The sequence below is a fragment of the Halomonas sp. PGE1 genome (genome assembly GCF_013000985.1).
Taxonomy (GTDB): domain Bacteria; phylum Pseudomonadota; class Gammaproteobacteria; order Pseudomonadales; family Halomonadaceae; genus Halomonas; species Halomonas alkalicola.
Genome location: NZ_CP053032.1, coordinates 3774437 through 3829753 on the forward strand (window position 1 = coordinate 3774437; position 55317 = coordinate 3829753).

At 66.8% G+C, this 55317-nt stretch carries 56 protein-coding genes and 1 pseudogene (2 of these 57 only partly in view); 14 read left to right on the top strand and 43 right to left on the bottom strand.

The window, feature by feature from the left end:
* A protein-coding gene (locus HIR79_RS17610; protein ID WP_169959341.1) for a hypothetical protein crosses the window boundary here: on the top strand, positions 1 to 113 show its 3' end. It extends 289 nt beyond the left edge of the window; 113 of the gene's 402 nt are visible here — the last part of the coding sequence; its start codon lies beyond the left edge, outside the window; it ends in the stop codon at positions 111 to 113.
* A 75-nt stretch (positions 114 to 188) separates the two neighbouring features.
* On the opposite strand, the gene HIR79_RS18725 is transcribed toward HIR79_RS17610, so the two are convergent.
* Positions 189 to 653 carry a cold-shock protein gene (locus HIR79_RS18725; RefSeq protein ID WP_119022408.1) on the bottom strand — a complete coding sequence of 155 codons (465 nt, stop codon included), beginning with the start codon at positions 651 to 653 and terminating at the stop codon, positions 189 to 191.
* 94 nt (positions 654 to 747) lie between these two features.
* On the opposite strand from HIR79_RS18725, the gene HIR79_RS17620 reads away from it, so the two are divergent.
* Positions 748 to 993 carry a SlyX family protein gene (locus HIR79_RS17620; protein WP_169959342.1) on the top strand — a complete coding sequence of 82 codons (246 nt, stop codon included), beginning with the start codon at positions 748 to 750 and terminating at the stop codon, positions 991 to 993.
* A 4-nt stretch (positions 994 to 997) separates the two neighbouring features.
* Here HIR79_RS17620 and trxB read toward each other — a convergent pair whose 3' ends face one another.
* Both trxB and HIR79_RS17630 read right to left on the bottom strand, forming a co-directional pair.
* Positions 998 to 1948, bottom strand: a complete 951-nt coding sequence (gene trxB, locus HIR79_RS17625; protein WP_119022410.1) for a thioredoxin-disulfide reductase — start codon at positions 1946 to 1948, stop codon at positions 998 to 1000.
* A 120-nt stretch (positions 1949 to 2068) separates the two neighbouring features.
* Positions 2069 to 2281, bottom strand: a complete 213-nt coding sequence (locus tag HIR79_RS17630; protein ID WP_169959343.1) for a CPXCG motif-containing cysteine-rich protein — start codon at positions 2279 to 2281, stop codon at positions 2069 to 2071.
* 255 nt (positions 2282 to 2536) lie between these two features.
* Between HIR79_RS17630 and acnA the strand changes: the two genes are divergently transcribed.
* A complete protein-coding gene (gene acnA, locus HIR79_RS17635) occupies positions 2537 to 5290 on the top strand; it encodes an aconitate hydratase AcnA (RefSeq protein WP_169959344.1) in 2754 nt (917 codons plus the stop codon).
* A gap of 73 nt (positions 5291 to 5363) precedes the next feature.
* Here acnA and HIR79_RS17640 read toward each other — a convergent pair whose 3' ends face one another.
* From HIR79_RS17640 to radC, 9 genes are all read right to left on the bottom strand, one after another.
* On the bottom strand, positions 5364 to 7043 hold the full coding sequence (locus HIR79_RS17640) for an NAD-dependent malic enzyme (protein ID WP_169959345.1): 1680 nt from the start codon (positions 7041 to 7043) through the stop codon (positions 5364 to 5366).
* A 142-nt stretch (positions 7044 to 7185) separates the two neighbouring features.
* Positions 7186 to 8394, bottom strand: coding sequence for a YeeE/YedE family protein (locus HIR79_RS17645; RefSeq protein WP_169959346.1), 1209 nt, complete (start codon positions 8392 to 8394; stop codon positions 7186 to 7188).
* 214 nt (positions 8395 to 8608) lie between these two features.
* On the bottom strand, positions 8609 to 9634 hold the full coding sequence (locus HIR79_RS17650; protein WP_169959347.1) for a tryptophan--tRNA ligase: 1026 nt from the start codon (positions 9632 to 9634) through the stop codon (positions 8609 to 8611).
* 71 nt (positions 9635 to 9705) lie between these two features.
* Entirely contained in the window at positions 9706 to 10140 is a 435-nt protein-coding gene (locus tag HIR79_RS17655) for an acyl-CoA thioesterase (protein ID WP_169959348.1), read from the bottom strand.
* 75 nt (positions 10141 to 10215) lie between these two features.
* A complete protein-coding gene (locus HIR79_RS17660) occupies positions 10216 to 11409 on the bottom strand; it encodes a class I SAM-dependent rRNA methyltransferase (protein ID WP_110068952.1) in 1194 nt (397 codons plus the stop codon).
* A gap of 16 nt (positions 11410 to 11425) precedes the next feature.
* The gene (mutM, locus tag HIR79_RS17665; protein WP_169959349.1) at positions 11426 to 12271 is read right to left on the bottom strand and encodes a bifunctional DNA-formamidopyrimidine glycosylase/DNA-(apurinic or apyrimidinic site) lyase; all 846 of its coding nucleotides are present in this window, start codon (positions 12269 to 12271) and stop codon (positions 11426 to 11428) included.
* Positions 12272 to 12407: 136 nt separating this feature from the next.
* Entirely contained in the window at positions 12408 to 12563 is a 156-nt protein-coding gene (gene rpmG / locus HIR79_RS17670; RefSeq protein ID WP_086509014.1) for a 50S ribosomal protein L33, read from the bottom strand.
* A 41-nt stretch (positions 12564 to 12604) separates the two neighbouring features.
* Positions 12605 to 12841 carry a 50S ribosomal protein L28 gene (gene rpmB, locus HIR79_RS17675; protein ID WP_110068955.1) on the bottom strand — a complete coding sequence of 79 codons (237 nt, stop codon included), beginning with the start codon at positions 12839 to 12841 and terminating at the stop codon, positions 12605 to 12607.
* 328 nt (positions 12842 to 13169) lie between these two features.
* Positions 13170 to 13844 carry a RadC family protein gene (radC, locus tag HIR79_RS17680; RefSeq protein WP_169959350.1) on the bottom strand — a complete coding sequence of 225 codons (675 nt, stop codon included), beginning with the start codon at positions 13842 to 13844 and terminating at the stop codon, positions 13170 to 13172.
* 136 nt (positions 13845 to 13980) lie between these two features.
* On the opposite strand from radC, the gene coaBC reads away from it, so the two are divergent.
* The 5 genes from coaBC (at position 13981) to slmA (ending at position 18889) form a co-directional block, all read left to right on the top strand.
* On the top strand, positions 13981 to 15255 hold the full coding sequence (gene coaBC, locus HIR79_RS17685) for a bifunctional phosphopantothenoylcysteine decarboxylase/phosphopantothenate--cysteine ligase CoaBC (protein ID WP_169959351.1): 1275 nt from the start codon (positions 13981 to 13983) through the stop codon (positions 15253 to 15255).
* A 28-nt stretch (positions 15256 to 15283) separates the two neighbouring features.
* Positions 15284 to 15760 (top strand): dUTP diphosphatase, encoded by a 477-nt coding sequence (gene dut, locus HIR79_RS17690; protein WP_119022422.1) that lies wholly within the window; start codon positions 15284 to 15286, stop codon positions 15758 to 15760.
* Positions 15761 to 15797: 37 nt separating this feature from the next.
* Positions 15798 to 17192, top strand: a complete 1395-nt coding sequence (locus HIR79_RS17695; protein WP_169959352.1) for a phosphomannomutase/phosphoglucomutase — start codon at positions 15798 to 15800, stop codon at positions 17190 to 17192.
* A gap of 88 nt (positions 17193 to 17280) precedes the next feature.
* A complete protein-coding gene (gene argB, locus HIR79_RS17700; protein ID WP_169959353.1) occupies positions 17281 to 18189 on the top strand; it encodes an acetylglutamate kinase in 909 nt (302 codons plus the stop codon).
* Positions 18190 to 18277: 88 nt separating this feature from the next.
* Positions 18278 to 18889 (top strand): nucleoid occlusion factor SlmA, encoded by a 612-nt coding sequence (gene slmA / locus HIR79_RS17705; RefSeq protein WP_169959354.1) that lies wholly within the window; start codon positions 18278 to 18280, stop codon positions 18887 to 18889.
* Positions 18890 to 19156: 267 nt separating this feature from the next.
* On the opposite strand, the gene rpoH is transcribed toward slmA, so the two are convergent.
* From rpoH to ftsY, 4 genes are all read right to left on the bottom strand, one after another.
* Entirely contained in the window at positions 19157 to 20023 is an 867-nt protein-coding gene (rpoH, locus tag HIR79_RS17710; protein ID WP_169959355.1) for an RNA polymerase sigma factor RpoH, read from the bottom strand.
* Positions 20024 to 20193: 170 nt separating this feature from the next.
* A complete protein-coding gene (ftsX, locus tag HIR79_RS17715; RefSeq protein ID WP_169959356.1) occupies positions 20194 to 21171 on the bottom strand; it encodes a permease-like cell division protein FtsX in 978 nt (325 codons plus the stop codon).
* Positions 21168 to 21836, bottom strand: coding sequence for a cell division ATP-binding protein FtsE (gene ftsE / locus HIR79_RS17720; protein WP_119022428.1), 669 nt, complete (start codon positions 21834 to 21836; stop codon positions 21168 to 21170). Before ftsE ends, ftsX begins: the two co-directional genes overlap by 4 nt.
* Positions 21833 to 23239, bottom strand: coding sequence for a signal recognition particle-docking protein FtsY (gene ftsY, locus HIR79_RS17725; protein ID WP_169959357.1), 1407 nt, complete (start codon positions 23237 to 23239; stop codon positions 21833 to 21835). Before ftsY ends, ftsE begins: the two co-directional genes overlap by 4 nt.
* A gap of 90 nt (positions 23240 to 23329) precedes the next feature.
* Between ftsY and rsmD the strand changes: the two genes are divergently transcribed.
* Positions 23330 to 24013 carry a 16S rRNA (guanine(966)-N(2))-methyltransferase RsmD gene (rsmD, locus tag HIR79_RS17730; RefSeq protein WP_169959358.1) on the top strand — a complete coding sequence of 228 codons (684 nt, stop codon included), beginning with the start codon at positions 23330 to 23332 and terminating at the stop codon, positions 24011 to 24013.
* 157 nt (positions 24014 to 24170) lie between these two features.
* On the top strand, positions 24171 to 24371 hold the full coding sequence (locus HIR79_RS17735; RefSeq protein ID WP_110068967.1) for a cell division protein ZapB: 201 nt from the start codon (positions 24171 to 24173) through the stop codon (positions 24369 to 24371).
* A gap of 6 nt (positions 24372 to 24377) precedes the next feature.
* On the opposite strand, the gene HIR79_RS17740 is transcribed toward HIR79_RS17735, so the two are convergent.
* The 8 genes from HIR79_RS17740 to HIR79_RS17775 all read right to left on the bottom strand — a co-directional run bounded on the left by HIR79_RS17740 (position 24378) and on the right by HIR79_RS17775 (position 32905).
* Positions 24378 to 24944 (bottom strand): GNAT family N-acetyltransferase, encoded by a 567-nt coding sequence (locus HIR79_RS17740; protein WP_249322202.1) that lies wholly within the window; start codon positions 24942 to 24944, stop codon positions 24378 to 24380.
* A complete protein-coding gene (locus HIR79_RS17745; RefSeq protein ID WP_169959359.1) occupies positions 24934 to 25740 on the bottom strand; it encodes a hypothetical protein in 807 nt (268 codons plus the stop codon). The genes HIR79_RS17740 and HIR79_RS17745 overlap by 11 nt, the downstream gene beginning before the upstream one ends.
* A complete protein-coding gene (locus HIR79_RS17750; RefSeq protein ID WP_169959360.1) occupies positions 25737 to 26048 on the bottom strand; it encodes a BolA family protein in 312 nt (103 codons plus the stop codon). Before HIR79_RS17750 ends, HIR79_RS17745 begins: the two co-directional genes overlap by 4 nt.
* A 331-nt stretch (positions 26049 to 26379) precedes the next feature.
* Positions 26380 to 27786: an MFS transporter gene (locus HIR79_RS17755; RefSeq protein WP_169959361.1), complete on the bottom strand. Its 1407-nt coding sequence runs from the start codon at positions 27784 to 27786 to the stop codon at positions 26380 to 26382.
* Positions 27787 to 27860: 74 nt separating this feature from the next.
* Positions 27861 to 28247, bottom strand: coding sequence for a hypothetical protein (locus HIR79_RS17760; protein WP_169959362.1), 387 nt, complete (start codon positions 28245 to 28247; stop codon positions 27861 to 27863).
* A gap of 450 nt (positions 28248 to 28697) precedes the next feature.
* A complete protein-coding gene (gene lysS, locus HIR79_RS17765; protein WP_169959363.1) occupies positions 28698 to 30239 on the bottom strand; it encodes a lysine--tRNA ligase in 1542 nt (513 codons plus the stop codon).
* 4 nt (positions 30240 to 30243) lie between these two features.
* Positions 30244 to 31342, bottom strand: a protein-coding gene (prfB, locus tag HIR79_RS17770) for a peptide chain release factor 2 (RefSeq protein WP_169959364.1) whose coding sequence is annotated in 2 segments (ribosomal slippage) — positions 30244 to 31266 and positions 31268 to 31342 — 1098 coding nt in all. Because the reading frame shifts where the segments join, the coding sequence is not laid out codon by codon here.
* 228 nt (positions 31343 to 31570) lie between these two features.
* On the bottom strand, positions 31571 to 32905 hold the full coding sequence (locus HIR79_RS17775) for an OmpP1/FadL family transporter (protein ID WP_169959365.1): 1335 nt from the start codon (positions 32903 to 32905) through the stop codon (positions 31571 to 31573).
* Between the two features lie 323 nt (positions 32906 to 33228).
* Here HIR79_RS17775 and HIR79_RS17780 point away from each other — a divergent pair, with 323 nt between their 5' ends.
* Positions 33229 to 33720: a MerR family transcriptional regulator gene (locus HIR79_RS17780; protein ID WP_110070883.1), complete on the top strand. Its 492-nt coding sequence runs from the start codon at positions 33229 to 33231 to the stop codon at positions 33718 to 33720.
* A 35-nt stretch (positions 33721 to 33755) separates the two neighbouring features.
* Positions 33756 to 36320: a heavy metal translocating P-type ATPase gene (locus tag HIR79_RS17785; protein ID WP_283241869.1), complete on the top strand. Its 2565-nt coding sequence runs from the start codon at positions 33756 to 33758 to the stop codon at positions 36318 to 36320.
* A gap of 97 nt (positions 36321 to 36417) precedes the next feature.
* Here HIR79_RS17785 and HIR79_RS17790 read toward each other — a convergent pair whose 3' ends face one another.
* From HIR79_RS17790 to HIR79_RS17810, 5 genes and pseudogenes are all read right to left on the bottom strand, one after another.
* Complete coding sequence (locus HIR79_RS17790) at positions 36418 to 36612, bottom strand: hypothetical protein (protein ID WP_169959366.1); 195 nt, start codon at positions 36610 to 36612, stop codon at positions 36418 to 36420.
* 125 nt (positions 36613 to 36737) lie between these two features.
* Complete coding sequence (locus HIR79_RS17795; protein WP_211620870.1) at positions 36738 to 37919, bottom strand: transposase; 1182 nt, start codon at positions 37917 to 37919, stop codon at positions 36738 to 36740.
* A gap of 21 nt (positions 37920 to 37940) precedes the next feature.
* The gene (gene ltrA, locus HIR79_RS17800; RefSeq protein WP_023006382.1) at positions 37941 to 39221 is read right to left on the bottom strand and encodes a group II intron reverse transcriptase/maturase; all 1281 of its coding nucleotides are present in this window, start codon (positions 39219 to 39221) and stop codon (positions 37941 to 37943) included.
* Between the two features lie 640 nt (positions 39222 to 39861).
* Positions 39862 to 40110 (bottom strand): annotated as a pseudogene (locus tag HIR79_RS17805) (transposase); the annotation flags it as partial.
* A gap of 94 nt (positions 40111 to 40204) precedes the next feature.
* Positions 40205 to 40576 (bottom strand): transposase, encoded by a 372-nt coding sequence (locus HIR79_RS17810; protein WP_169959367.1) that lies wholly within the window; start codon positions 40574 to 40576, stop codon positions 40205 to 40207.
* Between the two features lie 280 nt (positions 40577 to 40856).
* On the opposite strand from HIR79_RS17810, the gene HIR79_RS17815 reads away from it, so the two are divergent.
* Positions 40857 to 41438, top strand: a complete 582-nt coding sequence (locus tag HIR79_RS17815; RefSeq protein WP_169959368.1) for a hypothetical protein — start codon at positions 40857 to 40859, stop codon at positions 41436 to 41438.
* 33 nt (positions 41439 to 41471) lie between these two features.
* Here the strand turns inward: HIR79_RS17815 and HIR79_RS17820 are convergent, their stop codons facing one another.
* The 6 genes from HIR79_RS17820 to HIR79_RS18730 form a co-directional block, all read right to left on the bottom strand.
* Complete coding sequence (locus HIR79_RS17820) at positions 41472 to 42632, bottom strand: PilX N-terminal domain-containing pilus assembly protein (RefSeq protein WP_169959369.1); 1161 nt, start codon at positions 42630 to 42632, stop codon at positions 41472 to 41474.
* A gap of 111 nt (positions 42633 to 42743) precedes the next feature.
* A complete protein-coding gene (locus HIR79_RS17825) occupies positions 42744 to 43865 on the bottom strand; it encodes a pilus assembly PilX family protein (RefSeq protein ID WP_169959370.1) in 1122 nt (373 codons plus the stop codon).
* Between the two features lie 42 nt (positions 43866 to 43907).
* A complete protein-coding gene (locus HIR79_RS17830) occupies positions 43908 to 44459 on the bottom strand; it encodes a PilW family protein (RefSeq protein WP_169959371.1) in 552 nt (183 codons plus the stop codon).
* Positions 44456 to 44902: a type IV pilus modification protein PilV gene (gene pilV, locus HIR79_RS17835; protein WP_169959372.1), complete on the bottom strand. Its 447-nt coding sequence runs from the start codon at positions 44900 to 44902 to the stop codon at positions 44456 to 44458. The genes HIR79_RS17830 and pilV overlap by 4 nt, the downstream gene beginning before the upstream one ends.
* A complete protein-coding gene (locus HIR79_RS17840; protein WP_349304988.1) occupies positions 44899 to 45378 on the bottom strand; it encodes a GspH/FimT family pseudopilin in 480 nt (159 codons plus the stop codon). The genes pilV and HIR79_RS17840 overlap by 4 nt, the downstream gene beginning before the upstream one ends.
* On the bottom strand, positions 45369 to 45833 hold the full coding sequence (locus HIR79_RS18730; RefSeq protein ID WP_283241844.1) for a type IV pilin protein: 465 nt from the start codon (positions 45831 to 45833) through the stop codon (positions 45369 to 45371). The genes HIR79_RS17840 and HIR79_RS18730 overlap by 10 nt, the downstream gene beginning before the upstream one ends.
* Before the next feature lie 272 nt (positions 45834 to 46105).
* On the opposite strand from HIR79_RS18730, the gene HIR79_RS17850 reads away from it, so the two are divergent.
* Entirely contained in the window at positions 46106 to 46291 is a 186-nt protein-coding gene (locus HIR79_RS17850) for a hypothetical protein (protein ID WP_169959374.1), read from the top strand.
* Here the strand turns inward: HIR79_RS17850 and HIR79_RS17855 are convergent.
* The 8 genes from HIR79_RS17855 to murJ all read right to left on the bottom strand — a co-directional run.
* On the bottom strand, positions 46269 to 46538 hold the full coding sequence (locus HIR79_RS17855) for a BrnA antitoxin family protein (RefSeq protein ID WP_169959375.1): 270 nt from the start codon (positions 46536 to 46538) through the stop codon (positions 46269 to 46271). The two genes, HIR79_RS17850 and HIR79_RS17855, sit on opposite strands and share 23 nt — an antisense overlap.
* A gap of 25 nt (positions 46539 to 46563) precedes the next feature.
* Positions 46564 to 47532 carry a 4-hydroxy-3-methylbut-2-enyl diphosphate reductase gene (gene ispH, locus HIR79_RS17860; protein WP_169959376.1) on the bottom strand — a complete coding sequence of 323 codons (969 nt, stop codon included), beginning with the start codon at positions 47530 to 47532 and terminating at the stop codon, positions 46564 to 46566.
* 173 nt (positions 47533 to 47705) lie between these two features.
* Positions 47706 to 48152 (bottom strand): FKBP-type peptidyl-prolyl cis-trans isomerase, encoded by a 447-nt coding sequence (gene fkpB / locus HIR79_RS17865; protein ID WP_169959377.1) that lies wholly within the window; start codon positions 48150 to 48152, stop codon positions 47706 to 47708.
* Positions 48153 to 48165: 13 nt separating this feature from the next.
* Positions 48166 to 48657: a signal peptidase II gene (lspA, locus tag HIR79_RS17870; RefSeq protein ID WP_249322203.1), complete on the bottom strand. Its 492-nt coding sequence runs from the start codon at positions 48655 to 48657 to the stop codon at positions 48166 to 48168.
* Between the two features lie 49 nt (positions 48658 to 48706).
* Positions 48707 to 51550, bottom strand: a complete 2844-nt coding sequence (gene ileS, locus HIR79_RS17875) for an isoleucine--tRNA ligase (RefSeq protein ID WP_169959379.1) — start codon at positions 51548 to 51550, stop codon at positions 48707 to 48709.
* Positions 51551 to 51560: 10 nt separating this feature from the next.
* A complete protein-coding gene (gene ribF / locus HIR79_RS17880) occupies positions 51561 to 52631 on the bottom strand; it encodes a bifunctional riboflavin kinase/FAD synthetase (protein ID WP_169959380.1) in 1071 nt (356 codons plus the stop codon).
* Between the two features lie 464 nt (positions 52632 to 53095).
* Positions 53096 to 54136: an IS110 family RNA-guided transposase gene (locus HIR79_RS17885; protein ID WP_169957516.1), complete on the bottom strand. Its 1041-nt coding sequence runs from the start codon at positions 54134 to 54136 to the stop codon at positions 53096 to 53098.
* A gap of 176 nt (positions 54137 to 54312) precedes the next feature.
* A protein-coding gene (murJ, locus tag HIR79_RS17890) for a murein biosynthesis integral membrane protein MurJ (RefSeq protein WP_169959652.1) crosses the window boundary here: on the bottom strand, positions 54313 to 55317 show its 3' portion. It continues 519 nt past the right edge of the window; the window shows 1005 of its 1524 coding nt (coding positions 520–1524); its start codon lies beyond the right edge, outside the window — the gene reads right to left on this strand; it ends in the stop codon at positions 54313 to 54315.

The following is a 55317-nucleotide window of genomic DNA, read 5'->3' on the forward strand; positions in this document are numbered from 1 at the left end:
AGGTGCGCTGCTCGCTGGGCGGCTGGCACCCCGGCGACGACCCGGACCGCTTCCTGAAGGTGCTGCCCGACGGCAGCGAGGCCGAGATCGACTGGCCCGACTCGGGGCACTGAGCCCTTCCGCACCGGCTGCCCTCACAACGACAGCGCCCCGCACGATGGCGGGGCGCTGTCTGGAGCGGGCGTTCTTCAGGTAATGACGGTAACGTCGTCGGCCTGCAGGCCCCTCTCATTCTCGATGATGTGGTAGCGGACCTTCTGGCCCTCGGCCAGGGTGCGATGACCGCGTCCGCGGATGGCACGGAAGTGGACGAAGACATCCTCGCCGCTGTCGCGGGTGATGAAGCCGTAACCCTTGTTGACGTTGAACCACTTCACCTCGCCGATCTCGCGATCGTCGTTCTCGACCTCGGCCAGATTGACCAGCTGCGGGGTGAGCACGTTGACCGCCAGGGTGGCGACCAGCAGCAGCAGAAAGACCGCCAGCGCCGCGGCCACGTAGACCACGGCGATGCCGCCGATCTCGAGGCTGGCGAACAGCGCCTCGGCGAGTTCGCCGCCGGCGAGGTGCACGAACAGGGCAATCAGCAGGGGCGCGGGGGCGGCCAGCAGCAGGCTGACCAGGCTGCAACGAAACATGACCTTTCGATTCATGGACTCGAGTGACTCTCTTGTTGGTGATGAACGTAATAGACAACCACAGGCAGGTGCCACGGTGAACGATGACACGCAGCGGGACGATTCTAGCATGAGCGCCGATCGGGCGTCCCTTGACCTGGCACAGCGCCTCGAGACGCTGGAGAGCCGGATCGCCCACCAGGAACACTGGCTCGACACACTGGACGAGGCCGTCGCCACACAGGAGCGGCGGCTTACCCGGCTGGAGCGCATCAACGACCTGATGCAGGAGAAGCTGCGCGAGCAGCAGCGGGCGCTGCAGGAGGGAGATGCGACGGCCCCCGGCCCTCTGGACGAGGTGCCGCCGCACTATTGAGGGTTTATAACTCGTCCAGGTAGCGCTCGGCGTCCAGGGCCGCCATGCAGCCGCTGCCGGCGGAGGTGATGGCCTGGCGGTAAACGTGGTCCATGACGTCGCCGGCGGCGAACACGCCCGGCACGCTGGTGGCGGTGGCGTTGCCCTCGAGGCCGGACTGCACCCTGATGTAGCCGCCGTTCATCTCGAGCTGGCCCTCGAAGATGCCGGTGTTGGGGCTGTGGCCGATGGCGATGAAGACGCCGGGCGCGGCGATCTCCTTCGTCTCGCCGCTCTCGGTGGAGCGGATGCGCACCCCGGTCACGCCGCTGTTGTCGCCCAGCACCTCGTCGAGGGTGTGGTTCCACTCCAGCACCACCTTGCCCTCCTCCGCCTTCTGGAACAGCTTGTCCTGAAGGATCTTCTCGGCGCGCAGGCTGTCGCGGCGATGCACCAGGGTCACCTTCGAGGCGATGTTGGCCAGATAGAGCGCCTCCTCCACGGCGGTATTGCCGCCGCCCACCACCACCACCTCCTGGTTGCGGTAGAAGAAGCCATCGCAGGTGGCGCAGGCCGAGACCCCCTGCCCCATGAACTGCTGCTCCGAGGGGAGCCCCAGGTAGCGGGCGCTGGCACCGGTGGCGATGATCAGGGCGTCACAGGTGTAGGTGCCGCTGTCGCCCTTCAGGGTGAAGGGTCGCTCGCGCAGCTCCACCTCGTGGATATGGTCGAAGAGCACCTCGGTGTCGAAGCGTTCGGCGTGGCGCTTCATGCGCTCCATCAGCTCCGGGCCCTGCACGCCGGCATCGTCGCCCGGCCAGTTGTCCACGTCGGTGGTGGTGGTCAGCTGGCCGCCCGCCTGGATGCCGGTGATCAGCACCGGCTTAAGGTTGGCGCGGGCCGCATAGACCGCGGCGGTGTAGCCCGCCGGGCCCGAGCCCAGGATGATCAGGCGTTCATGGCGCACATCGCTCATGGAAGAAACCTCGTGGCAATATCGTGTGTAAAGTGGCGCCATTGTAGCAGTCGTGCCGGGATCTGGGCGCGGTTGGGCGTGCCACATCGCTCAAGGCTGTTCCGGTGCGCCTTTCGCTGCCTACAGGACCTCGTCGTCGCGCCCCAATGTCAGGCTGAAGTCCGGCTCGGCGTCGAATTCGTCCACCTCGATGCGCACCTGGATCGGCGCGCAGCAGACGTGGCAGTCCTCCCAGGTGACGTGGCTGCCCTGGGAGGCATCCACCAGCAGGTCGAAGGGCGCATCGCAGTAGGGGCAGTGCACCCGCCGCGATGCCAGGGATTCCTCGTTCATGGTGCCTCCCGGTGCCGGTCACCCAGCCGTCATGGGGCCGTGCCAGCCTGGATACGGCACGGATCAGGCCAAGATGCCCCCGGGGCGGCCAGTTTTCAAGGCGGCTTTTCCGGCCGGCCCGGGCAGCGCTTGAATCTTGCGCCTATGATGACCATGTCTTCTAGATGCGTTATGCAGGCGCCACGGCCGTGACGGGTCAGCCCCACGCCGAGCGCCACACGCCACCGTTCATTCGCCACCCTCAGGAGGCAACCGATGAGCACCGATTCCCTGCCGGATACCCTGCAGACCCTCGACGTCGGCGGTCGCACCGTCCACTACTACAGCCTGGCCGAGGCCGCCGAGGCGCTGGGCAGCATCGAGCGGCTGCCCATGACGCTCAAGATCCTGCTCGAGAACCAGCTGCGCTTCGCCGATGACGAGAGCGTCTCCCGCCAGGACGCCCAGGCGCTGGTCGACTGGCAGCGCAAGGCCCGCTCCGACCGCGAGATCGGCTACCGCCCGGCCCGGGTGCTGATGCAGGACTTCACCGGCGTGCCCGGGGTGGTGGACCTCGCCTCCATGCGTGCCGCGGTGGAGTCCCTGGGCGAGGACCCGGCGCGCATCAACCCGCTCTCCCCGGTGGATCTGGTCATCGACCACTCGGTGATGGTGGACAAGTTCGGCAACGCCACGGCGTTTCGCGACAACGTCGCCATCGAGATGGAGCGCAACCGCGAGCGCTACGAGTTCCTGCGCTGGGGCCAGCAGGCCTTCGACAACTTCCGCGTGGTGCCGCCGGGCACCGGCATCTGCCACCAGGTCAACCTGGAGTACCTGGGCCAGACCGTCTGGACCAAGGAGGAGAACGGCAGGACCTACGCCTACCCCGACACCCTGGTGGGCACCGACTCCCACACCACCATGATCAACGGCCTCGGCGTGCTGGGCTGGGGGGTGGGCGGCATCGAGGCCGAGGCGGCCATGCTCGGCCAGCCGGTCTCGATGCTGATTCCCGAGGTGATCGGCTTCAAGCTCACCGGCAGGCTGCGCGAGGGCATCACCGCCACGGATCTCGTGCTCACGGTGACCCAGATGCTGCGCAGCAAGGGCGTGGTAGGCAAGTTCGTGGAGTTCTACGGCGACGGCCTCAAGGACCTGCCCCTGGCCGATCGCGCCACCATCGCCAACATGGCCCCGGAGTACGGCGCCACCTGTGGCTTCTTCCCGGTGGACGAGGAGACCCTCAACTACCTGCGCCTGACCGGCCGCGACGACGCCCAGGTGGCTCTGGTGGAGGCCTACTGCAAGGCCCAGGGGCTGTGGCGCGAACCCGGCGCCGAGCCGATCTTCAGCGATACCCTGACGCTGGACATGGGCGAGGTGGTGGCCAGCCTGGCCGGCCCCAAGCGGCCCCAGGACCGGGTGGCCCTCGGCGACATGCGGGCCGCCTTCCAGAAGGTGATGGACGACGACGCCAAGGCCCCCTCCTCCCCCGAGCGCACGGAGGAAAAGGGCAAGCTGATGTCCGAAGGCGGTCAGACCGCCGTGGGCGTCGAGGAGAGCTACGAGCACCACGACAGCCAGCCCGTGGACCTGGATGGCGAACAGTTCAAGCTCGACCCAGGCGACGTGGTGATCGCCGCCATCACCTCCTGCACCAACACCTCCAACCCCAGCGTGATGATGGCCGCCGGCCTGCTGGCCCGGAAGGCGCGCGAGAAGGGGCTTGCCACCCGGCCCTGGGTGAAGACCTCGCTCGCCCCCGGCTCCAAGGTGGTCACCGACTACCTGGCCGCCGCCGGCCTCGACGAGGACCTCGACGCCCTGGGCTTCCATCTGGTGGGCTACGGCTGCACCACCTGCATCGGCAACTCCGGCCCCCTGCCGGAACCCATCGAACGCGCCATCGAGGCGGGTGATCTCACCGTGGCCTCGGTGCTCTCCGGCAACCGCAACTTCGAGGGCCGGGTCCATCCCTTGGTGAAGACCAACTGGCTCGCCTCGCCGCCCCTGGTGGTGGCCTACGCCCTGGCCGGCAACGTGCGCTGCGACCTGACGCAGGACCCCATTGGCACCGGCAGCGACGGCGAACCGGTCTATCTGAAAGACATCTGGCCCAGCCAGGCGGAGATCGCCGAGGCGGTGGCCCGGGTCAACACCGGGATGTTCTCGAAGGAGTACGCCGAGGTGTTCGACGGCGACGACGTCTGGAAGGCCATCGAGGTCCCCGAGAGCAAGGTCTACGAGTGGCCCGAGTCCACCTATATCCAGCACCCGCCCTTCTTCGAGGGCATGGGGCGGACGCCTGACGCCATCGAGGATGTCGAGGACGCCCGCATCCTGGCGCTGCTGGGCGACTCGGTGACCACCGACCATATCTCGCCGGCCGGCAGCATCAAGCCCGACAGCCCCGCCGGGCGCTACCTGCAGGAGCGCGGCATCAGGCCGGTGGACTTCAACTCCTATGGCTCACGGCGCGGCAACCACGAGATCATGATGCGCGGCACCTTCGCCAACGTGCGGATCAAGAACGAGATGCTCGACGGGGTGGTGGGCGGCGAGACCCGCCACGTGCCCACGGGCGAGCAGATGGCGATCTATGACGCCGCCATGCGCTATCAGCAGGAAGGCACGCCCCTGGTGGTGATCGCCGGCAAGGAGTACGGCACCGGCTCCAGCCGCGACTGGGCCGCCAAGGGCACCCGGCTGCTCGGGGTGCGGGCGGTGCTCGCCGAGTCCTATGAGCGCATCCACCGCTCCAACCTGATCGGCATGGGCGTGGTGCCGCTGCAGTTCCCCGAGGGGGAGAGCCGCCAGAGCCTCGGCCTGACCGGCGACGAGCGGATCTCCATCGCGGGGCTCGCCGACCTCACCCCGGGCGGCAAGGTGAAGGTCACCGTCAGGAGCGACAAGGGCGAGAAGCACATCGAGGCGCTCTGCCGCATCGACACCGCCAACGAGCTCGAGTACTACCGCCACGGCGGCATCCTGCACTATGTGCTGCGCCGTATGATTGGGGCCGCCTGACGTCAAACGGCGTCGAATGGTGTAAGGCCCTGCCGGAAAGCCGGCAGGGCCTTTTTCAGGCCAGCATAGTGCGTCAGAAGGAGCGGCGACGGTAGAGGCGGTATTCCGGCGTCCAGCAGTTGCGCTCGATGGCCGCCCGCAGCTTGATGCCGTCGGTCCTCAGCGCCACCCCTTCGCCCTGGGCCTGGGCGGCCACGTCGAAGGCGATCGCCTTGGAGAGCTCGCGGATCTTCGAGAGCGGCGGCAGCAGCGCGCCCTCCCCCTCCTTGACGATCGGCGCCTCGCGCGCCAGCGCCCGGGAAGCCGCCATCAGCATGTCGTCGGTGACCCGCTTCGCGCCGGAGGCCACCACGCCCAGGCCGATGCCCGGGAAGATGTAGGAGTTGTTGCACTGGGCGATGGGGTAGGTGCGCCCCTCATACTCCACCGGCGCGAAGGGGCTGCCGGTGGCCACCAGAGCCGCGCCCTCGGTCCAGCGGATCACGTCCTCGGGCAGCGCCTCGGCCTGGGAAGTGGGGTTGGAGAGCGGCATGATCACCGGCCGCTCGCAGCCGGCGTGCATGGTGCGCACCACCTCCTCGGTGAAGATGCCCGGCCGGCCGCAGACGCCGATCAGCACCGTGGGCTTGATCCGACGGATCGTCTCCACCAGCTCCTGCCCCTGCCAGCCCTCGGTCAGCGCCGGGTCATGGGCCAGGCGCTTCTGGAAGTCGCGCAGCCAGTTCTGCTCCGCGGTGACCAGCCCCTCGCGGTCGACCATGAAGACCCGGGCGCGGGCCTCCTTCTCGGTGAGCCCCTCGGCCTGCATGGCCACCACCACCTGCTCGGCGATGCCGCAGCCGGCAGAACCCGCCCCCACGAAGACCACCCGCTGCTGGCCGATGCCCTCGTCGCGCGCCTCGCAGGCGGCCATCAGGGTGCCCACCACCACCGAGGCGGTGCCCTGGACGTCGTCGTTGAAGCAGCAGAGCTCATCGCGATAGCGCTCGAGCAGCGGCACCGCGTTGGCCTGGGCGAAGTCCTCGAACTGCAGCAGCACACTGGGCCAGCGGCGCTTCACCGCCGCGATGAACTGGGCGATGAAGGCGTCGTACCCCTCCTGGCCGATGCGCTCATGGCGCCAGCCCATGTACATGGGGTCGTCGAGCAGCGCCTGGTTGTTGGTGCCCACGTCGAGCATGATCGGCAGGGTGTAGGCGGGGCTGATGCCGCCGCAGGCGGTGTAGAGCGCCAGCTTGCCGATGGGAATGCCCATGCCGCCGATGCCCTGGTCGCCGAGGCCGAGGATGCGCTCGCCGTCGGTGACCACGATGACCTTGACCTGATTCTTGGTGGCGCTGCGCAGGATGTCATCCATGCGATCGCGATCCGGGTAGGCGATGAAGAGCCCGCGGTGGTTGCGATAGATGTTGGAGAACTCCTGACACGCCTTGCCCACGGTCGGCGTATAGATGATCGGCAGCATCTCCTCGAGGTGTTCGGACACCAGGCGGAAGTAGAGGGTCTCGTTGTCGTCCTGGATGGCACGCAGGTAGATATGCTTGTCCAGGTCATTCTGGCACTGGCGATACTGCCGGTAGGCCCGCTCCAGCTGCTCCTCGATGGACTCCACGCACTGGGGCAGCAGGCCGATCAGGTTGAACTCGATGCGCTCCTCCTGGCTGAAGGCGCTGCCCTTGTTGAGCAGCGGCATCTCCAGCAGCGGAGGGCCGGCATAGGGAATATAGAGGGGGCGCTTGGTGTCGTTGGTCATCTCGGCTCTCGGTGCGGTGACTGGAACGGGTCGTTAGCGCTCTGGCGGCGCTTTTGGAACACTTTACCACGCCCCAAAAGCGCGCGCCCCGGCCTGGGCCGGGGCGCGAGATCACGCGAAGTTCACCCTTCGATGCCGCGGCTCAGCAGCCCTTGGCCGCCGGCTGGCGGGCCGCCTCGCCCTCGAAGAAGAGGGGGCGCAGCCGCACGCCGATCATGTTGCCGGCGAAGGCGGCGATGAGCCACACCCAGCCGTGCAGGCTGCCGGAGGCGATGCCACCGAAGTAGGCGCCGATGTTGCAGCCGAAGGCCAGGCGGGCACCATAGCCGAGCATGATGCCGCCGATCACCGCCGCCAGCACCGACTTGGCCGGGATGCGGAAGTTGGGGGCGAAGCGCCCGGCCAGGGAGGCGGCGACCAGGGCGCCGACCATGATGCCGACGTTCATCACCGTGGTGATGTCGCTCCACACGCTGGCCTGCAGGGCCGCGGCGTTGCCCGGCGCCTGCCAGTAGCCCCAGCCGGTCACGTCGCCGCCCAGCAGCTCGAAACCCTTGGCGCCCCACAGGGCGAAGGCGCCGGTGACGCCCCAGGGGCGGCCGGCCAGGGCCAGGGTGGCGTAGTTGAGCAGTGCCAGAGCCACGGCGCCGAAGAGCAGCGGCCAGGGGCCGGTGAGCCAGCGGCGGTTGCCGGCGTCGATGCGCGGCGTCTGCTCCAGATGACCATGGCGGCGCTTCTCCATCACCACGGTGAAGGCGGCGATGGCAGCGAAGAGCGCGAGGCTCACCACGATGCCGCCGCCCACGCCGGCGGTCTGCACCAGGGAGACCGGCTGGAAGGCGGGCAGGCTCTGCCACCAGGCGAAGTGGGCGGTGCCGATCACCGAGCCCACCACGAAGAACAGCAGGGTGATCAGCATGCGGGCGTTCCCGCCGCCGGCGGTGAAGAGGGTGCCGGAGGCACAGCCGCCCCCCAGCTGCATGCCGATGCCGAACAGGAAGGCGCCGAAGATCACCGAGACGCCGACCGGCGAGACATAGCCGCTCACCTCGGTGCCGAACAGGGTGCCGGCGCCCAGGGCGGGGAAGAAGAGCAGCACGGCGATGGCCAGCATCACCATCTGAGCGCGCAGGCCACGGCCGCGGCGCTCAGTGATGAAGACCCGCCAGGCGGCGGTGAAGCCGAAGGCGGCATGGTAGAGCACCATGCCCAGCAGGCCGCCGATCACCATCAGCGCGCCGATGCGCGCGCCGAAGGCGGCACCGACGGCGAGGGCACCCAGCAGCAGGGCGCCGGCGGCCACCGCGGGCACGGAAAGTCGTGAGCGTCGGGTCAGGGCGAGTTCACTCATGGCGGGCTCTCTCGGTAGCATCAGGACAGGCGGGGCGCGCCCGTGGAGGAGAGCATGCTAATCATCTATGCAAAGAACGCAAAAGAATTTAAATGAAAATCCTAAGACGAAAATGACATAAATTAATAAGCACTATCACCTCGATAGCGTCAGGGCATGGGTATAAACGGCGAAAGGGGCCAGAAGGCCCCTTTCACGACAGCCGGGTTGGCGATCAGACGAAGCGACCCAGACCCACCGCCTGGCGCAGGCGATCCATGAAGGGGGCCGCCTCGGCCCGAGCGCGTTCGGCGCCCTTGTGCAGCACCGCCTCGATGTGGCCGGGGTCCTCCAGCAGTGCCTGGTAGCGCTCGCGGGGCTCGCGCAGCTGCTCGTTGAGGGTCTCGAAGAGACGGTTCTTGGCCTCGCCCCAGCCGATGCCGTTCTCGTACTCGGCACGCATGGCGGCGGTCGCCTCCGGAGTGGAGAAGGCCGAGTAGATCTGGAACAGGGTGCAGGTGTCGGGGTCCTTGGGCTCGCCGGGCTCCAGGGAGTTAGTCTTGATCTTGCGCACCAGCTTGAGCAGCTTCTTCTCGGGCGTGAACAGCGGGATGGTGTTGTTGTAGCTCTTGGACATCTTGCGCCCGTCCAGGCCATTGAGCACCGCCACGTTGTCGTCGACCACCGCCTCGGGCTGGGCGAAGTAGTCGCCCTTGTAGAGGTGGTTGAAGCGCCCGGCGATATCGCGGGCCATCTCGATGTGCTGGATCTGGTCGCGGCCCACCGGCACCTTGTTGGCGTTGAACATCAGGATGTCGGCGGCCATCAGCACGGGGTAGCCGAACAGCCCCATGGTGATGCCCTTGTCGGGGTCCTGGTTGCCGGCGGACTCGTTCTCCGCCACCGCGGCCTTGTAGGCGTGGGCGCGGTTCATCAGCCCCTTGGCGCAGACGCAGGAGAGCATCCAGGTGAGCTCGGGGATCTCGGGAATATCGGATTGCTGATAGAAGATGGCATTGTCGGTATCCAGCCCCAGCGCCAGCCAGGTGGCGGCGATCTCAAGGCGCGACTCCTGCACCCGGCGCGGCTCCTGGCACTTGATCAGCGCATGCAGGTCGGCCAGAAAATAGTAGGACTGCACGTTCGGGTCCTGGCTCGCCTCGATGGCGGGCTTGATGGCCCCGACGTAGTTGCCCAGGTGGGGCGTACCGGTGGTGGTGATGCCGGTGAGAACGCGGGTCTTCGCGGAAGCTGCACTCATGGGGAAAGCGGACTCTGCTGTTCGGAAATGCCCGCTATGGTAACGCGGGCTCCCCCACAAGGCGACCGGGGTCACTCGGCGACGGCGGCCTTGCCGTAGATTCGCCGGTACTCCTCGGGCAGGCGCCGCGGGCGGCCGCTGGAGAGTTCGATGCAGGCGAAGCGGGTGCGGGCCCGCAGCAGGGTGCGGCCATCGGCGGGGCGAATCAGCTGGAAGCGGCGGGTCAGGGTGAGGCGGCTGTCATCGGCGATGATCCAGGTGGCCAGGGCCAGGCGGTCACCCTCGAAGGCCGGCGCCAGGTAGTCCAGCTCATGGCGATGCACCGCCATGCCGCGATCCAGCTCGCGGTAGCGCGCCAGGGTCAGCCCCAGGGAGTCGGAGTGGGCCCAGCTCACCTGCTCGATCCAGCGCAGGTACTCGGCGTTGTTGACGTGGTCGTACTCGTCGATGGCCGAGGGCTCGACGACGAGCTCGATGAAAAAGGGCTCGGGAAGATCCCACTCCATGGCACGCTCCTCGCAGATCCATCGGGGGGCGCTGCGCCCCCGCCGCTCCAGCGGGCGTCGAAGACGCCTTCTTCGTCAGTCCCGGAAGACCCGCACGCCCAGGGCCTTGAGGTAGCTGGTCTCCGGAATCGCCGGGTGCACCGGGTGGTCCGGCCCCTGGTGGCCCTGGAAGAGGATCTGGCCGTGGCGGTCCTGGTGGCGCACGGCGCCGCGCACCACGTCCACCAGCCGCTCCGGCGCCAGGTGCATGGAGCACGACGCCGACAGCAGCAGCCCATCGCGGCCCAGCAGGCGCATCGCCTCGCGGTTGAGCTTGCCGTAGGCATGCTCACCGACGGGGATGTCCTTGCGCTTCTTGATGAAGGCCGGCGGGTCGAGGATCACCACGTCGAACTCCTCGCCCTCGGCCTTGAGCGCCGCCAGCACCTCGAAGGCATCGCCCTCGCCCACCGCCACCTGCTCGTGCAGGCCGTTGAGGACGGCGTTCTCGGCCACCCGCTCGAGCGCTGCGGCGGAAGAATCGACGCAGAGTACCTCGCGGGCGCCGTGGGCGGCGGCCTGCACGCCCCAGCCGCCCACGTAGCTGAACAGGTCCAGCACCCGCTTGCCGGCCACGTACTGGTTGAGCCAGGCGCGGTTGACGCGGTGGTCATAGAACCAGCCGGTCTTCTGGCCGTCGAGCACCGGAGCGGCGAAGCGCACGCCGTTCTCTTCCAGCAGCACGGGATCACCCACCTCGCCCTTGACCACCTCCACGCCGAGCTCGAGGCCCTCCTGACGGCGGCCGCTGGTGTCGTTGCGCAGCACCACCGTGGTCGGCGCGAGCACCTTGTCCAGGGCGTCGAGCAGCTCGGGCAGCACCGCCTGCATGCCGGCGGTGTTGAGCTGCACCACCAGGGTGTCGGCGAAGCGGTCGATCACCAGACCCGGCAGCAGGTCCCCCTCGCCGTGCACCAGGCGGTAATAGGGCGCGGCGAAGAGGCGCTGGCGCAGGGCCAGGGCCTGGTTGAGGCGATGCACCAGCAGCGAGCGGTCGAGCCCCTGCTTGGGGTCCCGGGAGACCAGCCGCGCGCAGATCAGCGAGTTCGGATTGACATAGGCCACGCCCAGCGCCTTGCCGTTGGCGGCCTCCACCACCACCTGCTGGCCGGGCGCAAGGCCCTTGAGCGGGGTGGCCCCGGTGTCGATCTCGTTGGAGTAGAGCCACAGGTGGCCGGCCTTGAGGCGGCGGTCGGCGTGCTTGTTGAGGCGCAGGGAGGACAGGGTCATGGGAATCTCTCGAGAATCAGGACTGGCAGTGGGGACAGTAGACGCTGGCCCGCTGCCCTAGGGTGACGAGGCGCAGTTCGGCGCCGCACTGCCGGCAGGGCTGGCCGTGGCGGCCGTAGACGTTGAGGCGCTGCTTGAAGTAGCCCGGCTCGCCGGTGCCACTGACGAAGTCGCGCAGGGTGGTGCCGCCCTGGGTGATGGCGGCGGCCAGCACCTCCCGGGCGGCGGCGGCCAGGCGGTCGTAGCGCTCGCGGCTGATGCGACCGGCGGCGCGGCGCGGGTCGATGCCGGCCATGAACAGCGCCTCGCTGGCGTAGATGTTGCCCACCCCCACCACCACGGCGTTGTCCATCAGGAAGGGCTTCACCGCCACCCGGCGCCCGCGGGAGAGCGCGAAGAGCCGCGCGCCGTCGAAGGCCTCCGACAGGGGCTCCGGCCCCAGGCGGGCCAGACGCGGGTCCTGCTCGGGGGTGCCGGCGAGCCAGTCGACGAAGCCGAAGCGGCGCGGGTCGTGGTAGCGCAGCAGGGCGCCATCCTCGAGCACCAGGTCGACGTGGTCGTGCTTCCTGGGCAGCTCGCCGACCCGAGTGATACGCAGGCTGCCGGACATGCCCAGGTGCCACAGCAGGGTGCCGCCGGCCAGATTACCGCCCACTGAGTCGCCCCCGGCCAGCGGCACCAGCAGGTACTTGGCGCGCCGGGCCAGCGTCCCGATGCGCGCCCCCACCAGGCGCTCGGCCAGGTCGGCGGGCACCGGCACCCTCAGCCGCGGCTGGCGCACGATGACCTCGGTGATCTCGCGCCCCTCCACGTGGGGGGCGATGCCGCAGCGGGTCGTCTCGACTTCGGGCAGTTCGGGCATGATGTATCGCTCGGCTCGGCCGCCTGGGGGCCTCCACAAGGGGGGCTCTGCCAAGAGCCCTACAAACGCCTGAACCCGGCCAGTGGAGCCGGGTTCAGGGGGACAGGCAAGAACACCTGCGGAAGACGACCAAGGCTTACTTGATCTTGGCTTCCTTGTACATCACGTGCTTGCGGACAACCGGGTCAAACTTCTTGAACTCGAGCTTGTCCGGGGTGTTCCGCTTGTTCTTGTCGGTGGTGTAGAAGTGGCCGGTACCGGCACTGGACACCAGCTTGATCTTGTCACGCATGACTGCTGCTCCCTGAATGGATATCGCTTAGACGGGGTCGCCTAGACGGCTTCGCCGCGCTTGCGGATGTCGCTGAGCACCGCGTCGATGCCCTTCTTGTCGATCACACGCATGCCCTTGGAGGAGACGCGCAGCTTGACGAAGCGGTTCTCGGACTCCACCCAGAAGCGATGGGTGTGCAGGTTCGGCAGGAACCGACGACGGGTCTTGCGCTGGGAGTGTGAAACGTTGTTACCAGTCACCGGGCGCTTGCCGGTAACCTGACATACTTTTGACATTGGAGCCTCCAACCGCTGGGCCAGGTGTTCGGCGCCTGATGCGCGAACCCTGAGTGTTCAAAACCTGTCGGGCAAACCGGGAGATCCCGTGAAATTTGACCCAAGGGAATTCAAAGGCTGCACTTTATACCAGAGACCGCCACGCCGGGCAAGCGCGCAGCGCAGATCCAGCAGGGCATAAGGTGGCGCCGCAACGGGGCGTGGCGCACGTGGCCAACCGATGGCGGAGAGCATGCTTGCGACCCTGAATCCCGGACGTCAGATCGACGTCAAACCCAGGAACCGAGCGCAGCCGGGCGCGCAGTTTATCAAAGCGCCTGATAAAGCGCTAGAGCCACCCCCGCTCGGCAAAGGAGACCACCTCGCCATCCCCCACCACGAAGTGGTCCAGCACGCGGATCTCGAAGAGCCCCAGCGCCTCGCGCAGCCGATCGGTGATGCGCCGGTCGGCATCACTGGGCTCGGCCACCCCGGACGGGTGGTTGTGGGCGAAGATGATCGCCCCGGCCCCCAGCTCCAGGGCACGACGGGCCACCTCCCGGGGGTAGACCGAGGCGCTGTCCAGGGTGCCGCGGAACAGCGACTCGTAGCGGATCACCCGGTGCTGGCTGTCGAGGAAGAGCGCGGCAAACTCCTCGTGCCCCAGGTGGCGCAACTGCGCGGCGAGGTAGGAGCGCACCAGGGTGGGCGAGGTCAGCGCCTCGCCCCGGGCCAGCTGGCTGGCCAGGTGGCGCCGGGAGAGCTCCAGCGTGGCCTGCAGCTGCACGTACTTGGCGCTGCCCATGCCCCGGGCGGCGCAGAAGCGCTCGCGGTCCGCCTCCAGCAGCGGGCGCAGCCCGCCGAACTCCAGCAGCAGGTCGCGGGCCAGGTCCACCGCCGAACGGCCGGGCAGCCCCACTCGCAGAAAGATCGCCAGCAGCTCAGCGTCCGACAGCGCCTCCGACCCCAGCGCCAGCAGCTTCTCCCGGGGGCGCTCCCCCTCCGGCCAGTTCCTGATCGACATTGCCGCCTCCCTGCCCTGTCTTGTCCTGTCCTCTTGAGCTCAGTGTAGCCGCTCTTCCTGTGAGGTCGGCTCGTCTACGCAAGGTGGGGCGCCGGTGGTAAGGTAGGCGGCTGATATCACCGCCGGGAATTCGTCCATGCCATCGCCCTCCCGCCGCGTACTGCTCGGCATCAGCGCCGGCATCGCCGCCTACAAGAGCGCCGTGCTCGCCCGCCTGCTCAAGCAGGCCGGCTGCGAGGTGCGCGTCGTCATGACCGAGGGCGCCCAGGCCTTCATTACCCCGCTCACCCTGCAGGCGCTGACCGGCGAGCCGGTACGCACCTCGCTGCTCGACCCGGAAGCCGAAGCCGGCATGGGCCACATCGAGCTGGCCCGCTGGGCCGACACCATCCTGATCGCCCCCGCCACCGCCGACCTGATGGCACGGCTGACCGCCGGCATGGCCGACGACCTGCTGACCACCCTGTGCCTGGCCAGCGAAGCCGAGAAGGTGATGGCCCCGGCCATGAACCAGGCGATGTGGCGCCACCCGGCGACGGCGCGCAACGCCGCCCGGCTCGTGGAGGACGGCTGGCGCCTTTTGGGGCCTGCGAGCGGCGACCAGGCCTGCGGCGACGTGGGGCCCGGGCGCATGCTGGAGCCCGAAGCGATTCTCGCGGCGCTGCTGGACGCGGGCCAGGTGTCGAACACCGGCGACGCCCCGGCCGCGGGCATGGCCGTGACCATCACCGCCGGCCCCACCCGGGAGCCGCTGGACCCGGTGCGCTACCTCTCCAACCACAGCTCCGGCAAGATGGGCTACGCCCTGGCCGAGGCGGCCGCCGCCCTGGGCGCCCGGGTCACCCTGATAAGCGGCCCGGTCAGCCTGCCCTGCCCTGCGGGCGTGGCGCGGGTCGAGGTGGAGACGGCGCTCGAGATGCACGAGGCCGCGATGCGGCTGGCCGCGCAGAGCGATCTGTTCATCGGCTGCGCCGCGGTGGCCGACTACCGCGCCGAGCAGGCCGCCGAGCACAAGATCAAGAAGGTCGAGGGCGAGGAGGGGCTGACCCTGCGGCTGGTCAAGAACCCCGATATCATCGCCAGCGTGGCCGCCCTGCCGGAGGCCCGGCGCCCCTTCGTGGTGGGCTTCGCCGCCGAGACCCGTGACCTCGCGGCTTATGCCCGGGACAAGCTTACCCGCAAGAGGCTGGACATGATCGTGGCCAACGACGTCTCCCGCGAGGGGCTCGGCTTCGGCGCCGACGACAACGCCGCCCTGGTGCTGTGGCGGGAGGCGGCCCGGCAGGAGAAGGCGTCGCCGGAAGGCGACGCTCTCGCCGAGGAAGAGCTCGCACCCCAGACCAAGTCACGGCTCGCCATGGCGGTGATGCACCGCGCCCTCGCCTGCCTGCAGGCGCGCCGGCACCCCTGAATCCGACCCACGACCCTGGAATCTCCCGATGTCCGACACCCCCCGACCCGCCGCTCGGCCCCGCCTGGCCGTGAAGCTCCTCGACGAGCGCCTGCGCGACTATCTGCCCGGCTACGCCACCGACGGCTCCGCCGGCATGGACCTGCGCGCCCTGCTCGAGGCGCCCCTGACGCTGGCCCCCGGCCAGTGCGAGCTGGTGCGCACCGGGCTCGCCATCCATATCGCCGACCCCGGCCTCGCCGGCCTGATCCTGCCCCGCTCGGGGCTGGGCCACAAGCACGGCATCGTGCTCGGCAACCTGGTCGGCCTGATCGACTCCGACTACCAGGGCGAGCTGATGATTTCGGTGTGGAACCGCGGCCAGGCCCCCTTCACCCTCGAGCCCTTCGAGCGACTGGCACAGTATGTGCTTGTTCCCGTGGTGCAGGCCGAGCTCGAGCTGGTCGACGACTTCGACGCCAGCCGCCGCGGCGCCGGCGGCTTCGGCAGCTCGGGCCGCCACTGACATCCGCCCCGACGCGACCCACAGGACAAGGACACCCATGACAGACGAGACCCAGACCGTTCCCGCCTCCATCTTCCGCGCCTACGACATCCGCGGCATCGTCGATGACACCCTGACCGAGCCGACCGTCGAGGCAATCGGCCGCGCCATCGGCAGCGAGGCCGCCGCCCGCGGCGAGTCCACCGTGGTGGTGGCCCGCGACGGCCGCCTCTCCGGCCCGCGCCTCCAGGCGGCCCTGACCCGCGGCCTGAACGCCGCCGGCCGCGACGTCATCGACATCGGCATGGTGCCCACCCCGGTGCTCTACTTCGCCACCCACGTGCTGGACGGCACCGCCTCCGGCGTCATGGTCACCGGCAGCCACAACCCGCCGGACTACAACGGCTTCAAGATCGTGCTGGCCGGCGAGACCCTCTCCGGCGACGCCATCACCGCCCTGCATACGCGCATCACCACGGGCGACCTGACCGAGGGCACGGGCAGCGTGCGCGAGGTCGACGTGCGCAATGCCTACCTGGCGAGAATCCTCTCCGACGTGCGCCTGGCGCGCCCGCTCAAGGCGGTGGTGGACTGCGGCAACGGCGTGGCCGGCGAGCTCGGCCCGCAGCTGATCGAGAAGCTCGGCGCCGAGACGCTGCCGCTGTTTGCCGAGATCGACGGCACCTTCCCGAACCATCACCCGGACCCGGGCAAGCCCGAGAACCTGGTGGACCTGATCCGCGCGGTGAAGGAGAGCGGCGCCGACATCGGCCTGGCCTTCGACGGCGACGGCGACCGCCTCGGCGTGATCACCCCCTCAGGCCGGCTGATCTACCCCGACCACCTGATGATGGCCTTCGCCGAGGACATGCTCGAGCGCAACCCGGGCGCCAAGGTGATCTTCGACGTCAAGTGCACCGGCAACCTGGCCCGGGTGATCGATGAGGCCGGCGGCGAGCCCGAGATGTGGCGCACCGGCCACTCGCTGATCAAGGCGCGCATGAAGGAGACCGGCGCCCTGCTGGCCGGCGAGATGAGCGGCCACATCTTCTTCAAGGAGCGCTGGTACGGCTTCGACGACGGCCTCTATGGCGCCGCCCGCCTGCTGGAGATCCTCTCCCGCCAGGACCTCGACGCCGACGCCTTCTTCAACCGCTACCCCCAGGACATCGGCACCCCGGAGATCAACATCACCGTCACCGACGAGACCAAGTTCGACCTGGTGGCCCGCCTGGCCCGCGAGGGGGACTTCGGCGAGGAGGGGGTGAAGACCACCCTGGACGGCATCCGCGTCGACTACCCGGACGGCTGGGGCCTGTGCCGCGCCTCCAACACCACGCCGGTGCTGGTACTGCGCTTCGAGGGCAAGAGCGAGACGGCGCTCGAGCGCATCAAGGCGCAGTTCGCCGCCGCCCTGGCCAGGGTCGCCCCCGAGCTGGACGTGGCGCTCTGAGCCGCCACCCCGCCCCGGGACAAAGCGCCGCCGCGCCCGCGGCGGCTCCGCCAAGATCAAGAGCACGAGCAAGAGAAGGGAACCCGCAATGACCGAACAGACCCGCGACCCGCGCCTGGTGGTGGAGGTGCTCTCCGAGGCGCTGCCCTATATCCAGCGCTTCACCGGCAAGACCGTGGTGGTGAAGTACGGCGGCAACGCCATGACCGAGGACACCCTGATCGACTCCTTCGCCCGCAACATGGTGCTGATGAAGGAGGTGGGCATCAACCCGGTGGTGGTTCACGGCGGCGGCCCGCAGATCGGCGACCTGCTCAGGAAGCTCAACATCGAGTCGCGCTTCGTCAACGGCATGCGGGTCACCGACGCCGAGACCATGGACGTGGTGGAGATGGTGCTGGGCGGCCTGGTCAACAAGGGCATCGTCAACCTGATCAACCAGTGCGGCGGCAAGGCGATCGGCCTCACCGGCAAGGACGGCAGCCAGATCCGCGCCCGCCAGCTCAAGGTGGAGCACCAGACCCCGGAGATGACCGTCCCCGAGATCATCGACATCGGCCACGTCGGCGAGGTGGAGCACATCTCCACCGACCTGATCGAGATGCTCGCCGAGCGCGACTTCATCCCGGTGATCGCCCCTATCGGCGTCGATGCCGAGGGCCACAGCTACAACATCAACGCCGACCTGGTGGCCGGCAAGGTGGCCGAGGCGCTGGGCGCCGAGAAGCTGATGCTGCTGACCAACGTGGCCGGCCTGATGAACGCCGAGGGCGAGGTGCTCACCGGGCTGACCACCGCCCAGGTCGACGAGCTGATCAGTGACGGCACCATCCACGGCGGCATGCTGCCCAAGATCCGCTGCGCCCTGGAGGCGGTGAAGGGCGGCGTGAAGAGTGCCCATATCATCGACGGCCGGGTGCCCCACGCCACCCTGCTGGAGATCTTCACCAACGCCGGGGTCGGCACCCTGATCACCGACACCGCCACGGACGCGTGACGCACCGACCGCGAGCCTGGCGTCTCGCTTTGCGAGATGCGGGGTCCGCGGCTAGCATGAGTCGACCATCAGAAAAGAAAAGAACACTATGACGCAGGCAACCCCCACGCCCAGCCGCCGCGAGCAGATCCTGCAGGCGCTGGCCCTGATGCTGGAGGAGGACAGCGGCAAGCGCATCACCGTGGCCGCCCTGGCGAAGCAGGTCGGCGTCTCCGAGGCCGCCCTCTACCGCCACTTCCCCAGCAAGGCGCGCATGTTCGAGGGGCTCATCGAGTTCATCGAGGAGACGCTCTTCGCGCGCATCACCCGCATCCTCGAGGAGAGCCCCGAGGCGCTGCCGCGCTGCGGGGCGCTGCTCACCCTGCTGCTGGCCTTCGCCGAGAAGAACCCCGGGCTCTCCCGGCTGCTCGACGGCGGCGTGCTCACCGGCGAGACCGCGCGCCTGCGCCTTCGCATCCACCAGCTCTTCGAGCGGCTCGAGACCCAGCTCAAGCAGGTGCTGCGCGAGGCGGAGCTGCGCGAGGGGCGCCGCCTCTGCCTGCCCGCCTCGGCGGCCGCCAACCTGCTGCTGGCCGCCGCCGAGGGGCGCATCAGCCAGTACGTGAGAAGCGACTTCAAGCGCCGCCCCACCGAGCACTGGGAGGCGCAGTGGGCGCTGCTCTCGGCCCAGCTGCTGCGCGAGAGCCCGCAGCCGGCGTAACCGGCCCCTCTCCCGTCAATGAATAACCCCCGCCGGACTCTCATCCGACGGGGGTTACTGTTAGGTTCTTCGCGAGGCTTGAGACGACTGGTGGGAGATCGGCTCCGCCGGGCGAATGGCGCCGCAGGCGCCCCGGCGGTGTTGCCGGCGTTGGCGCATGCCGCCAGGAGCCCTTCGGTCTCCATTCGCCGGGCGGAGCCCAGCTCCCACAAAACCCAGCTCCCACCTCCACTCGCCAGGCAAAGCCCAGTTCCCACAAAACCCCGCTCAGGCCGCCAGGGCGTCACCGATCTGCTGGCGGATCTTCTTCATGGCGTTCTTCTCGAGCTGGCGGATGCGCTCGGCGGAGACGCCGTAGACGTCGGCCAGTTCGTGCAGGGTGGCCTTCTCCTCGGCCAGCCAGCGGCGCTGCAGGATGTCCCGGGAGCGCTCGTCGAGGGCCTCCATGGCCTGCTGCAGGCGGCGGGTGGCATCGTCCTCCCAGTCGCTCTCCTCGAGCCGGACGGCCGGGTCGGCAGAGGCATCCTCGAGGTAGTGCACCGGCGCCTGCCAGCTGCTCTCCTCGTCCTCGCCCGGGGCGGCATCGAAGCCGGCATCGTGGGCGGAGAGGCGGCCCTCCATGTCGCGCACCACCTCGGGCTTGACGTCGAGGTCCTTGGCGATGGCGTCGACCTCGTCGCCGCTCAGCCAGGCCAGGCGCTTCTTGGCGCTGCGCAGGTTGAAGAACAGCTTGCGCTGGGCCTTGGTGGTGGCGATCTTCACGATGCGCCAGTTGCGCAGCACGAACTCGTGGATCTCCGCCTTGATCCAGTGCACCGCGAAGGAGACCAGGCGCACGCCCTGGTTGGGATCGAAGCGCTTGACCGCCTTCATCAGGCCGACGTTGCCCTCCTGGATCAGGTCCGCCTGGGGCAGGCCATAGCCCGAATAGCTGCGGGCGATATGCACGACGAAGCGCAGGTGCGACAGCACCAGGCGGCGGGCGGCCTCCAGGTCGCCTTCGTCATGCAGGCGGAAGGCCAGCTCGCTCTCCTCCTCGGCGGTCAGCAGCGGGATGCTGCGGATGGCCTGGAGGTAGCCGTTGAGGTCGTGCCCCGGGGAGAGATGGCCCACCGGAAGAAGACTGGTGCTCATGTGCAGGATGTCTCCTTGTCAGCCCAGAAATGCATTGGCGTTCAACTACAATAGACGCCGGAAACAGGGGAATGTTCCGTGAAACCGCGCCAGAGGCGTGGTTTCCAGGCGCCTGGCGGCCTGATCGCTGGCCTCGAGCCGCTAGCGCGGCTTCAGCGCTTTTCGTGCCCCTACCTCGGTTTCACTTCGGCAAGGTGACGGCTCACCGCGATCCAGGCGCCCATCCAGCCCAACAGTATACTACAGCCCACCAGGGTCGCGGAACCGGCGGCGCCCAGCCGCGGCAGGCTGAACGTGGCGCCGTAGCTGGCCGCCAGGGCCGAGACGGGGGCGGCCAGCCATTCGCTGCCGAGCGTCAAGAGCCCCCAGGCCAGCAGGCCGCCGCCGAGCCCGTACCAGGCCCCGCTGTAGAGGAAGGGCCGGCGCACGAAAGCGTGGGTGGCGCCGATCAGGGTCACCACCTCGATCTCCTTGCGGCGGTTCTCCACCGCCAGGCGGATGGTGTTGCCCACCACCAGCAGCACCCCGCCGCCGAACAGCACCGCCAGCGCCAGGGCGACGCGACGCCCCAGCTCGGCCAGGTGGCGCAGGCGCTCGATCCAGGCCAGGTCCAGGCGCACCTCCTCGACTCCCGTCATCGCCTCGAGCTCCCCGGCCAGGCCCCGCACCGCCGCAGGCGAAGGGTCCCGCGGGGTCACCACCACGCTTGCCGGCAGCGGATTCTCCTCCAGGCGCCCCAGGGCGTCGGCCAGCCCCAGCGCCTGCTGGAACTCCGCCATGCCCTCGGCCGCGGTGATCAGCCGAGTGCGGCCGACCCCTTCGTTGGCGGCCAGCGCCTCCTCGACCCGCTCGGCCTGGGCCTCGTCCACGTGGTGGGCCAGGTAGACGGTCAGGGTGGCGCTCTCGGTCAGTTCGGCGTCCAGCAGCCGGGCGCCGTCCAGGGTCAGCCACAGCGCCGCCGGCAGCACCAGGGCGATGGCGATGGCCAGCATGGTCACCAGGCTGCCGATGGGCGCCTTCAGCAGCCGCCAGGCGCTGTCCAGGGCCATGGCCCGATGGTGGCGCAGCCAGCCGCGCAGGCGGCTCGACGACCGGGTGCGGTGGGTACGCGCCCCGCGAGGCGGCGCCGGGGCGGGACGGCGGCTCATGCGGCCTCCTGGTCGGCCACCAGCCGACCGTCGCGCAGGCGCAGGATGCGGTGGCGCAGCCGGGCGATCAGCGCCAGGTCGTGGCTGGCGATCATCACCGTGGTGCCGATGCGGTTGAAGTCCTCGAAGAGCCCCATGATGTCGGCGGAGAGCTGGGGGTCGAGGTTGCCGGTGGGCTCGTCGGCCAGCAGCAGGGCCGGCTTGTTGACCACCGCCCGGGCGATGCCCACCCGCTGCTGCTCGCCGCCGGAGAGCTCGATGGGCAGGGCCTTCTCGCGATGCAGCAGCCCCACCTTGTCCAGCGCCGCCCGCACCCGCCGCGCCGCCTCTCGAGGCTCCACGCCCTGGATCTCCAGGGGCAGCGCCACGTTGTGGAAGATCGAGCGGTCGTGGAGCAGCTGGTGGTCCTGGAAGACCACGCCGATCTGGCGCCGGTAGAAGGGCACCTGGCTGGCGTGGAGCCGGTCGATGTCATGGCCCGCCACCAGGATGCGACCCCGGGAGGGGCGCTCCAGGCGCATGATCAGCCGCAGCAGGGAGCTCTTGCCGGCCCCGGAGTGGCCGGTCAGGAACACCATCTCGCCGCGGCGCACGCGGAAATCGAGGTTGGCGAGCGCCTCGAAGCGCCCGCCGTAACGCTTGCCCACGTGCTCGAAGACGATCATTGCGCGGCGTCGTTCCCGTCCCGGTCGAACAGGGCGTCGACGAATTCGCCGGCCGCGAAGGGCCGCAGGTCGTCCAGCGACTCGCCGACGCCGATGAAGCGGATGGGGGTGCCGAGCTGCTTGGCCAGGGCGAAGATGATGCCGCCCTTGGCGGTGCCGTCGAGCTTGGTCAGGGTCACCCCGGTGATGGGCACCGCCTCGTTGAAGGTGCTGGCCTGGGAGAGGGCGTTCTGGCCGGTGCCGGCGTCGAGCACCAGCATCACCTCGTGGGGGGCGGTGGCGTCCACCTTGCCCATCACCCGATGCACCTTCTTGAGCTCCTCCATCAGGTGGGCCTTGTTGTGCAGGCGACCGGCGGTGTCGGCGATCAGCACGTCGACGCCGCGCGCCTTGGCGGCAGCCACGGCGTCGAAGATCACCGAAGCGCTGTCGGCCCCGGTGTGCTGGGCGATCACCGGCACCTTGTTGCGCTCGCCCCACACCTTGAGCTGCTCCACCGCGGCGGCGCGGAAGGTGTCGCCGGCGGCCAGCATCACGCTGCGGCCCTCGCGCTGGAAGCGCTGAGTGAGCTTGCCGATGGTGGTGGTCTTGCCGACGCCATTGACCCCCACCACCAGGATCACGAAGGGCCCTTCGCCCTTGGGCGGCAGGGTCAGCGGCTGGCTGACCGGCTCCAGCATGGCGGCCAGCTCCTCCTGCAGGGCGCGGTAGAGCGCCTCGCTGTCCTGGAGCTCCTTGCGGGAGACCCGCGCGGTGAGGCGGTCGATGATCTCGGTGGTGGCCTCGATGCCCACATCCGCCAGCAGCAGCTGGGTCTCGAGGTCCTCCATCAGGTCGTCGTCGATCTGCTTCTTGCCAAGGAACAGATCCGCCAGGCCGTCGGTGAGGTTGGCGCGGGTCTTGCCGAGGCCCGCCTTGATGCGTGCGAACCAGCCCTTCTTCTCGCCGGCCTGGGGCTTCTCCTGCAGCACAGCGCGCGCGGGCTCGGGCTCGGGCTCGGGCTCGGGCTCGGGCTCGGGCTCGGGCTCGGGCTCGACAGCAGGCTGCGCGATGGCCGCCTCGGGCTCAACGGCCGGGGCCTCGGCGGCGGTTTCCACCGGCTCGGCCGGCTCGACCTTCTCGACGGCTGGCTCGGGGACCGGCTCGGGCTCCTGTTCGGGCTCCGGCGCAGGCTCCGGCTCGGCCTCGGGGCGAGGCTCAGGTGCCTCCTCGACAGGCGCTTCCTCGACAGGCGCTTCCTCGGCGGCGGGCTCCCCCAGCTCGACGCTCTCGGGCTCGGCGCGGACCTCGCTCTCTTCCGCGCCCTCCTCGGTCGCCTCGGCGACCGGTTCCAGGCGCTCCTGCTCTTCGCGGGTCGCCTCGTGCTCCTGCTGCTTCTTCTTGCGCTTGAAAAAACCGAACATGGACAGAATCAGCCTTGCGAATAATCGAATCGCCACATCCTACCACCGCCCACCATGACTGTGGATAAGCCCCCGGGTACAATCCCCGCCATGACACGACGCCCATCACGCCCCCGCCGCTCCGGCAGGCCCACCGGCGGCCAGCCAGGCGGCAAGAGCGCCGGCCGCCGGGACGCCGGCCGCCGGAGCGCCGGCCGCCGGAGCGCCGGCCGCCTGAGGATCATCGGCGGCGACTACCGCCGCCGGCTGCTGCCGGTGCTCGACAGCCCCGGCCTGCGCCCCACCCCGGACCGGGTCCGCGAGACCCTCTTCAACTGGCTCGCCGCCGCCCTGCCCGGCGCCCGGGTGCTGGACCTCTTCGCCGGCACCGGGGCGCTGGGCCTGGAGGCGCTCTCCCGCGGCGCCAACGACGCCACCTTCGTGGAGCGCGACGCCCGGGTGGCCGGGCAGCTCGGCGAGAATCTGGCGACCCTGGGCGCCGTGGAGCGAGGCCGGGTCATCACCGCCGACGCCACCGCCTTCCTGGCCGGGCCGCCGACGCCCTGCTCGCTGGTGTTTCTCGACCCGCCCTTTCGCCAGGGGCTCGCCGAGCCCTGTTGTGCGGCCCTGGAGGCGGGCTGGCTTGCGGAGGACGCCTTCATCTACCTGGAGTGCGAGGCGGACCTGACGCCGGCCGTACCGGCCACCTGGCGGCTGCACCGCGAGGTCCGCGCCGGCGACAGCCACGGGCGGCTCTATCGACGAGACTCGTCGCCGCAAGACGACGCTTGCTGAGTCCCGGGCGCGGCGTTACGCTGCTGCCCATTCATCCCGCCATCAAGCAACCTCGCCCCGCCCCGGGGCACCGGCTCGGCCTCGAGGACTGTTCAAGCAGGATCGGTCACAAGGACCGTTTCGAAGGGCCATCCCGGAAGGACATCAGGAGAACAGCATGAGCATCGAACTCTTCAACCGCCTCGAGCAGAAGGTCACCAGCGCCGTGGAGGCCCTGGAGCTGCTGAAGATGGAAGCCGAGGAGCTGCGCGAGGAAAACGCCCGCCTGAAGCAGGAGCGCGAGGAGTGGGAGCGCCGCCTGACCGGCGTGCTGGGCAAGCTCGACGAGATCGAGTCCAGCGAACCCCAGAGCGCCTGAGCGCCTTCAGCCGGCGCTGAGCGTTAGCGACATCAGCAGCGCATCCTCTCGCGCCGCATCCGCCGCCCCGGCCTGCCGGGGCGGCGTCGTTTCCGGGCCTGGAAGCGACGCAGGCTGCGCTGCAGGTCGCGGCGGGTAGTAGCCGCGACGCACGCCGTCGTCGGTGAACCCCGCGGCTCGATAGAGGGCGATGGCAGGCGCATTGCCCGCCCGCACCTCCAGCAGCAGCCGCTCGCTGCCCCAGTCACGGGCCTGGTCGACCACCACATTGAGCAGCTTTCGCGCGAGGCCCTGTCCGCGCCGGGCCTCGTCCACCAGGAGCGCCTGCAGCTCCGCCTCGAAGGGCAGCCGGACCACCGCCGCGTAGGCCGCAAGCTCATCTCCACCCGCCTGACCCTCGCCGACCATCAGGCCATACACGGCCGTCGCGGGGTCGGCCAGGGCCGCCGCCAGCTGGGTCTCGGAGCCCCCCATCGGCCAGCCGCCGGCCTCTTCGAGCGCCGCCACGGACGGAAGGTCCGCCTCCGTCAGGCGCACCAGCACCGGCTTTCTCGCGGGTGACCTAGTGCTCACCCGGCGCCGCCTCTGTCGATTCCCAGGCTCGCCCCCAGGCCAGCAGCTGCGGCAGCAGCGCCCGCTTGGCCTCGGCGCTCTCGGCCAGCTCCGCGAGCGCCGGCCCCTGCCAGGCGGGCAGCGCCAGCGGCGGACAGTGTCCACCCTCCAGCGCCAGCACCTCGCCGAGCGACGCCTCCTCGCCGAACAGCAGCAGGCGCTCGGGCGACCAGCCGCGCCGGCGCGCGCCGGCGACAAAGGCCTGCAGCCCCTCGCGGGCCTCCTCCAGGGGCTCGTGCACCGTCAGCCCCTCCTCCAGCGGCCAGCGGAAGGGCTGGAAGACCGGCAGCGGCGAGGCGATCCCGGCGGCGCGCAGCAGGTTGGCCAGCAGCTGAAGCTCGGCGCGACCGGGTGGCCGCTCGCCGGCCAGCAGCAGCAGCCAGCGCCCCTCCAGGCAGGCCGCCTGGAAGGCGAAACGCAGCGGCTCCCGGGGGGCGACCGGCTCGGCGGGCACGGCATCGACGGGGGCTGCCGCCTCCTCCGCCGGGGGCGGATCGAGCAGCGCCCGGGCCATGCCGGGGCGTGGCGGGCGAGCCGCCCGCGGCGGATCCGGCTCGGCCGGGCGCGCCGGGGCCGCCTCGCGGGCCTCGTCCAGCAGCGCGTGCAGGCGCTCCCCGGGGGCCTCGGCGGGGGGCGCCTCGGGCAGCTCCCACTCGCAGGCCGGGGTCGGGCGGGCGTTGGGCAGCGCATAGCGCGCCACCCAGTCCGTCAGCCCCATGGCCTCCAGGTACTGGAGCCGCTGCGGCTCGGTGGTCACGACTTGCTGCCACCCCGACAGTCGGGCGAGTCGGGCCGGCTCTGGCCGCTGGCCTGCCACTCGGCGGGAGTGTAGAGGTGCAGCGCCAGGGCGTGGACCGGGCCGGCCAGCTCATCGGCCAGCAGGGCATAGACCTGTTGGTGGCGCTTGACCGGCATCAGCCCCTCGAGACGCTCGGAGACGAGGGTGACCTTGAAGTGGGTCTCGGAATTGGCCGGCACATTGTGCCGATGGCTCTCGTTCTCCACCGCCAGAAAGGCGGGCGCGAGGGCCTGCAGCTTCTCTTCGATGGTGGCCTGAATGCTCATGGCGGCTCCCGGATTGATCGAGTAAAGGGCTCTTCGCAGACTGGCGAGAGATTCTAAGTTGCCGTTGCCTTTCAAGCATTCACGGAGCTTGAAGCTACTGGTGGGAGATCGGCTCTGCCGACGGTTCGACGCCTCGACGAATGGCGCCGCAGGCGCCCCGGCGGTGTTGCTGGAGTTGGAGCACGCCGCCAGGAGCCCTTCGGTCTCCATTCGCCGGGCAAAGCCCAGCTCCCACAGTAGCGGATCAGCCGCAACAAAGATTCACGCGAGTTGGCGGAGAGCAAAATTGGCCTTCCATTATACGCTCTCTATCGAGCGGTAACGATGCGGCTCACTCGCCCGAGGCGGCCTGCTTGGCGCTCCGCTGGGCGGCGCCGGCCAGCGGCACCCGGGCCAGGCTCGCGCCCAGCGCCAGCAGCGTGGCCAGGGCGCCGAGCCACAGGGTGGCCTGCAGCGGCATGCCGGTGGCCAGGAAGGCGCCCACCAGGGCCACCCCCAGGGACTGCCCCACGGTGCGCGAGGTGCTCATGATGCCGGAGGCGTTGGCGCTGCGCTCGCGGGGTACGGTGCTCATCAGCTCGCGGTTGTTGGGCGGCTGGAAGAGCCCGAAGCCGACCCCGCACAGCAGCATGCGCCACAGCACCTCGACCACCCCCGCCTCAGCGGGAAGCCGCGCCAGCAGCACGAGCCCTGCCAGCATCAGGGCGAGCCCGGCGCTCGAGAGCAGGCTGGGGTTCACGCGATCGGCCAGGCGGCCGGCGCGCGGGCCCACCAGCATGATGGCCAGCGGCCAGGGGGTGAATAGCCAGGCGGTCTCCAGGGGTGTGAAGCCCATCTCGCTCTGGAACAGGAAGGAGAGCGCCACGAAGGCGAGCCCCTGGCCCACGAAGGCGGTGCCCTGGGCCACCAGCGCCAGGCTGAAGCGCGGCTCATTGAAGATCGACAGCGGCATCAGCGGATGGCGGGCGCGCCGCTGGCGGCGCAGGAAGAGCAGCGCCGCCGCCACGCTCAGCGCCAGCCAGGCGGCCACCTGCGACGTCGGCATGCCGTGGCCGACGCCGTCCATGGCCAGGAAGAAGCCGCACAGCATGGCCACCGAGAGCAGCGCCCCGGCCAGGTCGAAGCCGCCGCGCCGACCCGCCTCCCGCGGCAGCGCCTTCCAGGCCAACACCACGGCCACCGCCCCCAGCGGCAGGTGCAGGGCAAACAACCAGGGCCAGTCCGCTACCGAGAGCAGCACGCCGCCGATGGCCGGCCCCGCCGCATAGCCGCCGGCCACCACCATGGCCGAGAGCCCCAGCGCCGAGCCCAGCAGGCGCGAGGGAAAGATGGAGCGATAGAGCGAGGGCCCGATGGAGAGGGTCGCCGCCGCCCCCAGCCCCTGCAGGGCGCGGAACAGCAGCAGCGTCTCCAGGCTGGTGGAGAGCGCACTACCCAGGGAGGCCAGGGTGAAGATGCCCACCCCGGCCACATAGATCCGCCGCCGGCTGACCAGCTCGCTGAGCGCGGCGAAGACCAGCAGGAAGGCGGCACAGCTGATCTGGAAGAGGTTGGTGACCCACACCGCCCGGGAGGCGGGCACCTCGAGCCCCACCGCGATGGAGGGCAGCGCGATGTTGATCATGGTGGTATCCACCACCGCCATCAGGGTGCCGAGGATCAGCGCCAGCACGGCCAGGCGCCGCTCGGGCCCCGGCAGGCCATCGTCGCCGGGGCGGTGGTCGAAGAGTCGGCTCATTCCATCTTCCATCGGGGGGTCATACGAAGAAACCGGCCGGAGCCGGTTTCATGCTGCCAGGTTTCAGGCAGGGCCTAGTCCTGGTCGACGTCCATCAGCAGCGAGTCGTCGACCTCGGAGATCTCGAGGGCCGCCTCGTCGTCGAGGTCGATGGCCAGGTAACTGTGCTCCACCTGCAGGAAGCGCTGGAACAGCGGCCAGTCGATGGTCTCGGGCCACTGGCGCTCGTCCTCCTCCCAGGCACGCAGCTCGGTCTCGAGGATCTCGTGGTAGCGCTCGCGCACGAAGCCCTCCAGGGCCTCCGGGGTGTCCATCTCGGGAATCAGATAGACCGTGCTTTCGCGCTCGACGTCGGCAAGGGCGATATCGTCATCCCCCATCGTCGGCTCAAGGGCATTGATCCAGTCCACGAAATGCTGGGTAGGGCGGACGCTCAGGGCAGAGCGGTTGAGCAGTTTCATGGTGGTCTCCTCGACGTCGAAACGATGACCATTATGGGCGCTGGCCGCGGGGTTTACCAATGCTTCCCGCCTCTTCCCGATGGCTGGCGTCATGGCCCCCTGGGGCCACGACGCCTGGGCGACTGGTAGGAGGCTTGGGGCGACTGGTGAGAGGCTTGGGCGACTGGTGGGAGATCGGCTCCGCTCGTAAGGCTTGAGACGACTGGTGGGAGATCGGCTCCGTTCGTAAGGCTTGAGACGACTGGTGGGAGATCGGCTCTGCCGGGCGAATGGCGCCGCAGGCGCCCCGGCGGTGTTGCTAGCGTTGGCGCATGCCGCCAGGAGCCCTTCGGTCTCCATTCGCCGGGCGGAGCCCAGCTCCCACAAAACCCCGGCGCCCTTCCCACAAAACCCGGCACCCTTCCCACAAAAAACCGGCGCCCCTCATGCCCGGCAACCGGCAGGCACTCCTTACTCCACCTCCGGCCTCATCGCGGGGAACAGCAGCACATCGCGGATCGAGGCGCTGTCGGTCAGCAGCATCACCAGGCGGTCGATGCCGATGCCCTCGCCCGCGGTGGGCGGCAGGCCGACCTCCAGGGCGCGCACATAGTCGGCATCAAAGTACATCGCCTCGTCGTCGCCGGCCTCCTTCTCCGCCACCTGCTCGCGGAAGCGCTCGGCCTGATCCTCGGCGTCGTTGAGCTCCGAGAAGCCGTTGGCGATCTCGCGCCCGCCCACGAAGAACTCGAAGCGCTCGGTCACGAAGGGGTTGGCGTCCTTGCGCCGTGCCAGCGGGCTCACCTCGGTGGGGTACTCGGTGATGAAGGTGGGCTGCTTGAGGCGGTGCTCCACGGTCTTCTCGAAGATCTCGATCTGGATCTTGCCCAGGCCCCAGCCATCCTTGACGTCGATATCCAGGCGCTCGGCGATCTGGCGCGCGGCGGACTCGTCGGCCAGCGCCTCGGCATGGATGTCCGGGTTGTACTCGAGGATCGCGTCGAACACGGTGATCCGCTTGAGCGGCTGGCCGAAATCGTACTCGTAGTGCTCGAGCACCTCGCCTTCGCTGTTGCGCACGGTGTTGACCACGGTGGTGGTGCCCAGCACCTCCTGGGTGATCGTGCGCAGCATCTCCTCGGTGAGGTCCATCAGGTCGTGGTAGTCCGCGTAGGCCTGGTAGAACTCGATCATGGTGAACTCGGGGTTGTGCCGAGTGGAGAGCCCTTCGTTGCGGAAGTTGCGGTTGATCTCGAAGACCTTCTCGAAGCCCCCCACCACCAGGCGCTTGAGATAGAGCTCAGGCGCGATGCGCAGGAACATGTCGATATCCAGCGCATTGTGGTGGGTCTTGAAGGGGCGCGCGGTGGCGCCGCCGGGGATCGCTTGCAGCATGGGGGTCTCGACCTCCATGTAGCCGCGCGCCTCGAAGAAGCGGCGCATGGTGCTGATCACCGCCGCGCGGGTCTCGAACACCTGGCGCGAATCCGGGTTCATGATCAGGTCCACGTAGCGCTGGCGGTAGCGCGCCTCGAGATCGGTGAGGCCGTGGAACTTGTCCGGCAGCGGGCGCAGGCTCTTGGTGAGCAGCTTCGCCTCCACCATCATCACGTAGAGGTCGCCCTTGCCGGACTTGTGCACCGGCCCGCGCGCCGCGACGATGTCGCCGATGTCCCAGCCCTTGATCTCCTCGAGGGTCTCCGCCGGCAGGCCCTTCTTGTCGACGTAGAGCTGGATCTGGCCGCTGACGTCCTGGATGACGACGAAGGGCCCGCGCTTGCGCATGATGCGCCCGGCCACGCCGGCCTGGCGCTCCAGCGCCTCCAGCTCTTCCTTCTCCTTGTCGCCCAGCTCAGCGATCAGCTCGGCGGCATGGCTGTCGCGGCGGAAGTCGTTGGGGAAGGCGCTCTCGCCGCGCTCGGCGGCACGCTCGCGGCGCGCGGCCAGCTTGGCACGGCGCTCGGCGATCAGTCGGTTCTCGTCCTGCTGCGGGGAGGGGCTCTCGTTGGCCATTTCTTTACAGTCCTTGCTTGAGGCTGGCGACGATGAACTGGTCCAGGTCGCCGTCCAGCACCTTGTCGCAGTTGCTGGTCTGCACGCCGGTACGCAGATCCTTGATGCGCTGGTCATCCAGCACGTAGGAGCGGATCTGGCTGCCCCAGCCGATATCGGCCTTGGAGTCCTCCGCCTCCTGCTTGGCGGCGTTGCGCTTCTCCATCTCGTGCTCCCACAGCCTCGCCTTGAGCTGCTTCATGGCGAAGTCGCGGTTGGCGTGCTGGCTGCGCTGGCTCTGACAGGCCACCACGATGCCGGTGGGCTCGTGGGTGATCCGCACCGCCGAATCGGTGGTGTTGACGTGCTGACCGCCGGCGCCGCTGGAGCGGTAGGTATCGACGCGCAGGTCCGCCGGGTTGATCTCGACCTCGAAGCTGTCGTCGATCTCCGGTGACAGGAACACCGAGCAGAAGGAGGTGTGGCGGCGGCCGCCGGAATCGAACGGGCTCTTGCGCACCAGGCGGTGCACGCCGGTCTCGGTGCGCAGCCAGCCGAAGGCGTGGTCGCCCTGGATATGCACCGTGGCCGACTTGATGCCCGCTACCTCGCCGGCGGAGAGCTCGGTGATCTCGGCCTTGAAGCCGTGATGCTCGGCCCAGCGCAGGTACATGCGCAGCAGCATGTTGGCCCAGTCCTGGGCCTCGGTGCCGCCGGAACCCGACTGGATATCCAGGTAGGCGTTGTTGGCATCCATCTCGCCGGAGAACATGCGGCGGAACTCGAGCTTCTCGAGGCTCGCCTTCATGCCGTCGAGCTCCTTCTGGACCTCGTCGACGGTGGCCTGGTCCTCCTCCATCTCGGCAAGCTCCAGCAGGTCACGGCTGTCCGCCAGGCCCTGCTCCAGCTCGTCGATGGTCTCGACGACCAGCTCCAGCGAGGCGCGCTCCTTGCCGAGCTTCTGGGCGTAGTCCGGATCGTTCCAGATGGCCGGGTCCTCGAGCTCCCGGGAGACTTCCTCTAGCCGGTCTTTCTTCTCGGCATAGTCAAAGATACCCCCTCAGGACGTCTGTCCGCTCAGACAGGTCCTTGATGAGGTTGTGGATGGGGTTGGTTTCCAGCATGGCTCACTCGCCTGAATCTGCGGTGGAAAAGCGACCGCCGCGGCGCTGGTGGTAAACCGGCGCCCCGGCGGCACGGATTGGGCTTCTGCTATAGAGCTTGTGCTAAGGGGGAACATTGTAGCGAACCTGGCGCCAGGCCGCATCCGCCGGGGCCGCCCCGTTCGCCCGCCCAGACGCAGGGAACCCGGCCGAGGCCGGGTTCCCTGGGTGCACCTGGCGGGCTGCCGCTTAGAAGCGGTAGGTCAGCTGGGCGCCGAAGCCATGGGCCTCGTTCTTGTAGTCGGCGGAGTAGGTGGAAGTAATCGTCTCATTGGCGTCAGTCCGAGACTGGTTCACCTGAGTGCCGCGCTCGGTCAGGTAGGAGTAGGCAAGGTCCAGGGTCAGATCCTCGGTCGGGCTCCAGCCGGCGCCGATGGAGAAGATACGGCGATCATCCGAGGGAATCCGCGCACTGCGGAACTCATCGCTGGTGGGAGTGAAGTCCAGGGTGATACCGGCACGCAGCGCCAGCTGCGGGTTGAGCTGGTACTCACCACCTAGGCCATAGGCCCAGGCATTGGAGTAGTCCTGCTCTTCAAACGTAATGGTCTCCCCATCAGGGCCTGTCACGAGAATCTCATCGAAACGATCCCAGCGCGTCCAGGAAGCCCCCGCCATCAGCTTCAGGCGGTCGGTCATCTGTTGGGTAATGGAGAAGTTGACGGTTTCCGGAGTATCCAAATCCAGCCTGGCTGCCTTGTCCTGAGCCTCGCCAGTCAGCGGGTTGACGTAAATTTCTCCGCTTGCATCGCGAGAGCGATAGTCGCCAGTCAGGGTATAGCTGACCTTGGAGCGATAGGTCAGACCCAGGGTAGTTTCCGGAGTGGGTTGGAACATGACACCCAGGTTGTAACCCCAGCCGTCATCATCGCCTTCGATTCGCGCATCCAGCTCTTGCGTGCCAACAGGGCCAACTCCACCCGGCAGGTCAGGCCGCGCACCGAAAACAGGAGTAGGCACCTGGCGATGCAGTTCCCCATCCACGCGGTTGTACATCAGGCCTGCACCCACTGACCACTGCTCATTGAAGCGATAGGAAACGGTGGGCTGGGCGCTCATCACCGTCAGCTCGGTGTAGTTACCCAGGTTCCGCCCGATAAAGCCATCTTCATAGTCGGTCTTGGAGCCGAAGGGAGCGTAGACACCAAAGCCGAAGGCCAGGCGCTCATTCACCGGATGAGCATAGAAGGCGAAGGGAATCAGGGTACCCGGCACCATGTCTCCGTCACTGGACCCTTCGACCGGCGCTCCATTACGGGTAGCGGTAGCGTTGTTAATGTCCGTATTGACGTTCAGGTAGGTCCCACCGGCGGTCACCTGGGCGCGATCCAGAAACGACATGCCGGCCGGGTTGCCGAAGACGATGGTGGCGTCGTTGACGTTGGAGCTGCGTCCGGCGTGGCCATAGCCCTGGCCGCTGACGCTCTGCTCGTTGATCTGGTAGCCGCCCGCATGGGCCTGGCTGGCAAAGGCGGCGGCGGCAATGGCCACGGCCAGGGAGAGGCGATTGAACTTGTTCTTCATGTGATCCATCCCTTGGGGTTCTGTTATTCACGCTGATACTGGCGTGTGCTCTCGGCGGAGACAGGCGCGTGCCCTCCCCTTTTCGCGCAACCCAACGATCGTTTCAACCCCAAACGCTCGTTTTAATGCCGCAGTCGCTAATACTTTGGTCGCACAGCTGTTTGATTGATCGAACTTTCAGTGAGTTAGCCAACACTCCTTCGCTGTGCCGGAACCGCCATGGCCTTCTCGCCCGCCCGCCTTGACCCTTGGGTAACACATAGGTTTTACACTGAGGTTATCCGCAACCAGAACCAGATCGGGACCTGAGAGGCACCGTCATCATGAAAGTCAGCGAACTGGCCAGGGCCGCCGGCGTCACCGCCGAGACCGTCCGCCACTACGTGCGCGAGGGGCTGCTGGAACCCCGGCGCCACCCCGACAACGGCTACCAGCTCTTCGAGCGAGGTGACCTGGAGCGCCTGCGCTTCATTCATCGCGCCCGCAACCTGGGCTTCGGCGTGGCGGAGATCCGCGAGATCCTTGCCCACGCCGACCAGGGCGATTCCCCCTGTCCCATGGTCCGCGACCTGCTGGCCAGCCGGCTGCCGGAGATCCGCGCCCGCATCGAGGAGCTGCAGGCGCTGGCCGCCCGCATGGAACAGGCACTCGAGACCTGGGCCGAGATGCCCGACGGCACCCCGGACGGCCACAGCCTCTGCCGGCTGATCGAAAGCTTCCCCGAGCCCCTGCGTGACAACCTGCGCAAAAACCAGCAGCGCGGCGACGCCCCCCGCGCGCCTACCGGCGCCACATCCAGCGAGGAGACCCCGTGAACGCTCGCATCCCACTCGAACGTATCGTGCCCGGCATGAGCTGCCAGGGCTGCGTGAAGCGCATGCGCGAGGCGATCCAGGCTCGCGACCCCGAGGCCGAGGTGGTCGGCACGCCGGCCGAGAAGCGCCTGGAAGTCACCACGCTGCTGAACGGCGAGGCCCTGGACCAGGCGCTGGTGGAGGCGGGCTATCCACCCGGCGAGCTCGAGGAAGCCCCGGGCGAGGAAGAGCGCCCCGCGGCCGAGCCCGGGCTCGAGTCCAAGACCACTGAGCCGGCGACGCCCGCGCCGGCCCTGTCGGCTCGCGACGAGCGTGCCACCACCCGCCGGCTCTCCATCGGAGGCATGACCTGCGCCAGCTGCGTGGCCAGCGTGCAGAAGGCGCTGGAGCGCACGCCGGGCGTGGTCAGCGCGGAGGTCAACTTCGGCACCCGCACCGCCCAGGTGCGCGGCAGCGTAAGCGAGGCCGAGCTGATTGGCGCCGTGGAGGCAGCCGGCTACGAGGCGGAGCCGATCCTCGACCTGCGCCAGGCGGAGGAGGCGCGCGCCGAGAAGGACGCCCAGCAGTATCGCCAGCGCCTCAAGGGCAGCTTCTGGTCCCTGGCGCTGGCGGTGCCGCTGATGGCCAGCATGTTCTTCTACCACCCTCACCCGGTGGGCACCGGCCGGCTCTTCTGGCTGGTGATCGGCCTACTGACGCTGGCCGTGCTGGCCGGCCCCGGCCGCCACTTCTTCATCAACGCCTGGAAGAACTTCAAGCACCACCAGGCCAATATGGACACCCTGATCGCCATGGGCACCGGCACCGCCTGGGCTTACTCCATGGCGGTGGTGGCCTTCGCCCCCTGGCTGCCCGCGGTGGCCCACGGCATCTACTTCGAGGCCTCGGCGATGATCATCGGCCTGGTGCTGCTGGGCAACGCCCTGGAGCTGCGTGCCCGGGGCCGCACCAGCGAGGCGCTCAAGCGCCTGCTCGACCTGCAGAGCCGCACCGCCCGGGTGATCCGCGACGGCGAGGAGCGCGAGCTCGACATCGACGAGGTGCGCGAGGGCGACCATATCCGCGTGCGCCCCGGCGAGCGCCTGCCGGTGGACGGCGAGGTGACCGAGGGGCAGAGCCATATCGATGAATCCATGCTCACCGGCGAGCCGCTGCCGGTGGCCAAGGCCGCCGGCGACGAGGTCAGCGCCGGCACCGTGAACGGCAAGGGCTCGCTGGTCTACCGGGCGACCCGCGTCGGCGCCGACACCAAGCTCGGCCGCATCACCGAGCAGGTGGCCAGCGCCCAGAACTCCCGACCGCCCATCGGCGAGCTGGCGGACAAGGTCTCCAGCATCTTCGTGCCCACGGTGATGATCATCGCCGTGCTCACCGCGCTTGCCTGGTTCAACTTCGGCGCCGAGCCGCGGGTGATCCATATGCTGGTGACCGCCACCACGGTGCTGATCATCGCCTGCCCCTGCGCCCTGGGCCTGGCCACGCCGATCTCCACCATGATCGGGGTCGGCAAGGCCGCCGAGCACGGCGTGCTGGTAAGAAGCGGCGAGGCGCTGCAGATCGCCAGCAAGCTCACCACCCTGGTAGTGGACAAGACCGGCACCCTCACCGAGGGCCGGCCCAGCGTGACCGAGGCGCACCTGTTTTCCGACCCTGGGATCGACGGCGACAGGCCGGCGCTGCTGGGCCTGGTGGCGGCCGTGGAGCGCGGCTCCGAGCACCCTCTGGCCGCGGCCCTGCTCGCCTACTGCGAAGAACAGGCGGAAGAGGCCAGCGCAAATGCCGCCGAGATTCGCAATTTCGAGAGCGTGACCGGCGGCGGCGTGAAGGCCGAGACTCTTGAGGGCAAGCCGCTGCTGCTGGGCAATGCCCGCCTGCTCGAGGAGGCCGGGGTCGACCTCGCCGGCGGCAGGGAGAAGGCCGGCGAGCTGGAGCGCCAGGCGCGCACCGTGGTCTACCTCGCCGTGGGTGGCAGGCTCGCCGCGCTGTTTGGCATCAGCGATCCGCTGCGCCACGACACCGTGGCGGCCATCAAGCGCCTGCAGGCCGACGGCCTCAAGGTGGTGATGCTGACCGGCGACAACGAGCACACCGCCGCCGCCATCGCCCGGGAGGTGGGCATCGACGAGTTCCGCGCGGGCCTCTTGCCCGAGGACAAGCACGCCGAGATCGAACGCCTGCAGGCGGCCGGCGAGACCGTCGGCATGGTGGGCGACGGCATCAACGACGCCCCGGCCCTGGCCCGGGCCGACGTGGGCTTCGCCATCGGCCAGGGCACCGACGTGGCCATCGAGAGCGCCGGCATCACGCTGATGCGCGGCTCGCTGCACGGGGTGGCCTCGGCCATCGAGATCAGCCGGGCGACGCTCTCCAACATCAAGCAGAACCTGGTGGGCGCCTTCGGCTACAACACCCTGTGCATTCCCATCGCCGCGGGGGTGCTCTACCCCTTCACCGGGATGCTGCTCTCACCGATGATCGCGGGTGCCGCCATGTCGCTCTCCTCCATCACGGTGGTGAGCAACGCCAACCGCCTGCGCCTGTTCAAGCCCCATAACGAAAAAGGCCCTGCGGAGCAGAGCCAGAAGGAGAGGACATCATGAGCTGGATGGTGAACCTAGCAGGGCTGGCATTGATCGGACTGATCGTATGGTGGTTTTGGGTGGCGAAGGCCTAGAAGCAGGATTCAGCGCCTGAAAATCAGCCCTTCGATTTCTGATCGTTTGAGGGCTGTTGATAAGGCTGCTCAGGGGCATCCTCACCAACCAGTACCGGCTTGCCGTCCTGCCAGATGACGGCATAGTGGCCAAGACGACGCTTGCGCTCGAGGGTCTCGGCCACAGCTGCACGCAGGCTATCCAACATTGTCTGGGTATCAGGGGAAAGTTGATTCATAGTCGGGACTCCTTGGAAAGCAACTCGAATAGCGAGTCATTGAGAATCTGTCGAAAACCTGGCGCACTAGGTCGACGTGGGCGGTGCGTCCTCTACCTCCCCCCGCCCCTAACCCTAGAGACCGGTCAAGCCACCCGCCGCTCAAACACCTCCCGCGCCATTCGCATGCCCCTCAGATGCCGCGCCTGGCGGGCGGCGCAGCAGGCGCTGAGGCTGGCCGGCGTGCCCACGGCGCTACCGAAGCGCTTGAGCAGCGTGGTCGAGGCAGCGATGAAGGCTTCGGGGTCGATATTCAGACGGTCGAGTAGCCGCGGCACCCGCTCCTGGATCAGCCCGCGCTTATCCTCTCGCTGGCAGCGGCCAGTGGTCTCGACCAGCTCGAGATAGTCCTCGAAGCCGAACGGGATGGCATTGGCCAGCTGCGCCGTGGCATCGAAAGGCATCAGCGGCGAAAGCGGCAAGGCATCGCACCAGGCCGGTACGCCTGTCGCAGCGGTTGGCGCCGCTGCACCCTCTCCCGCCGACATGGGTTCACTCTCGCTCTCTGGCTTCAGCCCGGCAAGGCGCTCTGCCACCGAGGTATGCGCGGAGCCTTCCGGCGTCTCGGCGATGCCGGCGCGGATGGGGTTCAAATCGACATAGGCCATGGCGCTGAGAATCGCTGCCTCGTCGAGCAGCGCCTGGCTCTTGAAACGCCCTTCCCAGAAGCGACCCTTCGCGCCGTCTTCCGCGTTGGCCTGACGGGCGATGGACTCGTTGAGCACCCGCATGAACCAGGAAATATCGGCCAGCCGCTCGCGGTATGTGGCTGCCAGCTTCGTCACCGCCGCCCTCTCGGCCGGCAGCTGTTCTGCTCCAGCACGATAGCGCTGCACCAACAGCGGCCCGGTGAACAGCGCTGTCCAGCGCCGCAGCACCTCGTCATCAGACCACTCCGCCGCCCGCAGCGCATCCACCCGCACCACCAAGTGGTAGTGATTGTTCATCACCGCATAGGCGGCCACGTCGATGGCGAATACCCCGGCCAACTGATGCAGGCGGTCGGCGATCCAGCCGCGCCGATGCTCATAGCACTGGCCGCTGACGGAATCGGTGCCACACAGGAAGGCCCGGCGCACGCAGCGGTTGACGAGGTGGTACCAGGGCGTGGCATCCAGCGAGACAAGCGCGGCACGGGGCTGAGTCATGGCAGTGCCCAATGGGTGGGGTGTTATCTCAACGTAGCCAGCCAGGAAGGGCTGGTCGGGTAGACCGGACGATTGCTCGTTCCGGCCCCCCACAGATCCGAGCGTGCGCGATTGACGCACTCGGCTCCTCAACCGTCAGGTTCACACGAAGGACGCTCGGTGCACGATTCTCGCTCGCGGTAACGGGAGTGTCAGCAACAGTTGCCTTGCCTTCTCCCACGGGAACCATCCTCTCTGCGATCGCCTCCTGAGCCACTTGATCCAGGTTGTCTGAACCCTGTATTGGAAGCGTTGCAGAGACTCGATGTTGTGGGTTATCCCGTAGTACGCATAGTGCCCCATAACCTTTCGACAGAGTTGGCGGTGCTGATCACGCAGGGGCAGGTGGCGGTTGGCTCGGCACCACAGCGAAATTCGCTTCAGGCCTCGCTTGAACCGGTCCTTGGCCGTTTTCTGCTTGATGATCCAGCGTCCACGCAGGGACTTCCCCCAGTAATAGGTAAAGCCCAGGAAGTCGAAGGTCTCGGCCCGTAGCTCGCGATGTGGCCGAAACCGTACCAGCCGAGTCTTGGTCGGGTGCAGGGTAAGGCCGAAGCGCGCAAAGCGCTTGGCCAGTACCTCCAGCACCTTGCGGGCATCAGCTTCGTTGCTGAAGGCGAGCACGGCATCATCGGCGAAGCGCACCGAGAATGCTCGTCCGCGCAGGCGTGGTTTGACGTCTTGCTCAAACCACTCATCCAGCACGTAGTGGAGGTAGACATTCGCCAGCAAGGGGGAAATCACACCCCCTTGTGGGCTGCCTATCTCGCCCTTCTGCCATTGCCCGGCGTCCAATACCCCGGCCTTGAGCCACTTGCCGATCAGGCGGAGGATCACGCCGTCCTTCACTCGTTGCTGCAGAAACGCACGCAGGTGCTGGTGGTCGATCGTGTCGAAGAAGGCTTTGATGTCCAGATCAATGACCCAGCCTCCGCCCATCGACATCAGGCCATTCCTCACCGTTCCGATGGCCTGATGCGCCGAGCGCCCCGGCCGGAAACCATACGAGCACTCGTGAAAATCATGCTCATAGAGCGGCTCCAGCAGGGCCACCACGGCACGTTGCAGGACCTTGTCTTCGAAGGTAGGAATGCCAATCGGCCGTGTGGAGCGCCCGTCTCCCTTGGGAATATTGACGCGCCGCACCGGCGGCGCCCGGTAGCGACCGCTCTTGGCCGCTTCCAGCAGACGCTGGACGTTAGCCTCGAAGTCGCGCGCGAAGTCGTCCGCCGTCTGGCCGTCGATCCCGACGGCGCCGTCACGGCGCGTCATCAGGTAGGCCGTCCTCAGCCACTGGGCGTCGATATGATGCGCCAGTGACGTGAAGGCACGCTGCGGGAAGCGCTCTGCCAGCGCTGCTATCCGCACTTGTTTCGTGGACATGACCTCAGGTTCCTGTGCACCTGTCATGTTGCCCTCGTGCAGTTCTGATGATTGGCCGCCCCTTCCCTCCAGCGGGTCCCGTCGAGTAGGTTCCCCGCCTTCTTCGGTACTATGAGCGACTCCGACTCCCGCCCTTCCATCCGGCTGGCTCCTTATGGTCGCCTGGCCGTACCCCCTGAGTGCCTGTGGTTCGCTTCCGGTACCGTCAGGCACGACAGCACCGGACCGGGAGCTTTCGCCGCAGGCAGCCCCATGCCTGTACCTTTGTCGTTCAGAGGAGAAGGACGGGCCTCCCAGGTTCCTGGGAAACCCCTGTATGGACATGCCCTGCTCTTCGACCCCGGCGGTCCTTCCCTGCCAAGCCATACGGCAGGGTCGTGTTGCCTTCCAGCATTTGAAAACTGTCGGCGACTGCCACTACCACAATTTCGGGGCTCTATCACACGGCCTATCCACTCGCTGTGTACGCTTCGCAGCGGCGGTTACCCGACACCACGCAACACTCGCTGCCGGCTGGTGGCTAGCCTTGGCCGGGTGGGACTTTCACCCACTGGGTTTCACGACATCCTTTCCACCTTCTCGGTTTCCCGGATGTCCAGGCTTTGCCTGGCGCACTCAAGGAAGTGGGTGTCCTTTATATTGCCCGCAGCGCATCCACCCGCACCACCAAGTGGTAGTGATTGTTCATCACCGCATAGGCGGCCACGTCGATGGCGAATACCCCGGCCAACTGATGCAGGCGGTCGGCGATCCAGCCGCGCCGATGCTCATAGCACTGGCCGCTGACGGAATCGGTGCCACACAGGAAGGCCCGGCGCACGCAGCGGTTGACGAGGTGGTACCAGGGCGTGGCATCCAGCGAGACAAGCGCGGCACGGGGCTGAGTCATGGCAGTGCCCAATGGGTGGGGTGTTATCTCAACGTAGCCAGCCAGGAAGAGCTGTCAAGTGAGTGGGTGTCCTTTATTTTGGTGGGGTGTTATCTCAACGTAGCCAGCCAGGAAGGGCTGTCAAGTAAGTGGGTGTCCTATGTGTACTGGAGCGAAAGCGCCCCTCGAACAGGGTGCCGGTGCGCCGATAGCGGCGGTTGAAGCGTTGCACATAGACCTGGCCGATGCGCTTCATCATGGCGCTGACGGCCTGTGGATCTACCCGAGGCGTGACCAGCAGGTGCATATGGTTGGTCATCAGCACGTAGGCGTGAACATCGACGCTGCAGGCGCGGCTGACCTCCTCCAGCAACTGCAGGTAGGCCAGGCAGTCGTCGTTATCGGCGAAACACACACTGCGGTTGTTGCCCCGCTGGATTAGGTGCAGCGGGGTGCCGGGCAGCAGCAGGCGGGCGCGGCGGGTCATGATAGCCTCGGAATCGACTCGGTCTTCATGTAGCGTCGCACAATGGCGCCCATCTGGCCGTAAGTGATGCGTGATACGGTGTGTCGTCGATCGATTAAAGAGGGTCTGTCCCCGATTTCCTGTCCCCGATTTCGCTCTTCCGGATCTGCGGGCGGCTGGACCAGGGCGCCCGCGTTATCGTGAATATCATGGGACGCGTGCGCGTCGATTCCGCGCCATCCGAGTGCTAAGCTACGGGCCCTTGGCGCAGGAGGCGCCCCTTACGAAAAGGACCCATCCCATGCTTGGCAAACTGTTCGGCAAGCAGCCGATTCGAGCCTGGGCGATCAAGCAGATTGATGACGCTACCCTCCACCTGTGCGGAGAGGGCAGACTGGAGTCTGACCAGAAGTCGAAAGTCATGCTGAAAGCGCTGCAGGCCGGCCAATTCCATGGCGGCGTACGAATGGGCGATACGGGCATTGTGATCAACACAAGGCGTCTCGCCGCCGTCGTGCCCCTGGAGGCGCTACAGCTGCTGGATGACGGCAACACGGCTGAGTGGAACGGGCGTCACTGGGCCGTATCCCACGTGCCCCAGCGCGCCTGGCTGTTCGACGGCCGCCTGGTGGCCGAGCCCAACCTCCTGAGCAGCACCCCCGCACTGGTCAGCCGCGAGGACGTTTCGCATATTCGCCAGAACGTGCGACAAGACGCCGCACCGCCGGGCGAGGTACAGTTCCGGCCGCTCAACGCGACGGAAGACCCCGAAAAGGATCTTCGCGCCGCCATCGAGGAAGCACAGCGCCGGAGGCAACAGGCCAACACGGGGTGGCGAAAGGATGGCTCCTGGGGAACTCTGGATGACGTGGATAAAGAGTGACCCCTCAAGCTCACAGGTGAGCTTGAAGGAGCCCTACTCCCAGCGATAGATACGGAACCTAGACTCTCCCTCACAGCCGCCACTGCCATCGCCCCCAAACCAGCCCTCCTCAAGCTCGCTCAGTATGTCAGGGTCGTGAACAAAGGCTGAGGCACCACCGCCGTTCATCGTGACGTTAGAGTCACCCAGATCAAACCCATCCGCCGTTTGCTGGCCATCAGGGTTAGCCGGCAGGTGAACCAGCGCCCCGCGCAGGGACCCGGAGCCACCGCCGTTATAGATGATGTTTTCTCCCCGGACCAGGACCACGCCCTCGAAGTAGTTGTAGCCGTCCCAGTAAAAGTCACCATCGACAACCAGCAGTCCGCCCGAAGACTCGCCGTCACCATAGCAGGAAGGCACATCACCCTCTTGCTCCTCCCCGACCCTGAGGGCACAGCTGGCCCCCACATATTTCACATTGCTGTGAGTTGAGTATTTCGCGAAGTTCACAAGGGCGGCTATCTGAGCGAGTTCGTCATCGCTGTACGCCTTGGCCTGAACCAGCTCATCATCGACGGACGCATGGTTCCCCTCGTTATTGGCAGAGAACGTGATCTCCTCCACATCACCGGGGTTCTGAACAGCGATAGAGTAGCCTTCGTTATCGTCCCCCACTCGGGAGATGGTGAACGGTCGGCTGTTGGTATGGCTGAAACCTTCTACGTTGCCGAGCAGCGTGATGGGGTCGAAATCAGCAAAGCCGGGGCCGAGATAGTCCTGCAGCACAAGCAGGGTGATGGGCTCACTGACGGCAATAACAGCCTCGTCATCGGAAACGGCCCCCATGGCCAGGATATAGCTGACACCGCCGACCCTGGCGTAGCGATAGTGGCATTCGGTGTTCCCGTCACAGGCATTGGGGCTCAGTACCTGACCATTGAATTCGGCATCATTACCGAAGCCCTGCCAGCCCAGGCCGGAAAGATCCGCCAGGGAAAAGCTGACGGAGACAAAGTCATCAGGGCCCTCCAGCGCCCCAAAGCCGGCACAGGCCGCCTTCTCCGCCCCCATCTGAGCATCCGCCTGCGCCCTGTAATTACCCGCCAGCCGCTCATCCACCTGGGAGGACTGCATCATGGACAGGCCGACCATCAAGGAGATGACTAGCAGGGCAAGGACTACTACCAGTGCTGCACCGAGACGTTTATTCATACACCCTCTGCCAAGCAAACAAGGAAAGGAAAATCATCTATCTGCATCCGGAAAGCACTCATACCCAGCAGGCGGGCAAAAAAATATACGAAAAAATCTTAAAAGCGTTGACTAACCGTCCAGCTCGCCCAGCAACCCAAGGTCCCCAACAAAGTCCTCCCATCTAACTGCTTGAAGTCCATCAGACAAGCCGACTCTTGAGCTCGCCTCACCAACCGCCTTAGAGCTATAATAAATATTTGGTCTACCGTTACCATCCACCACAAAGTCCTGACCAATAACGGCACCTGCAATAAATGCATTTCCACCCGGATCCAGAATACTACCCGAGCGCGCCAAAACAACGCCATAAATGCAGTCTCCACCACGCATTTCAAGGGTTCCTCCGTCTAGAACCACCACCCCGTCAAATCTGCCGTTAAGCTTTACCACACCGTCACCTTTAGGGCCGCTATCTGGACCCACATAAAGGACATTACTACTCTCCCTGTTAAGTCCATTAACGGCAAAATCATTCAAAAGGTAATCATGATAACTTTTAATATCATCGTAATCATCAGAGTCAAAAAAACCAGAGTTGACATTCCTGGAAGATTTTATTTCATCGTAAATCACATAGGCCGAATCTTTAGGCATACCTTCAATGTTCCCGAGCGGGTTTCTACCACTTTGACTATCGACAAACCCATTAACCACTATCGCACCTAATGTGTGATTGGGGCTCTCATCAATGACGCCAGGGTCTGAACAGCTATTACCACTAGGCATCTCGTGATCCATACCACTTATCCCACCTTTAGGAAAGCTAGCACCCAGTGTCATCAAACAGCCCTCACCTACGCAAGCGTAAGCTGCTCGTGCATTTATTGCACCACCCCCACATTGCAAATCCAGCAAAACATACGCTACCGAAAGTCCGTCTGGAGACTTCCCCTGAACCGAAAAATAGCCATTTGAATCCTTAACAGAATGTTCGCCACCAACATCGTTGTAAAAGTCTCTTATGGCATCAGCAGCACTTAATGAACAGAAGCTGTCACCAAGACCACTTGCCCAACTATAAAAAACAGATGCCGACTCTTCTGCCCTCATCTGAGCATCAGCCTGCGCCCTATAATTCCCCGCCAGCCTCTCATCTATTTGCGAAGACTGTATGCTAGACAACCCCACCATCAATGAAATAGTGAGCAGTGAAAGCACCACTATCAAAGCTGCTCCGCTCTGTTTCTTCATCATCATACTCCAAGAAGCATATGGCTTCGTAGAAATACTACGTCACTGGGTTACCGCAGCAGTTCGATTAACAGCATGGAATATCAACTGATCATCATTCACGCTGTTGCGATCCGTTGGAATAAGATCAAGATATATGATCCATACACCTTTATCTTCTTTATCATCATCCACCCAAAAACCAGACAGCCCTGCAACCAGCTCTTCAAAACCGCTTGGCTCTTCTGCAAGGTTGCAAGTCACTGCTAGCATAAGAGAAAAGCCCTGCCCCCCCTCTTCCTCATCTTCACTCAGCCTGTAAGATTTACGAATTGGGTCACCGAAATCACAGCTAGCTGTATCTCCTCTGTTGACAACTTCCATCCTTAGCCTTTCGCCGTTCCAGTCCATATCACTTGGATCTGCACGACGAATATCCCTGAGCAGGGTCTCAACGGCAAAATTTACCGCCGCCTGCTTTTCGCTTAGCGTTTCTACCTGGCGGCTGGTCTGAAAAACGGTCAAAAATAGCTGCCCGGCACCAAGAATAATGATCAAGCCGATCACCATGGCCACCATCAACTCGACAAGGGAGAAACCACTATTTCGCTTCATGGTTGAACTCCCGGCAAACGCACCGTATACTGGAATACGGGGTCGACCTCTTCACCAAATCTACTGTCCGACCACTGAACCGATATATCGAACTCACACTCTTCATTCGGTGATCCCGGCGGTGTCACTGCTGCTAGCACGAGCCCCGGGAGGTACCCTTCCCAGGTATCATGCCAGCTTTCCTCGCCGCCAAAATCTTTAGCGTCGGACCAGGACGGACATACTCTACCCCCGACTTCCGCCATCCTGGCCCACAACCGTTCCTGCGCATCCTGTGCCGCCAGAGAAGCGATGGAGCGCTGATAGGCGGCATGGGCACCCTGCAACGCCTTTAGCTGCATGGCGGCTACGCCCAGCAGTCCGATCGAGAGCACCAGCAGGGCGACGAGCGCCTCGATCAGGGTAAAGCCCGACTGACTCCCCGCGTTTCGCTGTCTCTTCACTCTCCCACCTCGTCAGACGGTGTAGCAGGTGCCTTGCCGACACGCCCCATGATGCTGATCTGCGCGTCCCTGTCATCAATGCCCGAGAAGGTGGAAGTAATGGATAAAACGCAGTCGCCAGGCGCCGTACAGCTTTCCCGACGACCCAGGGCGTTGAATACGACGGTCCCCTCACTTATTGAGGTCCGATTATTCCGACCACTTCTCACCCTCAGGTCATCGCCACCCACAATCGAGACAACGTACTCCCAAGAGCCATTGTTAGATGCCACGAACTGCACCGGCGCTCGCCGCTTGACCGCTTCGCTTCTGGCAAAGTTGAGTCCCGAAAGCACCTCATTGTAATCAGCCACCACCCGATTGACGGCCATCATGCGCTGAAAGCCGGGCACTGCGATGGTGACGAGTATGACCAGTACCGCCAGCGTCACCAGCAGCTCAATCAAGGTAAACCCGTTATCCCGATTCACCAGCATCCCCCTGAGTCTGGCGACGAGATTGAACCTGCTGACTCTGGTACTGTTCCGGAGCCACGCTGGCCCAAGCTGTCCACCCAGATCGTGCCGCAGCCATTTGGCACCCGACCGGTGCCTGTGGCGGAGATCAAAAAAGCAGCGCCGTCAGAAAACACCTGAGGGCTCCCCAATGTATATGGATTACGGTCTGACAGATCAGCACTGAGCGTGATAACTTCGTACTTGTAATTTGATGTGAAGTGACGCTCCATTTGCCCAACCGCCTCCATCAGAGCCGATTTTGCTTCGGCTAAATTAGAGCGCTCTACGTAACGCTGATAGCTGGGTATCGCGATCGACGCCAGAATGCCAATAATAGCTACCGCAATCATCAGTTCGATGAGCGTAAAGCCGGCGGTGCGCCGGGTGCTGCCTGTGGGGCCTTGGGGCCTGCGTCGGGTGCTCGGTTGGGTCACGCCGCGCGTCTCCTGCGTTCGTTACGTTTGGTTTCAGTATGTATCAGGACCACGGTTTTCGATAGGGTACCGGGTCAAAAATGCCCGGATGGTAAGCGATGGCTTACAGTGTAGCCCTTGATCAGCGAGGAGGCAGGCGTGTGGCGTGATTGCCGGGCGCCTGCGGCGCCTCACCGCTGCGCGGTGTTCGCCCGGGGAACCCGGGCTCCCACCAGTAGTCCAGCTGCTGGAGGTTCAATACAGGCTCAACCACCAACAACAACGCCGCCGGCATGGAGATGACGGCGGCGTTCTCGTTGGGGCACTGCCTTGCCGCGCTACTCGCTGACGATCACCCGCTCGCGCAGCTCGCGGGGCATGGAGAAGGTGATGGTCTCGGCGCGGCCGTCGAGCTCCTCGGGGGCGGCGGCGATCTGCTCGACTCGACGTTGTCGATCACCCGTGGCGATGTTCTCTGATGTACTGCTTCAGAGCTTGGTCAATGCGTCGCTGCCAACCTTCCCCCTCTGCCTTGAAATGTTCAATCACTTCAGGTGATAAACGGATCGACGTCTTTACCTTCGTCGGCGAGCGCTGCTTGCCACGCTGGCCGATGGTGCACTGCAGGTTTGCGGGAAGGACCTCCGACATCGGGCGCATACGCTTCACATCGGCGTCGGTGAGCTCGCGAACCTCTCCGTCCTTATCCGTGAGTCGCATTTTCATAGCGGCGTACCTCTCACAATTGGAACTACTCGCTGACGATCACCCGCTCGCGCAGCTCGCGGGGCATGGAGAAGGTGATGGTCTCGGCGCGGCCGTCGAGCTCCTCGGGGGCGGCGGCACCGAGCGCCTGCAGGCGGGCGATCACGCCCTGCACCAGCACCTCGGGGGCGCTGGCGCCGGCGGTGACGCCCACCACGCTCACCCCTTCCAGCCAGGCGGGGTCGATCTGCTCGGCGTTGTCGATCAGGTGGGCGGGGGTGCCGACCCGCTCGGAGAGCTCGCGCAGGCGGTTGGAGTTGGAGCTGTTGGGGCTGCCCACCACCAGCACCAGGTCCGCACCAGCGGCGAGCTCGCGCACGGCATCCTGGCGGTTCTGGGTGGCGTAGCAGATGTCATCCTTGCGCGGCCCCTCGATCTGGGGGAACTTGGCGCGCAGGGCGTCGATCACCTTGGCGGTGTCGTCCATGGAAAGCGTCGTCTGGGTGACGAAGGCGAGCCGGCTCGGGTCCTTCACCTCGAGCCTGGCCACGTCCGTGTCGTCCTCCACCAGGTAGATGGCGCCGCCATGGGAGGTGTCGTAGCGCCCCATAGTGCCCTCCACCTCGGGGTGGCCCTCGTGCCCGATCAGCACGCACTCCTGGCCGCGGCGGGCGTAGCGCAGCACCTCCAGGTGAACCTTGGTGACCAGCGGGCAGGTGGCGTCGAACACCTTGAGGCCGCGGCGCTCGGCCTCCTCCTGCACGGCGCGGGAGACGCCGTGGGCGGAGAAGATCACGATGACGTCGTCGGGCACCTCGTGGAGCTCCTCGACGAAGATGGCGCCGCGCGCACGCAGGGTGTCCACCACGAAGCGGTTGTGGACCACCTCGTGGCGCACGTAGATGGGCGCCCCGAAGACATCCAGTGCCCGGTTGACGATCTCGATGGCGCGATCAACGCCGGCGCAGAAGCCGCGCGGGTTGGCCAGCCTGATCTGCACGGAGTTAGCTTGCATGGGTCTCTGCCTTGATGCGTCGGGGGCATCTGCTGGTTGATTCGCTTGGTGGTCGCCGCCGGGGCGCCTTCGGCGCCATTCGCCGGGCGGAGCCCAGCTCCCACCAGTAGACTGAAGTCTTCGTGACACTACCTGCCCACCAGAGGGGCACCGGTGGCGCTGGGCATCGTCGATCAGTGCGTCGTCGCGGGCTTCACGTCGATCACTTCCACCTCGAAGGTCAGGGTACGCCCTGCCAGCGGGTGGTTGAAGTCCACGTCGATCATGTCGCCGTCGATGGCACTGATCACCCCGGGCAGCTCGCCGCCGGCGGGGTCGGAGAAGGACATCACGGTGCCTACCTCCAGCGCCTCGTCGCCGAAGTCGTCGCGCTTCAGGCGCTGGATGTTCTGGGGGTTGTGCTGGCCGAAGGCGTGCTCCGGGGTGATCTCGAAGCTTGCGCTCTCGCCGGCGGCCATGCCCTTCATGGGGTGCTCGAAGCCGGGCGGCAGGTTGCCGTCGCCCACCTGGAAGGTGGCGGCGGCCTTGTCGCGGGTGGAGTCCACCACGGTGCCGTCTTCCAGCTTGAGGGTGAAGTGCAGGGTCACTTCCATGCCCTCGTCGATGCGGTAGTCGCTCATTGCGCTCTCTCTATCAGGAATTGCGTTGCCGGGCGCGGCGCTTCTCGCCGAACACCGACTCCCAGATCAGGCCGATGGCCCCCAGGGTGATGCCGATGTCCGCGACGTTGAAGGCCGGGTAGTACCAGCCGGCGACGTGGAAGGAGAGGAAGTCCACCACGTAGCCGTGCACCAGGCGGTCGTAGAGGTTGCCCAGCGCCCCGCCGATGATGGCTGCAAGCGAGCACGCCAGCAGCGTCTCGTCGCGCTTCAGCCGGGTCAGCCAGATGGTCAGGCCGACGCTGGCGCCCACCGCGATGGCGGCGAAGAACCAGCGCTGCCAGCCGGGGTGATCGGCCAGGAAGCTGAAGGCGGCGCCATAGTTGTGCAGCAGCGTCAGGTTGAAGAACGGCAGCACCTCCACCGGCCGAGCGTACTCCAGCCAGGCGCTGGCGGCGTACTTGGTGGCGAGGTCCAGCACGATGATCGCCACGGCCAGCCACAGCCAGCGAAGCGGGCGCTGCATGGGCGGCACCTCTGGCTGACTGGAAGGGCCGCCGCCGGTGTGCTTGGTATCAGGCATACAGGCGCGTCTCGCCGGGGCCCTCGGGCAGGTTGCTCACGCAGCGGCCGCACAGGTCGTCGTGGCCTGCGTGGCTGCCCACGTCCTCACGGTGGTGCCAGCAGCGCTCGCACTTTTTATGGGCACTGGCAGCCACCGCCACCTTCAGGCCGGCAAGCTCGGTGGCCTCGGCGCCCTCGGCCTGCTCACTCTCGGCCAGCGGCTTCAGGGTCACGTCGCTGGTCAGCATCACGAAGCGCAGCTCCTCGCCCAGCTTGGCAAGCGTCGCATGCAAGGCGTCGTCCACGTAGAGGGTGACCTCGGCGGCCAGGCTGCCCTTGATGGTCTTGGCGTTGCGGGCGTCCTCCAGGCACTTGTTGACCGCCTGCTTCACCTCCAGCACCTGCTCCCAGAAGTCGCGGCCCATGGCGGCGTCGCCCTCGAGGGTGGCGAGGCCCTGGTAGTAGGTCTCCAGCAGCACGCTGTCGCCGCGCTCGCCAGGGATATGCTCGTGGATCTCCTCGGCGGTGAAGCTGAGGATCGGGGCGACCCAGCGGGAGAGCGCCTCCACCACGTGGTAGAGGGCGGTCTGGGCGCTGCGCCGCGCCAGGGAGTCGGTCTGGGTGGTGTACTGGCGATCCTTGATCACGTCCAGGTAGAAGCCGCCCAGCTCCCGGGCGCAGAAGCCGTGCACCTGCTGATAGACGTCCAGGAAGCGGTAGTCGGCGTAGGCCTTCTCGATGCGCGCCTGCAGCTGGGCGGCGCGGTCCACCACCCACTGGTCCAGAGCCAGCATCTCGCCGAAGGCCACGGCGTCGCGGCTCGGCTCGAAGCCGTTGAGGTTGGCCAGCAGGAAGCGCGCGGTGTTGCGGATGCGGCGGTAGACGTCGGCGGTGCGCTTCAAGATCTCGTCGGAGACCGCCATCTCGTTGCCATAGTCGGTGGAGGCGACCCACAGGCGCAGGATGTCGGCGCCGAGCTTGTCCATCACCTCCTGGGGCGCCACCACGTTGCCCATGGACTTGGACATCTTGCGGCCCTGGGCGTCCACGGTGAAGCCGTGGGTCAGCAGCCCGCGGTAGGGCGGGTGGCCATCGATGGCGCAGCCGGTCAGCAGCGAGGAGTGGAACCAGCCGCGGTGCTGGTCGGAGCCCTCCAGGTAGAGGTCGGCGCGGGGGCCGGCCTCGTGGCCGTGGGGGTGCGAGCCGCGCAGCACGTGGCGGTGGGTGGTGCCGGAGTCGAACCAGACGTCCAGGGTGTCGGTAACCTTCTCGTAATCGCCGGCCTCCTCGCCCAGCAGCTCCGCCGGGTCGAGGCGGAACCAGGCGTCGATGCCCTCCTTCTCGACGCGCTTGGCGGCCTCCTCCATCAGCTCGACGGTGCGCGGGTGCAGCTCGCCGGTGGCCCGGTGCAGGAAGAACGGAATCGGCACGCCCCAGTTGCGCTGGCGCGAGATGCACCAGTCCGGGCGGTTGGCGATCATGCTGTGCAGGCGCGCCTGGCCCCAGGCCGGGGTGAACTGGGTGGCCTCGATGCCCTCAAGCGCCCGCTCGCGCAGGGTCTTGCCGTGACTGCCCTTCACATCCATGCCCACGAACCACTGGGCGGTGGCGCGGTAGATCACCGGGGTCTTGTGGCGCCAGCAGTGCATGTAGCTGTGGGTGATCGGCTCGTGGTGCATCAGCGCGCCGACCTCGCGCAGCTTCTCGACGATCTGCGGGTTGGCCTTCCAGATCATCTGGCCGCCGAAGTAGGGCAGGTCGTCGGCGTAGACGCCGTTGCCCTGCACCGGGCTCAGGATCTCCTCGAAGGCCATGCCGTGCTCGCGGCAGGTGACGAAGTCATCCATGCCGTAGGCGGGGGCGGAGTGGACGATGCCGGTGCTGCCCACCTCGGCCTCGACGTAGTCGGCCAGATAGACCGGCGACAGGCGATCATAGAAGGGGTGCCGGAAGCGGATGCCGTCGAAGGCCTCGCCGCGGGCGGTGGCGATCACCTCGCCGGTGAGGCCGAAGCGCGCCAGGCACGACTCGACCAGCTCCTCCACCAGCACCAGCAGCCGCTCGCCGGTATCCACCAGGGCGTAGGTGAACTCGGGGTGGACGTTGAGCGCCTGGTTGGCGGGGATGGTCCAGGGAGTGGTGGTCCAGATGACGATGGCGGCGGGCTTGGGCAGCGCCGCCAGGCCGAAGGCGGCGGCCAGGCGGTCGGCGTCCTCCACCGGGAAGGCCACGTCGATGGCGTCCGACTTCTTGTCGGCGTACTCCACCTCGGCCTCGGCCAGGGCGGAGCCGCAGTCGAAGCACCAGTTGACGGGCTTCAGGCCCTTGAAGACGTAGCCCGCCTCGACCATGTCGGCCAGGGCGCGGATCTCGCCGGCCTCGTTGGCGAAGTCCATGGAGCGGTAGGGGTTCTCCCAGTCGCCCATCACGCCCAGGCGCACGAAGTCGGCCAGCTGGCCCTGGATCTGCTCGCCGGCGTACTCGCGGCACAGCTCGCGGGCGCGCTCGGCGGCCAGGTGCTTGCCGTGGGTGGTCTCGACCTTGTGCTCGATGGGCAGGCCGTGGCAGTCCCAGCCGGGCACGTAGGGGGCATCGAAGCCGGCCAGGTTCTTCGACTTGACGATGATGTCCTTGAGGATCTTGTTGACGGCGTGACCGATGTGGATGCTGCCGTTGGCGTAGGGAGGGCCATCGTGCAGCACGAACAGCGGCTTGCCCTGGCGCTCCTCACGCAGGCGGTGGTAGAGGTTCTTCTCCTGCCACTCGGCCAGGCGCTCCGGCTCGCGCTTGGGCAGCATGCCGCGCATCGGGAAATCGGTTTCTGGCAGGTTCAGAGTGTGCTTGTAGTCGCTCATATCCTGGGGGTCAGCCGTCGTCGTGGTCGGCGGGGGTCCCCGCCGAGGAATCGGAAGTCACGGCCTCGCGCGCCAGCGGCGCCGATGCCAGAGGAAGAGAATCGTCGTTGTTCAGGCCGGGGCCCTGAGCACCGGCTTCGGGGTGCTGTAAAGTGTGCTCGGCAAAGTAGGCGCGGGCGCGGCGCTGGTCGGCGGTGATCTGCTGCTTGAGGGCGTCGAAGTGCTCGAACCTCACCTCGCCGCGCAGCTTGGCGCAGGGGAAGACGCGCAGGCGCTGGCCGTAGAGGTCGCCTTCGAAGTCGAACAGGTGCACCTCCAGCACCGGCCGGGTGCTGCCCACCGTGGGGCGCCAGCCGATATTGGCCACGCCGGGCAGGCGGCGGCCGTCGGGCAGCTCGCTGACCACCGCATAGACGCCCTGCAGGGCCAGGGAGCGCACCGGCTGGGGCAGGTTGGCGGTGGGCACGCCGATGGTGCGGCCGAGCTTCTGGTCCGCCACCACGCGCCCGCCCAGTCGATAGGGCCGCCCCAGCAGCCGTGCCGCCGCCTCGAAGTTGCCGCTGGCCAGCAGGGTGCGGATGCGCGTGCTGGAGACCCGGTCGTCGTCGACCGTGAAGGTGCGGGTGTGCTCGACGCTGAAGCCGTGCCGCTCGCCCACCTCGGTGAGCAGGTGGAAGTCGCCGCGGCGGTCGCAGCCGAAGCGGAAGTCGTCGCCCACCACCAGGTGGCGCACGCCGAGGCCATCGATCAGCACCTTCTCGATGAACGCCTCGGCGGTGAGGCCGCGCAGGGCATCGTTGAAGGGCAGGCAGAGCACCCGCTCCACCCCCGCCTCGCCCAGCAGGCGCACCTTGTCGCGCAGCAGGGTGAGGCGCGGCGGCGCCTGGTCACCGGCGAAGAACTCCCGGGGCTGGGGCTCGAAGACCACCACGGTCACCGGCAGCTGCAGCTTGGCGGCCTGCTCGCGACACTGGTCGAGAATCGCCTGGTGGCCGCGGTGGACGCCATCGAAGTTGCCGATGGTGGCCACGCAGCCGCGGTGCTCGTCGCGCAGGTTGTGCAGTCCTCGGATCACTTGCATGGCGTTGCTCGAGCCCCGCTGGCTGGGTGAATGGCGAAGGGTGGGTGGCGAAGAAGGTTATAAAGTGGGCGATTATACCGGACCGCCGGCCCCTTGACAGCCGAGCCGGGCGACGGCAAGGCCATGTTGATTGGGGCTAACCTGGCGACAGGCTTTCGAGGAGGCGCTGTAAATACTTCCCTGTACGTATATGGAGTCCTCCCCGTTTGCAAGCACGAGGCACGATGGTCGGTAGGTACGACTGCACACGTATATCCGGTCTCAGTAATGATGCTCTCATGAACATCGGACCTTGATGGGCTATCCGCACGTCAGCTCCCAATCGCTACCTCGAGCTCAAAAGGCTCAGCGTCCAGAAGGGGTTGTCTGACGTCGGTTCGACCTGTTCGCCATCCTGCAGCATGCTCAGCAATCGTGGTGGACGGTGCTCAATATTATATTAACGTGCTAAATCCAATGGTTTTTCATGCCGAAAGCCGGGACGCCAGCGACGCATCATAGGCGCTCTCATGGCGGGTTACCGCCCAGGCGATACGTGCCGTCTTGTTGGCCAGTGCGACGACCGCCACATTGGCATGTTTGTGCTCGGCCAGGTGCCTGACCCACTGGCTCAGGCCGTCGTCCTTGGTACCCACATGCCGGAGCACCGATCGCGCACCATGCACCAGTAGCTTGCGCAGGTAACTGTCGCCGCGTTTGCTGATGCCCAGCAGGCGGTCTCGCCCCCCGGTGCTGTGTTGTCGAGGCGTCAAGCCGAGCGAGGCGGCAAAATCTCGCCCGCGCCGAAAGCTCTTGCCATCGCCGAGGGCGCCGGCCAGCGCGGTGGCGGTCAGTGGACCGATACCCTGCAGCGTCATCAGCCGCTTGGCCACGGGGTCTGCCTTGGCCTGTCGCTCGAGGCTCGCCGTGACCGTCGCGATGCGCTCATCCAGGTGTCGCAGATCCTCGGCAAGGCCGGCAAGCAGGACACGAAAGGCATCCGTCAGCCCGTTGTCTGCCTCTTCCAGCCAGCGAGGCAGGGCGGCACGCAACTGACCGATACCCACCGGAGCGACCAGGCCATACTCCCCCACCAGCCCACGTATCTGATTGGCCTTGGCCGTGCGCTGCCGTACCAGCTCTTCACGAATGCGGTGTGCCGCCTGGGTATCCTGCTGAGCGACGCTCTTGACGGCCACGAAGCGCATGCTGGGCCGCCCCATGGCTTCACAGATCGCTTCGGCGTCGACCCGGTCATTCTTGTTGCTCTTCACGTAGGGCGTCACGAACTGTGCGGCGATCAACTTGACGCGATAGCCTCGCTCCTGCAAGGCCCGCGCCCAGTAGTGAGACGAGGCACAGGCTTCCATGCCGATTTCGGCTCCCGCCGGCACCCGCTTGCTGACCTCATCCAGCCATTTTTCGCGGGTGTACTTACCTTGCCACTGCACCTGATCATGGCGATCGACGCCGTGGACATGAAAAACAGACTTTGCGATATCGACGCCGACACGGGTAATGTTCATGACGAGTTCTCCTCACCCTCAGGCTGGTTGGTGTTCCTGCCCACCAGTGTGGCGCAATGACGCCGATATAGGGTGGGGAGGACTCCATCCCATTGCTACCGACGCCATCCCTGGCGTAGGACCTCCTCTTTAGCCTGTCCCCAGCGCCCCTCGCCACGTGGGGGCCACGGAGGTACTCAGCTCTTCATCTTGAAGTGCCGCAGGCGCACGCCGGTGACGGCGAGCCAGGCGAAGTAGACGCCGGCGCCGGCCACCACCAACGCCGCCAGCCAGGCCACCCGGGTCCAGACGCTCCAGCCCAGCCACGCCTGCCAGTCGGGCGAGATCAGCCACAGGCCGAGCCCCATCACCGCACAGCCACCCAGCAGCTGCACCGCGTAGCGCCCCCAGCCGGGCTGGAACACCAGCACCCGCTCCTTGTGGAGCAGCCAGCCCAGCAGGCCGGCATTCAGGAACGCCGAGAGCGCCGTGGCCAGCGCCAGGCCGGCGTGGGCCAGCGGCCAGATCAGGATCAGGTTGAAGACCATGTTGGCGACCATGGCGATGATGCCGACCTTCACCGGCGTGCTGGTGTTCTGGCGGGCGAAGAAGCCCGGTGCCAGCACCTTGATCAGCATGAAGGCCACCAGGCCGAAGGCATAGGCGCGCAGGCTCATCGCCGCCATGGTGATGTCGTGCTCGGTCATGGCGCCGTAGTGGAACAGCGAGATCAACAGCGGCTCGGCCAGTATCGCCAGCGCCAGGGCCGCCGGCAGCCCCAGCAGCAGCACGGCGCGGATCGCCCAGTCGAGCATCTCGCTGAAGTGCTGGCCGGACTGCGCGGCGTGGCGCTTGGAGAGCGCCGGCAGGATCACGGTGCCGATGGCGATGCCGAAGACCCCCAGCGGCAGCTCCACCAGGCGGTCGGAGTAGTAGAGCCAGGAGACGCTGCCCGGCGCCAGCAGCGAGGCGAGGATAGTGTCGAGCAGCAGGTTGATCTGCGAGACCGAGACGCCGAACAGCGCCGGCGCCATCAGCACCATGATCTGCTTCACCCCGGGGTGCACGAAGCTCGGCCAGGGCCTGGGCATCAGCCCCAGGCGCACCAGGAAGGGCACCTGGAAGGCGAGCTGGGCGACGCCGGCGATCAGCACCCCCCAGGCCAGCGCCATGGCCGGCTCGGTCATCAGCGGGGTGAGCAG

Coding starts and splice junctions, on each gene's coding strand:
- ftsX (WP_169959356.1), bottom strand. CDS start 21,171: ATGAGCCGCCGTCCCGCCCCGGCGCCGCCTCGCGGGGCGCGTACCCAC.
- slmA (WP_169959354.1), top strand. CDS start 18,278: ATGACGCAGGCAACCCCCACGCCCAGCCGCCGCGAGCAGATCCTGCAG.
- ltrA (WP_023006382.1), bottom strand. CDS start 39,221: ATGTCCACGAAACAAGTGCGGATAGCAGCGCTGGCAGAGCGCTTCCCG.
- argB (WP_169959353.1), top strand. CDS start 17,281: ATGACCGAACAGACCCGCGACCCGCGCCTGGTGGTGGAGGTGCTCTCC.
- mutM (WP_169959349.1), bottom strand. CDS start 12,271: ATGCCCGAACTGCCCGAAGTCGAGACGACCCGCTGCGGCATCGCCCCC.
- HIR79_RS17785 (WP_283241869.1), top strand. CDS start 33,756: ATGAGCTGCCAGGGCTGCGTGAAGCGCATGCGCGAGGCGATCCAGGCT.
- lysS (WP_169959363.1), bottom strand. CDS start 30,239: ATGGCCAACGAGAGCCCCTCCCCGCAGCAGGACGAGAACCGACTGATC.
- HIR79_RS17660 (WP_110068952.1), bottom strand. CDS start 11,409: ATGACCCTGTCCTCCCTGCGCCTCAACAAGCACGCCGACCGCCGCCTC.
- fkpB (WP_169959377.1), bottom strand. CDS start 48,152: ATGAGCGACTACCGCATCGACGAGGGCATGGAAGTGACCCTGCACTTC.
- HIR79_RS17825 (WP_169959370.1), bottom strand. CDS start 43,865: ATGAAGAAACAGAGCGGAGCAGCTTTGATAGTGGTGCTTTCACTGCTC.
- HIR79_RS17655 (WP_169959348.1), bottom strand. CDS start 10,140: ATGGAGTGGGATCTTCCCGAGCCCTTTTTCATCGAGCTCGTCGTCGAG.
- HIR79_RS17760 (WP_169959362.1), bottom strand. CDS start 28,247: ATGAAACTGCTCAACCGCTCTGCCCTGAGCGTCCGCCCTACCCAGCAT.
- radC (WP_169959350.1), bottom strand. CDS start 13,844: ATGTCGATCAGGAACTGGCCGGAGGGGGAGCGCCCCCGGGAGAAGCTG.
- ileS (WP_169959379.1), bottom strand. CDS start 51,550: ATGAGCGACTACAAGCACACTCTGAACCTGCCAGAAACCGATTTCCCG.
- HIR79_RS17810 (WP_169959367.1), bottom strand. CDS start 40,576: ATGACCCGCCGCGCCCGCCTGCTGCTGCCCGGCACCCCGCTGCACCTA.
- HIR79_RS17640 (WP_169959345.1), bottom strand. CDS start 7,043: ATGACCAACGACACCAAGCGCCCCCTCTATATTCCCTATGCCGGCCCT.
- HIR79_RS17645 (WP_169959346.1), bottom strand. CDS start 8,394: ATGAGTGAACTCGCCCTGACCCGACGCTCACGACTTTCCGTGCCCGCG.
- HIR79_RS17695 (WP_169959352.1), top strand. CDS start 15,798: ATGACAGACGAGACCCAGACCGTTCCCGCCTCCATCTTCCGCGCCTAC.
- rsmD (WP_169959358.1), top strand. CDS start 23,330: ATGACACGACGCCCATCACGCCCCCGCCGCTCCGGCAGGCCCACCGGC.
- HIR79_RS17630 (WP_169959343.1), bottom strand. CDS start 2,281: ATGAACGAGGAATCCCTGGCATCGCGGCGGGTGCACTGCCCCTACTGC.
- lspA (WP_249322203.1), bottom strand. CDS start 48,657: ATGCAGCGCCCGCTTCGCTGGCTGTGGCTGGCCGTGGCGATCATCGTG.
- ftsE (WP_119022428.1), bottom strand. CDS start 21,836: ATGATCGTCTTCGAGCACGTGGGCAAGCGTTACGGCGGGCGCTTCGAG.
- ftsY (WP_169959357.1), bottom strand. CDS start 23,239: ATGTTCGGTTTTTTCAAGCGCAAGAAGAAGCAGCAGGAGCACGAGGCG.
- dut (WP_119022422.1), top strand. CDS start 15,284: ATGTCCGACACCCCCCGACCCGCCGCTCGGCCCCGCCTGGCCGTGAAG.
- HIR79_RS18725 (WP_119022408.1), bottom strand. CDS start 653: ATGAATCGAAAGGTCATGTTTCGTTGCAGCCTGGTCAGCCTGCTGCTG.
- HIR79_RS17735 (WP_110068967.1), top strand. CDS start 24,171: ATGAGCATCGAACTCTTCAACCGCCTCGAGCAGAAGGTCACCAGCGCC.
- HIR79_RS17820 (WP_169959369.1), bottom strand. CDS start 42,632: ATGAATAAACGTCTCGGTGCAGCACTGGTAGTAGTCCTTGCCCTGCTA.
- HIR79_RS17780 (WP_110070883.1), top strand. CDS start 33,229: ATGAAAGTCAGCGAACTGGCCAGGGCCGCCGGCGTCACCGCCGAGACC.
- HIR79_RS17815 (WP_169959368.1), top strand. CDS start 40,857: ATGCTTGGCAAACTGTTCGGCAAGCAGCCGATTCGAGCCTGGGCGATC.
- HIR79_RS17750 (WP_169959360.1), bottom strand. CDS start 26,048: ATGAGCATTCAGGCCACCATCGAAGAGAAGCTGCAGGCCCTCGCGCCC.
- HIR79_RS17790 (WP_169959366.1), bottom strand. CDS start 36,612: ATGAATCAACTTTCCCCTGATACCCAGACAATGTTGGATAGCCTGCGT.
- trxB (WP_119022410.1), bottom strand. CDS start 1,948: ATGAGCGATGTGCGCCATGAACGCCTGATCATCCTGGGCTCGGGCCCG.
- HIR79_RS17885 (WP_169957516.1), bottom strand. CDS start 54,136: ATGAACATTACCCGTGTCGGCGTCGATATCGCAAAGTCTGTTTTTCAT.
- HIR79_RS17775 (WP_169959365.1), bottom strand. CDS start 32,905: ATGAAGAACAAGTTCAATCGCCTCTCCCTGGCCGTGGCCATTGCCGCC.
- rpmG (WP_086509014.1), bottom strand. CDS start 12,563: ATGCGTGACAAGATCAAGCTGGTGTCCAGTGCCGGTACCGGCCACTTC.
- coaBC (WP_169959351.1), top strand. CDS start 13,981: ATGCCATCGCCCTCCCGCCGCGTACTGCTCGGCATCAGCGCCGGCATC.
- HIR79_RS17830 (WP_169959371.1), bottom strand. CDS start 44,459: ATGAAGCGAAATAGTGGTTTCTCCCTTGTCGAGTTGATGGTGGCCATG.
- rpmB (WP_110068955.1), bottom strand. CDS start 12,841: ATGTCAAAAGTATGTCAGGTTACCGGCAAGCGCCCGGTGACTGGTAAC.
- HIR79_RS17650 (WP_169959347.1), bottom strand. CDS start 9,634: ATGAGTGCAGCTTCCGCGAAGACCCGCGTTCTCACCGGCATCACCACC.
- HIR79_RS17855 (WP_169959375.1), bottom strand. CDS start 46,538: ATGAAAATGCGACTCACGGATAAGGACGGAGAGGTTCGCGAGCTCACC.
- rpoH (WP_169959355.1), bottom strand. CDS start 20,023: ATGAGCACCAGTCTTCTTCCGGTGGGCCATCTCTCCCCGGGGCACGAC.
- acnA (WP_169959344.1), top strand. CDS start 2,537: ATGAGCACCGATTCCCTGCCGGATACCCTGCAGACCCTCGACGTCGGC.
- ribF (WP_169959380.1), bottom strand. CDS start 52,631: ATGCAAGTGATCCGAGGACTGCACAACCTGCGCGACGAGCACCGCGGC.
- HIR79_RS17620 (WP_169959342.1), top strand. CDS start 748: ATGAGCGCCGATCGGGCGTCCCTTGACCTGGCACAGCGCCTCGAGACG.
- HIR79_RS17840 (WP_349304988.1), bottom strand. CDS start 45,378: ATGCTGGTGAATCGGGATAACGGGTTTACCTTGATTGAGCTGCTGGTG.
- ispH (WP_169959376.1), bottom strand. CDS start 47,532: ATGCAAGCTAACTCCGTGCAGATCAGGCTGGCCAACCCGCGCGGCTTC.
- HIR79_RS17850 (WP_169959374.1), top strand. CDS start 46,106: ATGGAGATGACGGCGGCGTTCTCGTTGGGGCACTGCCTTGCCGCGCTA.
- HIR79_RS17755 (WP_169959361.1), bottom strand. CDS start 27,786: ATGAGCCGACTCTTCGACCACCGCCCCGGCGACGATGGCCTGCCGGGG.